This is a genomic window from Levilactobacillus yonginensis (assembly GCF_964065165.1).
Lineage (GTDB): Bacteria > Bacillota > Bacilli > Lactobacillales > Lactobacillaceae > Levilactobacillus > Levilactobacillus yonginensis_A.
Map to the genome: position 1 here is coordinate 2,593,646 of NZ_OZ061549.1, position 54,993 is coordinate 2,648,638.

At 48.7% G+C, this 54,993-nt stretch carries 47 protein-coding genes (1 of these 47 running past the window's edge); 39 read left to right on the forward strand and 8 right to left on the reverse strand.

Annotation, left to right across the window (positions count from 1 at the left end; translation table 11 throughout):
- From AB3Y94_RS12100 to AB3Y94_RS12165, 14 genes are all read left to right on the forward strand, one after another.
- Positions 1–935 carry the 3' portion of a lipoate--protein ligase gene (locus tag AB3Y94_RS12100; protein WP_367296411.1) on the forward strand. Its footprint begins 88 nt before the window's first position, so 935 of the gene's 1,023 nt are visible here — the last part of the coding sequence; its start codon lies off the left edge, out of view; it ends in the stop codon at positions 933–935.
- A 186-nt stretch (positions 936–1,121) separates the two neighbouring features.
- Entirely contained in the window at positions 1,122–2,198 is a 1,077-nt protein-coding gene (locus AB3Y94_RS12105; protein ID WP_367296412.1) for an LCP family protein, read from the forward strand.
- A gap of 222 nt (positions 2,199–2,420) precedes the next feature.
- On the forward strand, positions 2,421–3,464 hold the full coding sequence (gene rfbB / locus AB3Y94_RS12110; protein WP_367296413.1) for a dTDP-glucose 4,6-dehydratase: 1,044 nt from the start codon (positions 2,421–2,423) through the stop codon (positions 3,462–3,464).
- Between the two features lie 264 nt (positions 3,465–3,728).
- Positions 3,729–4,496 (forward strand): YveK family protein, encoded by a 768-nt coding sequence (locus AB3Y94_RS12115; RefSeq protein ID WP_367296414.1) that lies wholly within the window; start codon positions 3,729–3,731, stop codon positions 4,494–4,496.
- A gap of 10 nt (positions 4,497–4,506) precedes the next feature.
- A complete protein-coding gene (locus tag AB3Y94_RS12120) occupies positions 4,507–5,241 on the forward strand; it encodes a CpsD/CapB family tyrosine-protein kinase (RefSeq protein ID WP_367296415.1) in 735 nt (244 codons plus the stop codon).
- Positions 5,242–5,976: a tyrosine-protein phosphatase gene (locus tag AB3Y94_RS12125; RefSeq protein WP_367296416.1), complete on the forward strand. Its 735-nt coding sequence runs from the start codon at positions 5,242–5,244 to the stop codon at positions 5,974–5,976.
- A 39-nt stretch (positions 5,977–6,015) separates the two neighbouring features.
- The gene (locus AB3Y94_RS12130) at positions 6,016–6,684 is read left to right on the forward strand and encodes a sugar transferase (RefSeq protein ID WP_367296417.1); all 669 of its coding nucleotides are present in this window, start codon (positions 6,016–6,018) and stop codon (positions 6,682–6,684) included.
- A gap of 22 nt (positions 6,685–6,706) precedes the next feature.
- Positions 6,707–7,156 (forward strand): PssD/Cps14F family polysaccharide biosynthesis glycosyltransferase, encoded by a 450-nt coding sequence (pssD, locus tag AB3Y94_RS12135; protein ID WP_367296418.1) that lies wholly within the window; start codon positions 6,707–6,709, stop codon positions 7,154–7,156.
- The gene (locus AB3Y94_RS12140; protein WP_367296419.1) at positions 7,156–7,647 is read left to right on the forward strand and encodes a glycosyltransferase; all 492 of its coding nucleotides are present in this window, start codon (positions 7,156–7,158) and stop codon (positions 7,645–7,647) included. The genes pssD and AB3Y94_RS12140 overlap by 1 nt, the downstream gene beginning before the upstream one ends.
- Positions 7,644–8,396, forward strand: coding sequence for a glycosyltransferase family 32 protein (locus AB3Y94_RS12145; protein WP_367296420.1), 753 nt, complete (start codon positions 7,644–7,646; stop codon positions 8,394–8,396). The genes AB3Y94_RS12140 and AB3Y94_RS12145 overlap by 4 nt, the downstream gene beginning before the upstream one ends.
- Positions 8,396–9,847 carry a hypothetical protein gene (locus tag AB3Y94_RS12150; protein ID WP_367296421.1) on the forward strand — a complete coding sequence of 484 codons (1,452 nt, stop codon included), beginning with the start codon at positions 8,396–8,398 and terminating at the stop codon, positions 9,845–9,847. The genes AB3Y94_RS12145 and AB3Y94_RS12150 overlap by 1 nt, the downstream gene beginning before the upstream one ends.
- Entirely contained in the window at positions 9,844–10,842 is a 999-nt protein-coding gene (locus AB3Y94_RS12155) for a glycosyltransferase family 2 protein (protein WP_367296422.1), read from the forward strand. Before AB3Y94_RS12150 ends, AB3Y94_RS12155 begins: the two co-directional genes overlap by 4 nt.
- A 39-nt stretch (positions 10,843–10,881) precedes the next feature.
- On the forward strand, positions 10,882–11,595 hold the full coding sequence (locus AB3Y94_RS12160; RefSeq protein WP_367296423.1) for a lipopolysaccharide biosynthesis protein: 714 nt from the start codon (positions 10,882–10,884) through the stop codon (positions 11,593–11,595).
- Positions 11,592–12,332, forward strand: coding sequence for a lipopolysaccharide biosynthesis protein (locus tag AB3Y94_RS12165; RefSeq protein ID WP_367296424.1), 741 nt, complete (start codon positions 11,592–11,594; stop codon positions 12,330–12,332). The genes AB3Y94_RS12160 and AB3Y94_RS12165 overlap by 4 nt, the downstream gene beginning before the upstream one ends.
- Before the next feature lie 408 nt (positions 12,333–12,740).
- Here AB3Y94_RS12165 and AB3Y94_RS12170 read toward each other — a convergent pair whose 3' ends face one another.
- Positions 12,741–13,691, reverse strand: a complete 951-nt coding sequence (locus AB3Y94_RS12170; RefSeq protein WP_367296425.1) for an NAD(P)-dependent oxidoreductase — start codon at positions 13,689–13,691, stop codon at positions 12,741–12,743.
- Positions 13,692–13,978: 287 nt separating this feature from the next.
- Here AB3Y94_RS12170 and AB3Y94_RS12175 point away from each other — a divergent pair, with 287 nt between their 5' ends.
- The 4 genes from AB3Y94_RS12175 to cydC all read left to right on the forward strand — a co-directional run bounded on the left by AB3Y94_RS12175 (position 13,979) and on the right by cydC (position 20,186).
- Positions 13,979–15,433: a cytochrome ubiquinol oxidase subunit I gene (locus tag AB3Y94_RS12175; protein WP_367296426.1), complete on the forward strand. Its 1,455-nt coding sequence runs from the start codon at positions 13,979–13,981 to the stop codon at positions 15,431–15,433.
- Positions 15,426–16,436 (forward strand): cytochrome d ubiquinol oxidase subunit II, encoded by a 1,011-nt coding sequence (cydB, locus tag AB3Y94_RS12180; protein ID WP_367296427.1) that lies wholly within the window; start codon positions 15,426–15,428, stop codon positions 16,434–16,436. Before AB3Y94_RS12175 ends, cydB begins: the two co-directional genes overlap by 8 nt.
- Positions 16,437–16,719: 283 nt before the next feature.
- On the forward strand, positions 16,720–18,453 hold the full coding sequence (cydD, locus tag AB3Y94_RS12185; protein WP_367296428.1) for a thiol reductant ABC exporter subunit CydD: 1,734 nt from the start codon (positions 16,720–16,722) through the stop codon (positions 18,451–18,453).
- Positions 18,450–20,186, forward strand: coding sequence for a thiol reductant ABC exporter subunit CydC (gene cydC, locus AB3Y94_RS12190; protein ID WP_367296429.1), 1,737 nt, complete (start codon positions 18,450–18,452; stop codon positions 20,184–20,186). Before cydD ends, cydC begins: the two co-directional genes overlap by 4 nt.
- Before the next feature lie 991 nt (positions 20,187–21,177).
- On the opposite strand, the gene AB3Y94_RS12195 is transcribed toward cydC, so the two are convergent.
- The gene (locus AB3Y94_RS12195; RefSeq protein ID WP_367296430.1) at positions 21,178–22,155 is read right to left on the reverse strand and encodes a polyprenyl synthetase family protein; all 978 of its coding nucleotides are present in this window, start codon (positions 22,153–22,155) and stop codon (positions 21,178–21,180) included.
- 105 nt (positions 22,156–22,260) lie between these two features.
- On the opposite strand from AB3Y94_RS12195, the gene AB3Y94_RS12200 reads away from it, so the two are divergent.
- The 11 genes from AB3Y94_RS12200 to rlmD all read left to right on the forward strand — a co-directional run bounded on the left by AB3Y94_RS12200 (position 22,261) and on the right by rlmD (position 37,003).
- Positions 22,261–23,169 (forward strand): 1,4-dihydroxy-2-naphthoate polyprenyltransferase, encoded by a 909-nt coding sequence (locus AB3Y94_RS12200; RefSeq protein WP_367296431.1) that lies wholly within the window; start codon positions 22,261–22,263, stop codon positions 23,167–23,169.
- An 89-nt stretch (positions 23,170–23,258) separates the two neighbouring features.
- A complete protein-coding gene (locus AB3Y94_RS12205; protein WP_367296432.1) occupies positions 23,259–23,834 on the forward strand; it encodes a xanthine phosphoribosyltransferase in 576 nt (191 codons plus the stop codon).
- Between the two features lie 106 nt (positions 23,835–23,940).
- Positions 23,941–25,092, forward strand: a complete 1,152-nt coding sequence (locus tag AB3Y94_RS12210) for an ATP-grasp domain-containing protein (RefSeq protein ID WP_367296433.1) — start codon at positions 23,941–23,943, stop codon at positions 25,090–25,092.
- A 486-nt stretch (positions 25,093–25,578) separates the two neighbouring features.
- Entirely contained in the window at positions 25,579–27,831 is a 2,253-nt protein-coding gene (gene pcrA / locus AB3Y94_RS12215; RefSeq protein WP_367296434.1) for a DNA helicase PcrA, read from the forward strand.
- Between the two features lie 23 nt (positions 27,832–27,854).
- The gene (gene ligA, locus AB3Y94_RS12220) at positions 27,855–29,888 is read left to right on the forward strand and encodes an NAD-dependent DNA ligase LigA (protein WP_367296435.1); all 2,034 of its coding nucleotides are present in this window, start codon (positions 27,855–27,857) and stop codon (positions 29,886–29,888) included.
- Between the two features lie 22 nt (positions 29,889–29,910).
- Positions 29,911–31,056, forward strand: a complete 1,146-nt coding sequence (locus AB3Y94_RS12225; RefSeq protein WP_367296436.1) for a CamS family sex pheromone protein — start codon at positions 29,911–29,913, stop codon at positions 31,054–31,056.
- Between the two features lie 271 nt (positions 31,057–31,327).
- The gene (gatC, locus tag AB3Y94_RS12230; protein WP_125683656.1) at positions 31,328–31,636 is read left to right on the forward strand and encodes an Asp-tRNA(Asn)/Glu-tRNA(Gln) amidotransferase subunit GatC; all 309 of its coding nucleotides are present in this window, start codon (positions 31,328–31,330) and stop codon (positions 31,634–31,636) included.
- A gap of 3 nt (positions 31,637–31,639) precedes the next feature.
- Complete coding sequence (gene gatA / locus AB3Y94_RS12235; RefSeq protein ID WP_367296437.1) at positions 31,640–33,109, forward strand: Asp-tRNA(Asn)/Glu-tRNA(Gln) amidotransferase subunit GatA; 1,470 nt, start codon at positions 31,640–31,642, stop codon at positions 33,107–33,109.
- Entirely contained in the window at positions 33,109–34,530 is a 1,422-nt protein-coding gene (gene gatB / locus AB3Y94_RS12240) for an Asp-tRNA(Asn)/Glu-tRNA(Gln) amidotransferase subunit GatB (protein WP_367296438.1), read from the forward strand. Before gatA ends, gatB begins: the two co-directional genes overlap by 1 nt.
- Before the next feature lie 17 nt (positions 34,531–34,547).
- On the forward strand, positions 34,548–35,564 hold the full coding sequence (locus AB3Y94_RS12245; RefSeq protein ID WP_367296439.1) for a diacylglycerol kinase: 1,017 nt from the start codon (positions 34,548–34,550) through the stop codon (positions 35,562–35,564).
- Between the two features lie 71 nt (positions 35,565–35,635).
- Entirely contained in the window at positions 35,636–37,003 is a 1,368-nt protein-coding gene (gene rlmD / locus AB3Y94_RS12250; RefSeq protein ID WP_367296440.1) for a 23S rRNA (uracil(1939)-C(5))-methyltransferase RlmD, read from the forward strand.
- A gap of 218 nt (positions 37,004–37,221) precedes the next feature.
- Here the strand turns inward: rlmD and AB3Y94_RS12255 are convergent, their stop codons facing one another.
- Complete coding sequence (locus AB3Y94_RS12255) at positions 37,222–37,581, reverse strand: helix-turn-helix domain-containing protein (protein WP_367296441.1); 360 nt, start codon at positions 37,579–37,581, stop codon at positions 37,222–37,224.
- A 163-nt stretch (positions 37,582–37,744) separates the two neighbouring features.
- Here AB3Y94_RS12255 and AB3Y94_RS12260 point away from each other — a divergent pair, with 163 nt between their 5' ends.
- The 7 genes from AB3Y94_RS12260 to AB3Y94_RS12290 all read left to right on the forward strand — a co-directional run bounded on the left by AB3Y94_RS12260 (position 37,745) and on the right by AB3Y94_RS12290 (position 45,433).
- The gene (locus AB3Y94_RS12260) at positions 37,745–37,990 is read left to right on the forward strand and encodes a helix-turn-helix transcriptional regulator (protein ID WP_125683669.1); all 246 of its coding nucleotides are present in this window, start codon (positions 37,745–37,747) and stop codon (positions 37,988–37,990) included.
- 532 nt (positions 37,991–38,522) lie between these two features.
- A complete protein-coding gene (gene deoC / locus AB3Y94_RS12265) occupies positions 38,523–39,212 on the forward strand; it encodes a deoxyribose-phosphate aldolase (RefSeq protein WP_367296442.1) in 690 nt (229 codons plus the stop codon).
- A 30-nt stretch (positions 39,213–39,242) separates the two neighbouring features.
- Complete coding sequence (locus tag AB3Y94_RS12270) at positions 39,243–40,430, forward strand: phosphopentomutase (protein ID WP_367296443.1); 1,188 nt, start codon at positions 39,243–39,245, stop codon at positions 40,428–40,430.
- A 30-nt stretch (positions 40,431–40,460) separates the two neighbouring features.
- Positions 40,461–41,168: a purine-nucleoside phosphorylase gene (gene deoD, locus AB3Y94_RS12275; protein WP_367296444.1), complete on the forward strand. Its 708-nt coding sequence runs from the start codon at positions 40,461–40,463 to the stop codon at positions 41,166–41,168.
- A 21-nt stretch (positions 41,169–41,189) separates the two neighbouring features.
- Positions 41,190–42,170 carry a sugar-binding transcriptional regulator gene (locus AB3Y94_RS12280; protein ID WP_367296445.1) on the forward strand — a complete coding sequence of 327 codons (981 nt, stop codon included), beginning with the start codon at positions 41,190–41,192 and terminating at the stop codon, positions 42,168–42,170.
- Between the two features lie 18 nt (positions 42,171–42,188).
- Positions 42,189–43,487: a pyrimidine-nucleoside phosphorylase gene (locus tag AB3Y94_RS12285; RefSeq protein WP_367296446.1), complete on the forward strand. Its 1,299-nt coding sequence runs from the start codon at positions 42,189–42,191 to the stop codon at positions 43,485–43,487.
- A gap of 428 nt (positions 43,488–43,915) precedes the next feature.
- Positions 43,916–45,433: a gamma-glutamylcysteine synthetase gene (locus AB3Y94_RS12290; protein WP_367296447.1), complete on the forward strand. Its 1,518-nt coding sequence runs from the start codon at positions 43,916–43,918 to the stop codon at positions 45,431–45,433.
- Positions 45,434–45,553: 120 nt separating this feature from the next.
- Here AB3Y94_RS12290 and AB3Y94_RS12295 read toward each other — a convergent pair whose 3' ends face one another.
- The 4 genes from AB3Y94_RS12295 to gnd form a co-directional block, all read right to left on the reverse strand.
- Complete coding sequence (locus tag AB3Y94_RS12295) at positions 45,554–46,873, reverse strand: APC family permease (RefSeq protein WP_367296448.1); 1,320 nt, start codon at positions 46,871–46,873, stop codon at positions 45,554–45,556.
- Positions 46,874–47,549: 676 nt separating this feature from the next.
- Complete coding sequence (locus AB3Y94_RS12300; protein ID WP_367296449.1) at positions 47,550–48,908, reverse strand: gluconate:H+ symporter; 1,359 nt, start codon at positions 48,906–48,908, stop codon at positions 47,550–47,552.
- 168 nt (positions 48,909–49,076) lie between these two features.
- Positions 49,077–50,627, reverse strand: a complete 1,551-nt coding sequence (gene gntK, locus AB3Y94_RS12305; RefSeq protein ID WP_367296450.1) for a gluconokinase — start codon at positions 50,625–50,627, stop codon at positions 49,077–49,079.
- 33 nt (positions 50,628–50,660) lie between these two features.
- Complete coding sequence (gene gnd / locus AB3Y94_RS12310) at positions 50,661–51,566, reverse strand: phosphogluconate dehydrogenase (NAD(+)-dependent, decarboxylating) (protein WP_367296451.1); 906 nt, start codon at positions 51,564–51,566, stop codon at positions 50,661–50,663.
- Between the two features lie 141 nt (positions 51,567–51,707).
- On the opposite strand from gnd, the gene AB3Y94_RS12315 reads away from it, so the two are divergent.
- Positions 51,708–52,571 (forward strand): MurR/RpiR family transcriptional regulator, encoded by an 864-nt coding sequence (locus AB3Y94_RS12315; protein ID WP_367296452.1) that lies wholly within the window; start codon positions 51,708–51,710, stop codon positions 52,569–52,571.
- Between the two features lie 57 nt (positions 52,572–52,628).
- Complete coding sequence (locus tag AB3Y94_RS12320; RefSeq protein WP_367296453.1) at positions 52,629–53,393, forward strand: GH25 family lysozyme; 765 nt, start codon at positions 52,629–52,631, stop codon at positions 53,391–53,393.
- A gap of 99 nt (positions 53,394–53,492) precedes the next feature.
- Here the strand turns inward: AB3Y94_RS12320 and AB3Y94_RS12325 are convergent, their stop codons facing one another.
- Entirely contained in the window at positions 53,493–53,861 is a 369-nt protein-coding gene (locus AB3Y94_RS12325; protein ID WP_125692276.1) for a DUF4828 domain-containing protein, read from the reverse strand.
- Positions 53,862–54,076: 215 nt separating this feature from the next.
- On the opposite strand from AB3Y94_RS12325, the gene AB3Y94_RS12330 reads away from it, so the two are divergent.
- Positions 54,077–54,993: Gfo/Idh/MocA family protein (locus AB3Y94_RS12330; RefSeq protein WP_367296454.1), on the forward strand; the 917-nt coding region annotated here is incomplete at its 3' end.

A 54,993-nucleotide genomic window follows, 5' to 3' on the forward strand; every position in this document is an offset into this window, starting at 1 on the left:
CCATCCTGTATTTTTACATCAACTCACCGTGTATCATTGTCGGCCGCTACCAAAATGTGCTGGCTGAAATCAATCAGCAGTACGTTCAAGACCACAACATTATTCTCACGCGGCGGACGTCTGGTGGGGGTGCTGTGTACGATGACCTCGGTAATGTGAGCTTCAGCTTTATTACCCAGGACGATGGGGATGCCGTGGGCAATTTCAAACGCTTCACGGATCCGGTGATCAAGGCACTTCATCAGATGGGGGCGACTGGCGCCGCCATGACGGGGCGTAACGATCTGACCATTGCCGGCAAAAAGTTCTCTGGTAATGCCATGCACGTCGAAAATGGGCGGATGTTCTCTCACGGAACATTGATGTATGATGTGGATCAGACGCAGATTGCCAAGTCCTTGCAGGTACCAGCCGACAAGCTAGCTTCCAAAGGAGTCAAGTCGGTGAAGAGTCGGGTGACGAACCTGAAACCGTATTTCGATGAGGCTTATCAGCACCTGACGATTGAAGAATTTCGGGATACCTTGGCCAAGGAGATCTTAGCGGTCTCGGATCTTAAGGATGCCAAGACTTACCAGTTAACGGCGGCTGATCAGGCAGGTATCCAGCAACAAGCCGACCAATACTTTAACAATTGGGATTGGATTTACGGCAGTGATCCAGCCTATTCTCTGACCCGGCGGCAGCATTTTACTGCAGGAACGGTTGAGTTTGACCTGGATGTGGCTGGTGGTAAGATTCAAGCGATTCAGATTCACGGCGACTTCTTTGGCCAGCTGCCAATTGAAGAGGTGACGACTAAGTTGACGGGGGTGACCTACACACCAGCCGCTGTTGCTGCAGTTTTTGAGACACTTGATGTTTCACGTTACTTTGGTAAAATTTCGAGAAATGAACTAGTTGATTTGCTAACAAAGCAGCCGACCGCTGAATAGGACGAGACTGGTCCATAGAACTTGATTAGTCGAAGCGTTGCTGCAGAGACAGCAACGCTTTGTTTTTTATTAAGGTTGCTGGGCAATCAGGAAACCTTAAGGAATTACCCCTATAATGGACAAGTTGATTCATAAGATTAATTTTTTTTAGAACGACCACCTGGCAGTTTGCGGGTGGGTGAAAGGGTGGCTAACCAAACCATGGAAATGGAAAAACGACAACGACCAAGAAGAAAGCGACATCCAGTCCGTAACACAATTCTGATGCTGATTCTGGCGCTATTAGTGGACGGCGTGGCGTATGGCTATCAGAAGTATCAAAGTATCAAGAAGTCTGTTGACACGACGTACCAAGCATCCGGTGCTAAGAAGCTTCGGAACGTGAACGCAGTGTTGAAGCAGAAGAAGCCGATTTCGATTCTGCTAATGGGAACTGATACGGGGGCCCTTGGTCGGACGTTCCAGGGACGAACCGACAGTATGATGGTAGTGACCATCAATCCAGAAACGGCGAAGACGACCATCACCAGTATTCCACGGGATACGGCGGTTTCAATCCCCGGATATGAGGATTATGGTACAGTTAAAATTAACGCGGCTTACGCTTATGGCAAATCTAAGACGGCCATTACGACCGTCCAGGATATGTTAAATATTCCAATTGACTTCTATGCCATTATCAACATGGGGGGGATGGAAAAGATCATTGACGAGGTCGGTGGTGTGGACTTGACGCCAACGTTGAGCTTTAGTTATGGCGGGTACACCTTTAAGAAGGACGTAGAAACGCACATGAATGGGAAACGGGCATTGGCCTACTCCCGGATGCGTGACGACGATCCCCAAGGAGATTACGGTCGGCAGACGCGTCAACGAAAGGTCATTATGGCGCTACTAAATAAGTCTGGTTCGGTCACATCGTTGTTGAACGAAAGCTTTATCAGTTCGTTGACCCAGCAAACGCAGACGGATCTGACATTTAACGATCTGACGGCACTGGCCACAAACTATCGTCGTGCCACGAAGAGTATTAAGACGACCCACTTGCAAGGAACTAGTGAGACGCTTAACAGTCAGAGCATGGAGGTGGCCTCAAAAGCCGAGTTGCAACGGGTCACAAATTATATTCGGACTGGTTTAGGTTTGGCTCACAAGGCAACCGGAACTATTGCTCAGGTTGATGCCTCGACCGGCGCAGCTGGTACGAGTAGCACGGGGACCACTGATAACGGCAACAATGGTGGCCCTGGTGGCGGTTACTAATAGTCGTCGCACCTCGCTCGGTGACCAAGGATTCCACCCACTGTGGGATGCTTCAAGCTGTAATGAATAAAATGATTGTGATCAGTAAGAGCGCTGCAGGCTGAGGCCTGGGCGCTTTTTCTATGGGTATTATGCAATGGGGGTCCTGGTTGAGTTGCTTCTACCGGCGGCTTCGTTGTAGGGTAGGTATCAGTAGTGAACGTTGAAGGGAGTTATTGCTAGATGCAGAATATCTTAGTTACGGGAGGCGCCGGCTTCATTGGTGCCAACTTTGTCCGCTACGTGGTGGCTAACCACCCAACGATTCACGTAACGGTGTTGGATAAGTTAACGTATGCCGGAAACCGGGCCAATCTGGCGGGGCTGCCAACTGACCGGGTGCGGTTGGTGGTTGGTGATATTGCCGACGCACAGTTGGTCAATGATCTGGTCCAGCAGGTCGATGCCGTTGTCCACTACGCAGCTGAGAGTCACAATGACCGTTCGTTACGCGATCCGGCGCCATTTATTCAGACCAATATCGTTGGTACCTATACGCTGCTACAGGCCTGTGTTCGCTATAACGTGCGGTTTCACCACATCTCCACCGATGAGGTTTACGGTGATCTGCCACTCAGGAGCGCTGAAGTGGCTGGTCTAGCGGAGAAATTCACCCCTGAGTCGCGTTACAATCCTAGCAGTCCCTATTCCGCTACCAAGGCGAGCTCCGACATGCTGGTGCACGCTTGGGTCCGGTCGTTTGGGCTACGAGCGACCATTTCGAATTGTTCTAACAACTATGGCCCTTACCAACACATTGAAAAATTCATTCCTCGCCAGATTACGAATATTCTCAGCGGGCGGCGGCCAAAACTATATGGGACGGGGCGAAACGTGCGTGATTGGATTCACGTAGATGATCACTCGCGAGCGGTCTGGCTAATTTTGACGCAAGGGCGGATTGGTGAAACCTACCTAATTGGGGCCAACGGTGAGCGTTCTAATTTAGCGGTTCTACAGGAGATCTTAACGGCGATGGGACAGCCAGCCGATGCCTACGATTACGTGCACGACCGCCCGGGGCATGACCGGCGGTACGCCATCGATGCCACTAAAATCCAAACTGAATTGGGGTGGCAACCGCAGATGACGGACTTTTCAGCGGGTTTGCAGCAGACCATTGCTTGGTATCAGACGCACGAAGGCTGGTGGCAAGGGGAAAAAGCGGCAGTTGAGGCCGCTTATCAGACTGTCCAAACGACCGAGTCGGCTATTGATCATGAATAAGGTGAGGGCGAGGCAGCGGTCTCGCCCTTTTTTAAACATTAATTTGCCGATATATTATAACCATTTGTTAGTAGCGTTATACGTGAATGAATTAGTTCGAATGCCTTTTAATTGCTAAAACGAAAAAATGCAATAGGATTGACTTGATTGTGAAAAATGGTTTATAGTGTGGTAGTAAATATAAAAGTTGTTGTAAAAGCTAGCGCGCATTTGAACAAGTGGTGGTCTCTCACGTCAGTCACAAGGACCTACACGGAGGAGAGTATGGAGTCAGAACAAACAATTAACTTGGCACAAGTAGCCAACATTCTACGGAAGCATGTCAGATTGATCAGTCTAACCACCCTGTTAGTCACAGTCTTAGCCGTGGTGGCGACCTTTTGGATCATGACACCCAAGTATCAAGCAACGACCAACATTCTCGTAAATCGCCGGGTGACGGCGACGGAACAGGGCGGTCAGCTGCAACAAGTGCAGGCCGACGTCCAGATGATCAGCACCTATAAGGACATTATCACCAGCCCAACGGTTTTGGAGTCGGTGAGCCGGGAGGTCCAGGGACTACCCGGTCATCCAGACGACTTGAAGCAGGCATTACGGATTGAAAATGAACCTAATTCACAAGTATTTTCGGTAACGGCAACGGCGATTAACCCACAAACTGCTGCGACAATTGCCAACAAGACGGCCCAGTCATTCAAGGATAAGATCGGCAAAATTATGCGGATCGATAATGTGTCCATTGTTTCGCCCGCAACCGCTAGTGGCGGAGCAGTTAGTCCTAAGAAGGCAATCAATATTCTCTTAGGTGTGGTGGTCGGTCTCTTACTGGGGATGAGTTTAGCCTTCATTCGGGAAGCAACGGATAGAACGGTGACGTCCGAGAAATTCTTGACCGAAGACCTGGGCTTAACCAGTCTGGGAATTATTGGCGAGATTCCTCAGGAACAAGCGCAGGGGAGCCGGTCAACTGAGTCAACGTTGACTGGGCAGACTAATACGCAATCACGGCGCATTCAAAGAAGGGTTTAGGTGGTAGAGTATGCAATGGTTCAGGCACAAGACACTAAGCGATGCCAGTCATAGAAATGGCGTGGGATTGATTACCGCGAAGGCGCCAGAGCACCAAATTGCTGAGCAGTTTCGCACGGTGCGAACGAACATCCAATTTTCCTCAGTGACTCACCCAGTTAAGTCGATTCTGTTCACCTCCTCTGCGCCTTCAGAGGGTAAGTCGACTGTGAGCAACAATTTGGCAGTCACGTGGGCTAGTCAGGGGGCGCGGGTAGTCTTGGTGGATGCAGATTTGCGGCGGCCCACGGTTCATCAAACTTTTGGTGTGGCTAATCGCTTGGGCATGACGAACTTCTTATCAGGTGTGGCAACCATGGTTGAGGTGGTCCAGGCAACGGCCATCCCCAATTTGGCGGTGGTGACCAGTGGGCCGATACCGCCCAATCCAGCGGAATTGCTGGGTAGTTCGCGGCTAAAGCAGTTATTGCGGGAGTTACAGGATAGCTATGATTTGATAATTGTGGACGCTCCGCCAGTCAATACGGTGACGGATAGTCAGTTGTTGGCGGCAGAGGTGGACGGGACCATCTTGGTGGTCCCCCAAGGAATTGCTACTAAGAGTGGCGTACGGCGGGCCCAACAACTTTTGGAGGCGGTGCACGCCAATGTTTTAGGGGCAGTGATGAACCGAGTCACAGATTTGAAATCAGATGGTTACTACGGACAGGTGTACCAAGGCTATTACGGTCGAACGGATAATTAGATGGGGTTAATTGATGTGCATAACCATCTTTTACCAGCAGTAGACGATGGCCCTAAAAGTCACGAACGAGCGTTGCAACTAGCTGAGACGCTGGTTGCCCAGGGTATCACCCACGCCGTGTTGACGCCGCATCATTTGCGGGTTGATTACGTCAATCCCAAATGTGTCGTGCAAGAACGGGCGGCCGCCTTTCAGTCTGCGTTGCAGTTAGCACGGATTCCACTGACGGTATTTCCTGGGCAGGAGGTCCATATGACGGGGGACTTGTTGCCCCGTTTGGCGGCCGACGATCTGTTATTTTTAGATGAAGTGGGGACTTACTTGTTGTTGGAACTGCCAGCGACGCACGTGCCGCAGTACACGGAAGACCTGCTATTTCAGCTGACACTGCGGGGGATTATCCCCGTCATAGCTCACCCAGAACGACATCCGGTGTTGCAACGGGAACCGGACCGCCTAAAGGGGTTAATCCGACTGGGGTGTCTGCTCCAGGTGACGGCGGGAAGTTATCTGGGAATGTTCGGGCAAGCTGCCCAGAAGTTAGCTAAGCAATTGTTGGCGAGTGTCCCAGGAATTTTACTAGCCTCCGATGCTCATGACCACTTGCGCCGTCCCTGCGTCTTGGCGGCAGCCTTTCAGCGACTAGAAGTTGTGGTGGGGCCAGACCGTTGTCGAGAAATTAATGAGAATGCCGTCGCCGTTGTCAACGGGGAATCCCTAATAACGGGCGGCTGAACACTTTTGCCACTCAGAAGAAAGGGTTAGGGATATTTAATGGATTATCGTGACACAAGCTATCGGAGTAGTCTGCTTGACCAGGCCAGACAACGACGCCGGTATTTATACCGAACGAGTAAACGGGTATTTGATTTGATGATGAGCCTCCTAGGACTGCTGCTCCTGCTGCCGGTGTTCATAGTGGTTGCTGTCTTAATCAAGTTGGAAGATCCCCGGGGACCCGTATTCTATTCACAAACGAGGGTGGGTGTGAACCAACAGCCCTTTAGAATGTTCAAGTTCCGCTCGATGGTGGTCGATGCTGACCATCGGCTCAATCATTTGTTGCAACAAAGTGATGTGGCTGGGGCCATGTTCAAAATGAAGCAGGACCCCCGAATTACTAGAATCGGCCGGGTGCTTCGTAAATACAGCGTGGATGAACTGCCCCAACTGCTAAATGTTTTATTGGGTCAGATGAGTCTAGTTGGTCCACGGCCGCCATTACCGCGAGAGGTGGCAACTTACACGGCTCATGATTTACAGCGGTTGACGGTGAAACCTGGTTGTACAGGATTATGGCAAGCAACGGTCCGCAATGAGGTGAGTTTTGCAGAAATGGTGTTACTGGATCTTCAATATATTGCGCGGCGGAGTTTTCTGTTGGACCTCTATGTGTTACTTTTAACAATTCGTGTCTTTGTGAAGCCAAACGGGGCTTACTAGGCATTAAGAAAGGGATGACCGAATGAAGGTATGTTTGGTTGGATCCAGTGGTGGCCATTTGGCCCATCTGCAGTTATTGCGAGATTTTTGGGCAGACGAGCAGCGCTTCTGGGTTACCTTTGACAAGGCAGATGCACGGAGTCTGCTCAAAGGTGAGCGTCGAATCAACTGCTTCTTTCCGACGAATCGTAACTTGAAGAATCTTATCAAGAATACGTGGTTAGCGTTCAAGGTGTTGCGGCAGGAACGGCCCGACGTCGTCATCTCATCCGGCGCCGCGGTCGCCGTACCGTTTTTCTACGTCAGTAAGCTCCTTCGTATCAAGACGGTTTACATTGAAGTTTTTGATCGGATCGATGCGCCCACTCTGACGGGCAAGCTCGTTTACCCAGTCGCGGACCTCTTCGTGGTTCAGTGGCCGGAAATGTTAAAGGTGTACCCCAAGGCAGTGAATTTTGGGAGGATTTTTTAATGATCTTTGTGACGGTAGGAACCCATGAACAACCCTTTAACCGCCTGGTAATGGCCATGGAGGATTTAGTTGTGCAGGGCATTATTACAGAACGGGTCGTGATTCAGGCGGGGTACGCGACGGCGGTTGCTCATCACTGTGAGGTAACTGATTTTTTGAGCAATCACGATCTGCAGCAAGCGATGCAGTTGGCGGAAACGGTGGTTTGTCACGGTGGGCCGGCCACCTTTATGCAGTCATTGGCGTTGGGGAAACGAACCATTGTGGTGCCCCGGCAAGCAGCATTTCAGGAGCACGTGAATGATCATCAGTTGACGTTTGCCCGCCAGGTGGAACAGCGGGGATACCCGTTAACTGTGGTTGACGACGTGGCCGAGTTAGCGACTATTTTTACGACGGCTCGTGACGTGACACACCAATTACCCTCGCACACACACGAATTTAACCATCAATTGGCGGGGGCGATTCGGCGGATGGGAGTGTTGGCATGATTCCTAAGGTCATCCATTACTGTTGGTTTGGGGGTCAGCCACTGCCTGACAGTGTGGCACGTTGCTTAGCATCCTGGCAGCGCTTCTGCCCAGACTATCAGCTTAAACGCTGGGATGAATCAAACTGGGATGTGACGCGAAGCCCATACGTGCGGCAAGCATACGCGCACAAGAAATATGCCTTTGTCGCCGACGTTGCCCGCTTAGATGTTGTTGCTCAGTATGGTGGTATTTATCTAGATACGGACGTAGAACTGCTCCAGCCACTGGATGAGTTTTTAGCGTACGATGCTTTCTTTGGCATGGAGGAGCCCGGCCGGGTGAATACCGGTGTAGGATTTGGGGCAATCAGCCAGCATCCCATGGTATGTGAGCTGTTAGCGCAGTACCAGCAGCGTGATTTCATTTGTAATGGTCGGTCAGACTTAACAACTTGTGTCACGATTGCGGTCCCGTTATTCAAGGAGTGGGGGATACAACGAAATCGGCGGATCCAATTTCTACAGGATAAGCGCGTCGTCATCCTGCCACCAACCTATTTTTGTCCGGAGGATCTCGCGTCAGGTAAGCGACAACTTACGGCACAAAGCGTCGCCATTCACCATTACGCTGCTACTTGGAAGTCCGCCACCTCACTAACGGTTACTCGGTGGAAGGTCAGGGGCCGTCGCATTATTGATGCCGTTGGCGGGGAAGGGAGTTATGCACGACTGAAATGCTGGTACAACGTGGTAAGGAGTAAGATTTGATGGCAACTATTTCCCAATCACCGGGGTTACCGGTTAAATATATCGTCGCGGTGTTAACGACGTTTACAGCAACTTTTCTAGCGGCCGTCACCGGTGCTTTCCCTGTTGCTTGGTTAGTTGCGATTGGTGCTGGGTGGTCCCTCAATCAGTTACGGCAACAGCGCGAACTGATCTTGTTGGCCATCGTATTGTTACTCGTTTTTCAAAACTTTTTGATTGGCGTGGGCGCTCATTTAGCTGGAAATGACCAAGGACTAACGTTTTTGACACAGGTACCACTTCTCTTCACGGTGGGGCTGTTCGTTGGCGGTCCGCTTAAAACCATCCGTTGCGATTTGACGACGCAGCTTTTTCTCGGGCTATTGGGAATCACACTGGGGTCGCTGGCACTAGGGCACGGGTCGCTGGGTGCAATTATCGCTAATCTTAGAAATTTGACGTTCTTTTTCATGGTCTATCAGATAGCTTGGCAGAATAGTCGGCTGGCATCGTTTGATGTCGCGGCCCTTTGTCGGCGGTTGTGCCACCTAGCCTTGCTGGTTATTGGCGTCGGTGTGATTCTTCTGCTGGGTGGATATCGCGCGTACGCTGCCATTGGTATTGATGAAGTTTATCGCGCCAAGGGGGCCAGTGCTGTCGCGCAGGCAGGATTAGACGGTCGGTTTTACTCAGATGCCTTTGGCCACGCTGTGACGCGGATGGGGTCGCTGTACTACGAGCCCGTCAACCTCGGCTATCTGTTAGTGGGAATTCTCCTATTTCTGTTGATGTTTCGCTGGACTCAGAGTTGGGTGGTCCGGGTGGTCGGTGACGTTATCGTTCTGGTAGGCGTGTGCTTAACCTTTGGGAAAGGTGCGCTCATGGTGCTGGGGCTGGTGCTGATTGCCCCGGGAATTCACCGGAGTCTGAAGTGGTGTCTTCATTTTTTAAATGACCCAGCCATCTATCTGGGTGTGATACTACTAGTTGCTGGACTGGTTTACCTCTACAGTAACTTTTACTACCAAACGTTCGGTGGGGCGGTGGGTAACCACTTTACCGCCATTACAGAAACGTGGCGAAATATCTTAGCCCGACCGTTGGGCCACGGCTTAGGAACCGGGGGTAACGCGGCAGCAGCCCTGAACGTTGGGGAGAGTGATGATACTACCTGGTTGAGTACGGGCGGTGAAACAGCCCTCCTGTCGTTTGGGTATCAGATCGGTTTAGTGGGAATCGGCGTCTTGAGCCTGATTTTTGTTCAGTTAGGGCGGCAACATCTGGTTCGTTTAAATTCATTGACGCGCCGAGTCCAGGCTAGTTGTCTGCAGATGGCATATCTACCAGTAATTTTGATTATCATGAGTATTTTTCAAGACAATACATTTACCCCCCAATGTATTGCAATCTATATGATGTTACTGGCGATGGGACCAGTTCTTCGTCGCCCAGCAGGAGAGGAGTCCGCATGAGGTCCCCATACTTTTCAATCATCATTCCGGTGTACAATGCCGCTCATTTTCTGGAGCGCTGCTTGACCTCGGTGCTAGACCAGGCATTCACAGATTTTGAAGTCTTGGCGGTGGACGATGGTTCAACAGATGCTTCACTGGCGGTGCTTCAACAGTTGGCGGTGAACGCATCGGCGCTGCAGGTGTTTTCTCAGGTCAATGCGGGTGTCTCCGCCGCGAGAAATGCCGGGTTAAAAGTGGCAAGGGGGCAGTACGTGTTGTTCCTAGACCCGGATGATTATTTAGTAACGGATGCACTGACGATTTTGAAGAATCAGCTGATGAGTCAACCAGATATTGTTTGTTTCAACGTCTTATTGGCGAGTCATGGCCGAACATTCATTATGCCGTTGAATGAGTTGTTTGCTCACAAACAGATCTTGCCCGCAGACCGCTTTCTGGAAGCTATTTTTACCAGGGGTGGGTTTCAAGGCTACGCCTGTAACAAAGCCTATCGTCGGGCGGCGATTCAGGGCATGCAGTTTGACGAGCACGTGGCGTATTTGGAGGATGAATTGTTTAACGTCCAACTAGCCCAACGGGTGGCGACGATTCTGTGTCTGCCGGAGCCGCTGTATGTGTATCGGCAACACGCCGAGTCGTTAGTGAATTCAGGCTTTAATCCTAAAAAGGTCACGGCGATTCAAGCGGTCGATCAGATGCTGACCAGTGTCCCGCCAGCATTTCGAACGGATCTTAAGATTCGCCGGAATCGGTTGCTTATAGAACTGGCTAGTGCTGCTTTAAGAAGCCATCGGGAGTTTAAGCAACTGCGCGCTGCGTATTATCGACTGTCCCCGCGCTGCCAGCATTGGGTGTATGGACCAGCTAATCAGATAATTCTTAGGGTGGCCAACTGGCATTTTGCGGGAGCAGCACGACTTTTTCGGACGAAAGATATACTAGTGAAGAGTCGCCTGTTCTACTGGTTGCGTTACCGGTTGGCTAGACCGTAGCCGGTTGCTCGCATGAATGAAGGGGTTCGGGAAAATTATATGAGAAAGTTGATGACAAAATATAAGCAGCTTCCAGTCCAAGTGCGGGCCCCCTTTTGGTTTCTAATTTGTGCGTTTGTTCAGCGGGGGTTGTCAGTCCTGACGACCCCCATTTTTACGCGCTTGCTGACCCCGCAGGAGTACGGACAATTTAGTGTTTTCAATTCCTGGCTAAACGTGGTGACTATTCTGGTGTCACTGAACCTCTACGCGGGTGTATATATGCAGGGGTTAGTGAAATTTGACCGGGAGCAAGCAACTTTTTCCTCTTCCATGCAGGGATTGACGGTCGTTTTGGCTGCTGGGTGGACCGCTGGCTATCTGCTATTCAGGACGCAGGTAAACCAGTTGCTTGGCTTGCCGACGGTTCAGGTGCTGGCCATGTTGGTGATTATCTGGGCCGGCGCGGCGTTTAACTTTTGGTCGGTTGCACAGCGTGTGGCCTACCGTTACCAACGATTGGTGGCGATGACGCTGCTGGTGACCGTTAGCCAACCAGTGGTGGGTATTTGGTTAGTGGTCCACGCGCAGGACAAGGTGACAGCGCGCATCGTGGGATTGGCCCTGGTTCAGTTGATGGCGTACGTCGGTTTCTTCTTCGTTCAAATGAGACGGGGACGGCATTTTTTCGGAAGTACGCCATCTGCTTTAATGTGCCGTTACTGCCACATTTTCTCTCGCAGGCAGTGTTATTTAGTTCGGACCGCATCATGATCGATAGGATGTTGGGCGCCGGGGTGGCAGGGATTTACACGCTAGCTAGTGCAATTTCGATGTTAACGACCCTTTTTAACGATGTGTTGCTACAGACGTTGGAGCCCTGGATGTATCAGAAAATCAAAGCAGGACGAGTGGCGGACATTTCACGAGTTGCTTTGCCGGCGTTGGGGGTGATTGCGGCAATCAACATTGGGTTCATTGCTTTTGCACCGGAACTAGTGGCTATCTTTGCGCCGGCCTCATATTTGCAGGCAATCTGGGTCATGCCACCGATTACAATGAGTGTCTTCTTCGCCTTTTTGTACAACTTTTTCGTGGTGTTTGAGTTGTACTATGAGAAAACACTATTCGTAACGATAGCCACCATTGCTGGAGCCGGGTTGAATCTGGGGTTGAACTTTTGGTTGATTCCTCGGTTGGGGTTCTATGCGGCAGGTTACACGACTTTAATCTGCTACGTTGCGTACGCTTTGGGCCACTATCTCCTAATGCGGCGTATTTGTCGAGATCGACTGGCAGGCGTGCAGGTCTATCAACCGCGGCGGTTATTACTGATTGTTGGTATTTTTATGAGCGTTGGGCTGCTATTTCTAGTTAGTTATCGCTGGCCGTTGATTCGCTACGGGTTGATTGGCGTTGGCAGTTTAGTCCTTTTCTTGAGCCGGCATCGGTTGGTGGCGACGGTTCGTGATTTAGTTGCTGTTAGGCAGGGGGATGAGACGTCGGCGTGAAGAATTCAGTAAATGTTAAAAAACGTCAGTGGTTTGGGTCCGTGACGTCCCAGCCGCAGGTGGCTGGGACGGTTCCGCCTGCTGTGGGGAACGCCAACGGCCTGAAAAGCGGTCTTCCGACTCGCTTTGAAGCCTGGAAAAAATACCAGTCTTCAAACACGTCCCACGCTGTAAGCCAAAATTCGGCTAACACCGTCGACACAGCTGGCTTCGCCTCTGAAACGGGTTCTTGGAGACTAATCTAGCTTAAAGGGCTGAATAACGGTACTTACTCGATATTATTGGTGCGCCACTATGTCTGACCCAATCCTTGTTGTATCAGACAGATAGCAGAGATAACTAAAAAAGCCACGCGACCAAATCGTCGCGTGGCTTTTTATCATTTAGTTAACTTAGGTTGATGATCGATTAGTAGCCGCGGCTAGGGTCGGTCAGGTTGACGGTGAGCTTGCCATCTTGCGTCCAACTAGCTAGGTTTTCTTTGAAGTAACCGAAAATTGCCAAGATATTTTCGGCACCAGCGAAACCTGTTTGATGGGGCGTAATCAAGACGTTAGGGTAGTCCCACAGCTTGGAATCTTTTGGAAGTGGCTCAGTTTCGAAGACGTCGAGGCCGGCGTTCAGGACTTTTTGATAGAGCAGCGCGTGCATCAAAGCTTGTTCGTCGACGGATTTGCCCCGACCGACGTTGACAAAGACACGGGTGCCGTCTAGTTGGTCAAAGAAGTCCGTGTTGAAATAGTGGATGGTGCTAGGCGTAGCGGGCATGGCATTGATAATGATATCAGCGTCTTTGACAAGGCCTGCGTCATCCTTCATCGCTACCGTTCCCTGGAAACCGGAGACGCCATGCCCCGACCGGTTAACGCCAAATGGGTAATTTCCAAAACCGTTTAGCAGTTCAGCAATGTGTTGACCAATGCTCCCAGTCCCGTAGATGACGACCTTTTGGGATGCTAGCATAGCCATTTCACTGCGCAGTGGTTGCTGCCAGAAGTGACCAGCCTGGTTTTTGACGGCTTCGTTGAAGTTCCGTAGGAAGTAGAGCAGGTACCCAATCGTTGATTCCGCAATCGCTGCTGAGAAGGCACCACTGGCATTTGTCAGTTGGATGTCATGCGCGGTGATCCAGTCCAAGGGAAGGTAGTCTACCCCGGCACTGACGGTTTGAATCCAGTGCACGTTGTTGTGCGGATCTTGTAAAACGGCGAGGCCGTGTTCCGTGCTCCAGCCAAAGATGATACTGATGTTCGTTGCGGTGTCCCACTGGTCGGCGGGCACGACGTCAACTCCCATGCTAGTCAGCTGTTCCGTTTGTTCTGGTGATAAATGTTGAAAGGCAAGTATCCGTTCTTTCATGATCAAAAACCTCCTTAGACGTTCTGCGTCACCTTTATTTTAGCACGAGTTTGTGCGTTTTTTCCTAAAAACCTTGTCAGAACGGTAGAAATCGCTTACTTGAGTAGCACACATTATCAAATGTGTTACCAATGACAACAACCAAGTTGCACACAAATTACTAATATATTCTATTAACTTTACGGAGATTGGCGCCTAACCATTGATAATTGACTTATCACTCGATATAATAGGTTCAGGATAGCAATTATTTATTTACACTAATAACGTTTGGGGAGGTTAGAAAAATGTTAAATCTTGGTCTGGATATCCTAGGCCTAGCACGATTTCAATTTGGAATGACGACTGTGTTTCACTTCTTCTTTGTTCCATTTTCAATCGGGTTAGCCTTCGTCGTTGCCGTCATGGAAACCATGTATGCCATCAAGGGTGATGAGGATTACAAGAAGATGGCCCAGTTCTGGGGCAAAATGTTCCTGTATAGCTTCGCCGTTGGGGTAGTTACTGGGATCATTCAAGAATTCCAATTCGGGATGAACTGGTCGGAATACTCACGGTTCATGGGGGATATCTTTGGTGCACCATTAGCCATCGAAGCCCTGGCAGCCTTCTTCCTGGAATCCACCTTTATTGGAATGTGGATGTTTACCTGGGATCGCTTCAATAAATGGGTCCACACACTCTTTATTTGGTTGGTAATGTTCGGCTCTTCACTTTCTGCACTGTGGATTCTGGCGGCCAACAGTTTTATGCAAAACCCACTGGGTTATATCATCAATCAACAAACGGGTCACGTGCAAATGGTCAGCTTTGGGGCTGTCTTGAGTAACCCCCAGTTGTGGAGTGAATTCCCACATGTTATTTTCGGTGCATTTGTTACCGCTTCCTTCGTCATCGCTGGCTGTGCTGCTTGGCGGTTACTCAAGAAGGATCACGTGACGTTCTACCGGAAGTCATTAAACGTTGCCTTAGTTATTGGTTTGATCTTCTCACTGGGTTCAATTGCCAGTGGGGATATCCAAAGTCGTTACTTAATTAACAACCAACCAATGAAATTTGCCGCAATGGAAGGGCTCTACAAGGACTCGACCAACAAAGGTGAATGGGCGGCTGTTTCTGGATTTGATACGAAAAACCACAAGACGACTTGGTCAGTTGACGTGCCTTATGTCCTCAACTTGTTGAGCTACCACAAAACAACTGGGACGGTTAAAGGGATGAATACCATTAACAAAGAAATGCACGCGAAGTACGATAAGAAGTACGGTAGCGATATTAATTACTACGTGCCAACGAACACGTTGTTCTGGAGTTTCCGGATTATGTCTGGTGCCGGGGCGCTGTTTGCCTTACTAGCAATTGTTGGGTTGTTCTTCAACCGTAAGAAGTCGCAAGCAATTATGAAGCAACGTTGGTTCCTTTACATTATGGGCCTGTGCCTGTGGCTACCATTCATTGTCAACACGGCTGGTTGGTTCATCACTGAATTTGGCCGTTACCCATGGGTTGTTTATGGACTGTTGACGATTGCCGATGCGGTATCGCCAAATGTCTCCGTTGCCTCGCTGTTGACGTCGAACATCATTTACTTCCTGATGTTTGCCGGGATGGGGGTCGTCATGATCGTCCTCTGCCACCGGACTTTGAAGGCCGGTCCCGACAACGATGGGAATACTGATGGGTACGCAGCCAGTGATACTGACCTGGATCCTTACTCAAAGGGGGCGTTCAACCATGACTAGTCTGCAATTCGTCTGGTTTATCCTAATTGGTGTCTTGTTCAGTGGGTTCTTCTTCCTCGATGGCTTCGACTTTGGGGTGGGGATGCTCGTCAAGAGTTTCGCCAAAACCGATGCTGAGCGTGACGTTGTGATTCGTTCAATTGGACCACACTGGGATGGTAACGAAGTTTGGTTGATCACCGCTGGTGGTGCCATGTTTGCTTCATTTCCAATGTGGTATGCAACCCTCTTCTCAGGGTTCTACCTAATCCTGTTCCTGATTTTAGCAGCCTTGATTTTCCGGGGAGTTTCCTTTGAATTTCGGGCCAATATGCGGACGGAAACCTGGCGGAGCTTCTGGGAATGGGCATCAACGATTGGTAGTTTCTGTGCCGCCTTCCTGTTCGGGATGTTGTTCACTGCGATGATTGCTGGGATGCCAATTGATAAGAACGGCGATATGAGCGCTCACTTCTTCGACTACGTGAACTTGTTCTCCTTAGTTGGTGGGGTTGCCGTTACCGTTCTGTGCCTGGTCCATGGGTTAAACTACATGCGTCTAAAGACGGAAGGTAGCTTACGCAATCGGGCCTTAGCTTGGAACAAAGTGGTTTACCCAATTCTCTTTGCCGGTGAAGTTTTGTTCGCCGTATTATTATATTTCTCAACCGATTTCTTCGACAAGAAGCCATTGAGCACAACGGCCATCGTCGTTGCGCTGGTAATCTTCACTTGTCTGGCTTACTGGGGGGTATTAGGTAATCACGAGTGGCTTTCATTCATTGGAAGCGGATTGTCGCTGATCAGTGTGGTCGTCTTGATCTTCAATGGGCTGTTCCCACGGGTCATGATCGCTAACAATCCAGCCAACTCGTTACTGATCAAGAATTCATCAAGTTCACCGTACACGTTACATCTGATGACGATTCTCACGTTTAGCATTTTGCCAATCGTATTGATCTACTTTGTTTGGAGCTACTGGGTCTTCTACAAGCGCTTGTCTTCACCAAAGCAGAACGCCTAGGTATCGTGATTTAAAATTTAAGTTAGCGCGTCCTCATCGCTTTTCGGAGTGGTGGGGATTTTTATGATTAACATTGGAACCGACTCGCTGTGTCTATCGTGAGCCATCTAATTGGCAAAAACAATTTTGTAAATCAGCATTTTGGTAGCGCTTAGAAACGGTAAAAATGCTATCATTGCAGTATGAGTTATGGGTTATTTTAAGTTAGCAAAGCACCGGTGATTTGCTGGTGACGCTAACCAAAGTAACCGCGTTTTATCACTTGTTACGAGGGGGCTTCTTTGTGATTGATCAACGGGTTTTTAAATTTCCAGGCGTAAAACCGGCCGCCCTGATGGTAGGTCTCCTAACGCTGATTCAAGCAATTATGATTATTCTTCAAGCGCAGTACCTAGCAACGGCCATTGTGCAGCTTTGGAAGCGGCAGCCGTTAGAAACGATTGTTTTCCCATTAGCGGTGTTTGCTGTGGCTTTTTTAGCACGACATTTATTGACACTATTAAAGGACTGGTTGTTCTACCCGTTTGTGGAGCAGACGACTAAGAAATTACGTAAGCAGTTTATGGCCAAACTGTTCGACTTAGGACCGAGCGTGGTTGCCCAGGAAGGAACGGGGAACGTTGTGACTATGGGTCTTGAAGGGATTGACAAGATTCAGACCTATCTCATGATGATTATTGGCAAGGTCTTGGATTTGTCGATTACGCCGTGGTTAGTGTTGATTTACATAGCTTTTATTCAGTGGAAGGAAGCCCTTTTTCTACTAGCCATCTATCCTTTGATAATCTTATTCATGATTATCCTAGGGTTTGCGGCTCAGGCTAAGGCTGACCGGCAGTATGCCGGGTATCAACGTCTATCGAATCACTTTGTGGATACGTTGCGAGGCTTGCCGACGCTGAAACAGTTGGGATTAAACGAACAATATGCAGATAATGTTTATCAGGTGAGCGAGGATTATCGGAAGAAGACAATGGCAACGTTGACGATTGCCATGACCTCGACTTTTGCGCTCGATTTCTTCACGACCCTGTCGATTGCGATTATTGCCGTTTTCTTAGGGTTTGGGTTGATGAATAATACCATTCAATTATTGCCAGCTTTGGTTATTTTGACGTTAGCCCCGGATTATTTTGCACCGATTCGGAACTTCGCTAATGACTATCATGCCACGTTGAATGGGAAAAATGCGTTGACAGCCGTGCTAGATATTTTGCAGCGGGAAACGCCAGCCGACCGAGAATTGCTAGCGGTCCGTGAGCCCGTTTGGCAAGCACAGGATACGGTTAGCTTCAGTCACGTGAATGTGGCTTATGGGGATGATGCAGCAACGCTAAAGGATATTAATTTTGACGTGCACGGTTTTAAAAAAGTTGGTATCATCGGAGCTTCGGGTTCTGGTAAGTCGACCTTGATCAATACCTTAGGTGGCTTTCTTAGCCCCGCTGAGGGTCAGATCAGTGTGCGGGGAACTGCAGTCCCACATTTGGATCAAAAGGCTTGGCAGCGAAGCTTTGTCTATATTCCACAGGCGCCATATTTGTTCCACGCAAGCTTGCGGAATAATCTGGCTTTTTACACACCGGATGCTAGTGACGAGGCCGTTAATGCGGCGGTCGCGCGGGCTGGCCTGACTGATTGGGTGGCGACGTTGCCAGATGGTCTGGCCACCCAAATTGGTGAAGGGGCTCGGGGCGTCAGTGGGGGACAGGCACAACGAATTGCGTTGGCCCGGGCCTTCTTGGATGATTCACGCCGGGTGCTGTTATTTGATGAACCGACGGCGCACTTGGACATTGAAACGGAAGTTGAATTGAAAAAGACGATGATGCCGGTCTTTAAAGATCACTTGGTTTTCTTTGCGACCCACCGGTTACACTGGATGAATGAGATGGATTACATTTTGGTCATGGATCATGGTCAGATTGTCGAACAAGGTACACCGGCTGAACTACAACAATTAAACGGGGCGTACGTGCGGTTACGGTCAGAAATGGAAGGGGCGACGACACGATGAAGGGATTCTTTGCAACTTTTAAAAACGATCACTGGGTCATGCCGTACCTTCGTCGTTACCGGAAGCTACTAGCACTGGTCCTGTTTCTGGGTTTCATGACGTTTTTCTGTGGGGGCGCGTTGATGTTTAACTCGGGCTACCTGATTTCACGGGCGGCCACGCATCCTTACAACATTTTGATGATTTATGTTCCGATCGTTTTGGCTCGGGCTTTTGGGATTGGGCGGCCGGCGTTTCGGTACGCTGAACGGTTAACTAGTCACAACTGGGTCTTACGAATTGTCTCTGATTTTCGGAAGCGGCTATATCAGGCGGTTGAAAAGCAAGCCGTTGCGATTCGGCAGACGCACCAAACGGGGGATGTTCTGAGTATCTTAGCTGAAGACATCGATCACATCGAAAACCTCTATCTGCGGACCGTGTTCCCACTCGTAATTGGGTGGTTGCTGTATCTGTTCGTGGTCCTTGGTATTGGCTACTTCAATTGGGCGTTCGGATTACTCATGTTGGTGTTGCTGGGCGTAATCGTGTTGGTGATGCCGCTGCTTTCTGTTGCCGTGAATGGTCGGCGAGAATTTCAGGCGCGGCAGGTTCAGCGGACCTTTTACACGCAACTGACTGACGCAGTTTTGGGCTTAGGTGACTGGCTCATTTCTGGTCGGCGGGGAGATTTCTTGGAACAGCAGGATCAACCCATTGATGAGATTGCTACGTTGCGGCGAGCGGACCATCATTTTCAGTGGTGGCGCAACTTTGCCATTCAATTCATTTTTGGCGCCGCGGTAATTTTGATTGTTTGGTGGGCGGGCGTCATGTTCACTCATAATCAGTCAGAAGCCAACTGGGTCGCTGCCTTTGGGCTAGCCTTGTTTCCAACGGTGGAACCCTTCTCCAGCATGAGCCAGGGGGTCAGTGAATGGCCCGTCTACCAAGATTCCATCAAACGGGTCAATAGCTTGGATGAGAACGTTCCGGAACAGGTTGCTCAGGCTAAGATTGGGGCGTTAACGAACTTGACGCTGGACCACGTGAAATTTACCTATCCCGGCGCTGAGCGACAAGTGATTGATGATCTTTCATTGACGCTTCATCCGGGCGAAAAATTGGCACTTCTAGGCCCCAGTGGGACCGGTAAAAGTACACTGTTAAAGCTGATTCTGGGTGATGAGCAACCGACTAGTGGTGCAATCACCTTGAATGGTGAACCGATTGAAAAGCTGCAAGAACAGCGTGCGCAATTATTTGGCGTTCTCGATCAGCAACCCTACCTGTTCAACACTACGGTGATGAACAACGTACGGCTGGGAAATCTGAAAGCTACGGATGAAGAGGTGCGTCAGGCGGTCAAGGCCGTGGAACTGGACGATTTGATTGCGCGGCTACCGTTAGGGTATCAGACCCAGGTACAAGAGGCCGGCAGTCGGTTCTCTGGTGGGGAACGGCAACGATTATCGTTGGCACGAATTCTGCTGCAGGATGCCCCTATTATTATCTTAGATGAACCCACGGTCAGTTTGGACCCAATTACTGAGCAACACTTGTTGGATACCGTCTTCAGTGTTTTGAAAGATAAGACGATCATTTGGGTGACCCACCATCTGGCGGGTATCAACCACGTTGATCAGGTGCGGTTCATTGAGGATGGCCACTTTGATATGCAGGGAACCCCGGCGGAACTCTACAAGGAGAACGCCCGGTTTAGGGCCCTGTATGACTTGGACCGTGGTCGTTAAACAGATTAAGCAGCATACTTGTATGAATTGGTCGTCTCCGGCTTAGATTGTGGACGTTTAACGCTGAAGGTTTAGAAGATGTTACATTTCAGTTGGTTTTTTTGATGGCTTTTAGTGGTGTTGGTTCCATGAAGTAACAATCATGCTGAGACACGCAACGCAATTAAACACAAAATTCTAAAAAAACAGCGAGGCTCGCCGGCGTTTCCAAACCGACGATACTCGCTGTTTCTTTTGCTGTCCCGCACAGGACAGCGGATTGGTTAGTATGAATGAATCACCTCAAACTCATCCATACTTTTATGTTACTGAAGCACTGGCGAAAAGACAATCAAGTTGCTTGAGAATCGCTTTACACCGCGATTGATATCAGTTAACGATCAATGGCTGACTGACTATTTTTTAAGGTAATCTAATCCATCATTCGATTAATTGTCACCTGAATTTTTTTCAAAAAAAAGCTCCCAACGGCGATGACCATTAGGAGCAACATGCCAAAGTGAAACGATACTGAACATCGTACCAATGGGTTTTGAAACATGAAGAGTTTGGATACATTAATGAATGGAAGCCTAATGCCAATTGTGGCATAGGAAGATGTGTTTGTGTTTAGTCGTCTATCACTTGAAGAATGAGGTGTCGAACATACTGAAAGGTCAGTGTTGGGAGTTGGAATGTTCAGTATCCTTTCACCGTTATAATAGCGGATAGGTCTTAGAAACACTACTAAATGCCTCAACAACCAGATTATCGATTTATTGATTTAGCAACTGTTTTATTTCAACGCTAATGTTTTAGAGATTAAACGCCAGATTCATGGAATGTTTTCCCTGAAAAAGGGCCGACCAAAAGCCGAACAAACCAGGGCTTGGGACCAAAGTCTCAAATCCTGGTTGTGTTCCGAACGTAAATAGACGAAACGTGGGACAACCGGCTCATTGACTGCCGGTTGTCCCACTCGCTTACGCTCGCTAAATAAGTTTTTTACTGGTTAGTGGTCTCGGCGCAATAACATGGTTGTGAGCTTTTCCAAGTTTGCTTGAGAATTGCCCGCTGGCAGTTGTTGGATCAGAGCTAACGCCTGGGCCGTGTGATCACTGGCTAAGGCCCGAGCAGCATCGACGCCACCGTGTTGTGTGACTAATGTTTGGACCGCAGTGATGTCGGTAGCGGTCATATCGTGTTTTTTCTTTAGCAAACGGTGAAAATCGCGAGGGGCCTGTGGAATTGCCAAAATTAAGGGCAGTGAATAAACGCCCGAGCGGAGATCCTCTAGGATGGGTTTTCGCGTTTTATGCGGGTCACCAGCGTAATCGAGAATATCATCGAGCATTTGATAGGCACAGCCAATTTTAATACCGATTTCTCGAGCGACTCCAGTGACTGAACTAGGGGCTCCGGTGAGCTTGGCCCCCTGGTAACAACTCAACGCAAAGAGTTCTGCTGTTTTGCCAGCGACCTCTTCCAGATACTTGGCCACCGTAATATCCTCGCGGTAGTTTAGATCCATCTGGTGGAGTTCACCCTGCAAGATACGGTGCATTGCGTCAATATGACTCTGGACCAAAGTCCGGTCAGCTGTCGATTTGAGTACCTGATTGAAGTAGACGGTGAACATAAAATCGCCCGCGTAAATGGCGTTACGTTGGCCGTACTTCATCTGAATCGTGCGGACGCCACGACGGGTCGGAGACTCATCAATGACATCGTCGTGGATCAAAGTACCGACGTGTAAAATTTCGAGGGCTGCCGCACCCGCCTGTAATTCAGCAGGGGTGGCGGCGTCACCGAACTGTGAAAATAGGTAAAAATACCCGGGACGCAACAACTTACCACCGGATTGTAACAACGAAAGTATTTTGCTGTGAATCGGTTGGTTATCCAATTGTACGGCTTTTAATAAGTAATCTTGTAGCGCATTCAATTGCGGTTCCACTTGTGGGAATTGCCGCCAAAGTTGTCGATCCATACTGCACCTCACTATGTACGCGTTAAATTTTATCTTACCGACTAGTGGAAACGTTGTCAAATAAAGGTTATCATCAATTTAGAAATCGACAACGGGGGGAACGATATGACACTAGGAATCTTTTTGGAACTAGTTGAAATCAAGGCTAAAATTGCGTCAATTTGGCCCTTTTTATTGGGAATGGTCTTTGTTCAGACGAATTACCAACATCTGAATTGGGGAGTGACGGCGCTATTTTTCGTTGCTATGTTGCTGTTCAATATGGCCGTGGATATCAATGATAATTATCAGGACTATACCAAGGCTGGTAATCAGGCAGCTGAGTGGAAGAAGCACACAAACATCATTGGTGTGCATCAGTTGTCCATTCATCGGATATTCATACTGATGGCCAGTTTAGCGGTGGTTGCGGGCGTGATTGGTCTTTACTTGGTCTGGAAAACGGGTTGGCCCTTACTACTGATGGGGGTCTTCTGTTTCCTGGTAGGATACGCCTACGCGGGGGGACCTCGGCCACTTTCCGGGACGCCGACTGGCGAGTTCTTTGCTGGGTTTACCATGGGCTATATGATAATGTTAATCACTGTTTACTTAAATTTATATAATACACCGGATTTTTCCTGGATACTCATGGGCCGGGTGCTCTTAGCTTCCGGCATCGCCGTCATGGCAATTGCGGCGTTATTGCTAGCTAATAATATTTGTGACGCTGAGGAAGACCTAGCCCTGGATCGAAAGACCATCGTCTATTACCTGGGCGTACGGGGCGCATTATGGCTGTTTGCTGGCTTCTACCTTGTCGGCTACCTGAGCTTGATTGTGAGTGTCTGGTTGGGCGACCTACCAGCTTGGTCATTGTTAACGTTACTCAGCGTGCCACTCATCGTGAAGAACGTCCACGGGTTATTTCGGATCCAAATTAAGAAAGAAACGTTTATTCTAGCCGTCCGTAACCTGGCAATTTTAGCATTGACCACGATTCTGGCTGAGGGAGTGGGCCTGTTGCTGGGTTAAGCATTTCTAAATGTCGGGCTGGCGCGTTGTCATTTTAAGGTCCATTCGGGTAGAATGAAAGAAACACTTTATGGAGGTCGGGCTACACTATGAAAATCTTAGAGGATCGCATTCGCCAAGATGGCACGGTTTTGGCGGGGAACGTGTTAAAAGTCGATAACTTCCTGAATCATCAAATTGATCCACAGCTGATGGACCAGTTAGGCGCCGAATTTGCGCACCGATTTAAGGATGCTGGCATCACAAAAATCTTGACGGTTGAGTCTTCCGGAATCGCTCCGGCCGTTCTGGCAGGGCTTCACATGGACGTTCCAGTAATCTTTGCACGTAAGCATAAGAGCCTGACCTTGACCGATAATTTATACACGGCGAAGGTGTACTCATACACCAAGCGGGTCAACAATGATATCTCAATTGACCGCCGCTTCCTGGATAAAGAAGATCGCGTGTTGATTGTGGATGACTTCCTAGCCAATGGACAAGCTGTTCAAGGACTCTTGGATATTGCGCAGACGGCGCAGATTAAGGTTGCTGGTGTAGGGGTCGTCATTGAGAAACGTTTCCAAAAGGGACATCAACTGGTTGAAGATGCTGGGATTCAATTGGAAGCTTTGGCCAGTATCGCGTCATTTGCGGATGGTCAGGTGGTCTTTGCCCAGGATTAGCAACGGGTGGCTTGTGTAATTGTTTCAGAGCCATTAAACTAATAGTGAACTGACTCAGTATTTAACAACTAAAAATGAAATCATAGGTAAGAAAGTAGGGAGTAAATTGACGAACACGGTCTTATATCCTGGAGATACGATTGGGGTGATTGGCGACAGTGCCAACGCCGCCATGTTAGTGACAACGGCTCGTAAAATGGGACTGCGCGTAGGCGCATACGGTGCTGATGAAACAAGTGAAGCCTTGCAATTGGCTGATTTTAAGGCTGTCGGAACAACCAAGGACCAGGATAAGTTACAACATTTTGCGGAGAGTTGTGCCGCCATTGTCTATGACTCTGATCGGGTCAGCACGAATGTCATCAAGTTTTTGACACAGTATACACGGATTCCACAGGGGAGTGACATGCTGGAGATGATGCAGGACCGGTTACTAGAGCGGGCCTTCTTCGAACAGCTCAACGTCAATATTGCCCCATATGCTACCATTATTAATTTGGATGACGTTTATCAATCCATCAACTCCATTGGGTATCCGTGCGTGTTGAAACCCATTCAAAAAGAATGGTCACGTGGTCGGGAGCTGGTCATCAAAACGCAGACAGACATTGCCAAAGCAGCGGGATTGTTAGACTGGGGAACCTATATTTTGGAATCCCAAATTGCCTACGACCGTGAATATTCCATCATGGTGGCGCGTGACCAGTCTGGTAATCAGCAGGTTTTCCCAATCACGGAGGTCCAATCTGATGGTGACCGGACGTCTAAAACCTGGATGCCGGCACAGGTTGATCAGGCAGTTGCCAGTGAGATCCATCGAATAGCTGGTGAGGTTGCTAAGAACGTAAACTACGTTGGGGTCTTTGAAGTCTCCTTCTACCTGACTAGCAGTGGCGCCATTTACGTGAAAAAGATTGTACCGGCACCAAGCGATGCTGGGTACGTCTTCGAAGTTTCGACCACAGTCAATGAGTTCAGCCAACACCTACGGGCAATTGCTGGTTTACCATTGGCAGAACCACAAGTCTTGACGCCAGCAGTGACGGTTGCCTTTACGGCCGCCCAGTTGGCCGCGGTTCGAACACAATGGCAGTTGAAACCTAACTGGCACTTTACGTTCTATCACTTGCGTCATCAAGAGGACGATGATGTGATGGGACACATTGCCGTTCAGGGAAGTGCAGTTAAATTAATTTTAGATCAACTCGATGATACGGGAATTTGGGCGGCAACCAATGATGCGCCAACGCAAGCTTAGTTTCCAATGGAGAGTGCGACAGAAGGCGGTTAGTCAATACGCATTAACGTTGGTAGATGAATAATTCCAGACTTGGATGGTTTGTCTATCGACGTTAAGCGGAGTTGACGACCTTTTGTCACACGTTTCGACTATCGACGTTTGGAACGCAAAAAGGGTTTGAGACTTTTGTCCCAACCCTTTTTTATTTGGGTGGTGTTAGTCGCCTCCGGTAGCCAAAAATTTTGCCTGCTGTGGGGATCGGATAAAGCATCAAGTATCTGGTCACATAGCGAGACAGTCGAAAGAACGTTGACGGAACTATTTATGTCTGGAATAACGGGTACTAGAAGTGATTGAGTCACCAGTTATTTGCGCCGGATGATAAGTTGATTTATCCCGGCTACCAAGGTAAATAAATTTGAAAGAATCGGCCCGACAACCAGCGGAACGTATGTTTTTTTGGTATACTATTCAAGACTAATTACAGAGAGGATTGTGTTCACGGTGGCAGGAGAAGAATTGTTAACTGGCATGAACGATAAGCAAACGGAGGCCGTCCTTCAAACGGAGGGACCGCTGTTAGTATTGGCGGGTGCCGGTAGTGGAAAGACCCGAGTCTTAACGCACCGGGTAGCTTACTTGATTGAACACGAAAATGTGATGCCATGGCGGATTTTAGCCATTACCTTTACCAACAAGGCGGCCAAGGAAATGCGTGAACGGGTCATCAAGCTGTTAGGACCTGATGGCAGTGACGTGTGGGTCTCCACGTTTCATGCGTTGTGTGTTCGAATTTTACGACGAGATGCCGATAAATTAGGCTACAACCGGGCTTTTACTATTGCGGATCCGGGTGAGCAGCGGACGCTGATCAAGCGGGTCTTGCAACAACTTAATTTAGACGTTAAAAAGTTCGATCCTCGGTCCGTCTTAGGGGCCATTTCCAACGCTAAGAACGCCCTCCAGACGCCAGCAATGATGCGTGAGGCTGCTGGTAATCCGTTTGAAGAAACGGTGTCGAACGTTTATGAAAATTATCAGCGAGAGTTACAAGCAAACCAAGCGATGGACTTTGATGATTTAATCATGCTGACCATCAAGCTATTTAAGCAGGATCAAGAGGTCCTGGGTTACTATCAGGATAAATTCCGCTACATCCACGTTGATGAATACCAAGATACCAACGATGCTCAGTATACTTTGGTCAACATGCTGGCTAAAAAGCATGGCAACCTTTGTGTTGTCGGGGATGGTGACCAGAGTATTTACGGTTGGCGAGGTGCCAACATGGAAAACATCTTAAACTTTGAGCACGACTATCCGGATGCTCACGTGACGCTGCTGGAACAAAACTATCGTTCAACCAAGACGATTCTGCAAGCTGCTAACGATGTGATCCAACAAAATGTGAATCGGAAAAAGAAGGACCTGTGGACGGAAAATCCTGAAGGAGATAAGATTTCCTATTACCGGGGGCAAAACGAAAACGATGAGGCCCATTACGTGGTCGCTAAGATCCAGGAAGAACGTGAACAGAACCATCACGATTACGGGGATTTTGCTATTCTGTATCGGACCAACGCCCAGTCTCGGGTCATTGAAGAAACTTTGGTCAAGGCTAACATTCCTTATACTATGGTCGGCGGACACAAGTTCTATGATCGTAAGGAAATTCGGGATGTTTTGGCTTACTTGACGTTAATTGCCAACCCAGCGGATTCCATGAGTTTGGAGCGAATTATCAACGAACCTAAGCGGGGAATTGGAGCTACGAGTGTCGAAAAGCTACGTGGTTTTGCGGAGATGAATGACTGGACTGAGTTGGAAGCTACCCGTAACGTCAGCTTAGCCAATAATCTCGGGGCCCGCATCCGTAATGCCATGGAAAAGTTTGGTCTGACTATCAAGGCTATTCAGGATGATGCGGCGACCATGAGTGTGTCCGACATTACCAACGCTATTTTGGATAAAACTGGCTATATGGCGGCTTTAAAGGCTTCGAAGAACTTGGAAGCCGAGACGCGTATTGAAAACATCGAAGAATTCCTGTCTGTGACTCAAAAGTTCGATACGGATTGGGATCAGGCTGATCATGATGAGGATGAAGAGCGACTGGTCGAATTTCTCGCTGATTTGGCCCTGGTATCCGCTCAGGACGATGTTGAGGAAGAACCTGCTGAAGTTACCTTGATGACACTGCATGCGGCTAAGGGGCTCGAATTTCCCGTTATTTTCTTAATGGGATTGGAAGAAGGTATTTTTCCACTGTCTCGCGCATTGCTAGAAGACGACGAGTTGGAAGAAGAACGGCGATTGGCATACGTAGGGATCACGCGGGCTCAGAAGAAGCTCTATCTGACCAACGCTTACTCACGGATGTTGTATGGCCGGCGACAGAACAACCCACAGTCTCGCTTTATTACGGAAGTCGCGCCAGAACTGTTGCACTTGGATTACAGTGAAACCAAGTCAGGGCTTGCGCCAAGTCGGCAAGATGTGCCATTTGCACGGCGAACGGCAAGTGCCGTTGCTACCCCTTATCACGGGAAAACTGGTCGGGTCAGCGAACCGGCGGGTACCGGGGCAGGTAAGCTCAGCTGGTCCGTCGGGGATAAGGCTAGCCACAAGAAGTGGGGCATTGGGACCGTGGTTAAAGTTAACGGTACCGGTGAAGATGCCGAACTAGACATTGCCTTTCCAGAACAAGGTGTGAAGCGGTTATTAGCAGCGTTTGCACCAATCAAACGAGTTGAATAATAAGTTAACGTGGGAGGATTAAGATGACTGATAAGCCCATTAATACCTTAACTGAAGAACAGGCTGCCGCTGAAGCTGCTGAGTTACGGCCGCAACTGATCGAGTGGGGGCAACAGTATTACAGCGCCGATGCACCAACTGTAGAGGATGACGTTTATGACCGGGTGTACGCACGGTTAGTTGCCTTAGAAACGGCCTTTCCTAAGATTGTAACGCCGGAATCGCCGACTCAAAACGTTGGGGGCACCACCCGCGGTGACTTACCCAAGGTGACGCACGAAATACCCATGCTGTCGTTGGGAGACGTCTTTTCGATTGACGAGCTGAAAGAATTTGACGAACGGCTTCGTGGAAACGTGGATGAAGACTTTGACTATAACTGTGAATTGAAGATTGATGGTTTAGCCATTTCACTCCGCTATGAGAATGGTGAGTTCGTCCAAGGATCTACGCGGGGAAATGGTCAGATTGGGGAAGACATTACTGCCAATCTGAAAACTATTCCGTCAATTCCACAGACACTAAGTCGGCCGCTAACAATTGACGTTCGTGGGGAGTGTTACATGCCTAAGTCGGCTTTCTTAGCACTCAACGAACGACGTGAGGCTGCTGGTAAGGCGCCGTTTGCTAATCCACGTAATGCTGCTGCTGGGAGCTTGCGTCAGTTAGACACGCAGGTCACTGCTGACCGCCAGTTAGCCACGTTTATGTACAACATTGCTGACTATGAGCCGTTAAATACGCGGACTCAGAGTGGGTTGTTAGACGAGTTAGCGGAGTTGGGCTTTACCACTAATTCAACTTATCAAGTCGCTCACACTATGACTGAGGTTGCGGCGTTCATTGATGAGTATCAGGGACAACGTTCTGATTTGGCCTATGGTATCGACGGTATCGTGATTAAAGCCAATTCATTACCCCTGCAACGGGAACTGGGGGCAACGGTCAAGGTTCCTCGGTGGGCAATTGCCTTTAAGTTTCCGCCGGAAGAAGTCCAGACGAAAATCTTGGACATCGAGTGGACGGTTGGCCGGACAGGTATTGTGACCCCAACTGCAGTCATGGAACCCGTTTCTTTGGCAGGAAGCACGGTTGCGCGTGCCTCCCTACACAATCCAGACTATTTGGAGGCTAAGGACATTCGCTTGGGCGACACGGTTTTGCTGCACAAGGCGGGGGACATTATTCCAGAAATTTCCCAATTTGTAGCAGCTAAACGACCGGCGGACGCGCAACCGTATCCGATTCCAACGCATTGCCCGTCTTGTGGAGCGGAGTTGGTTCATCTGGATGAAGAAGTTGCTCTACGTTGCATTAATCCGCGGTGTCCGGCGCAGCTGGCAGAGGGCATGAATCATTTTGCTTCCCGGAATGCTATGAACATTGCTGGTTTGGGTCCACAGATTGTCAGTCAATTATTTGACCGCAAATTGGTGGATGATGTGGCTAGCCTTTATCGGCTGACAGCCGACCAATTATTAACTTTAGATAAATTTGGGGAGAAGTCCGCCCAAAACCTCTTGACAGCTATCGATAATAGTCGCAATAATTCATTAGAGAGATTGCTATTTGGTTTGGGAATTCGTCACGTGGGAGCCAAGGCGGCCCGGTCGATTGCTGCTGAATTTGGCGATATGGCCCATGTGCAGGCCGCAGATAGTGAAGCAATTTCTGCCATCGATACGGTGGGAGAAACCATTGCGGACAGCGTCGTGACTTATTTCTCAAGTGATCAAGTACAACAATTGATTCAAGAGTTGGGGACCGTGGGGGTCAATCTGACCTATACCAGTGGTCCAACAACGCCAGTAACAAGCGATAGTGAATTCGCAGATAAACGGGTCGTCTTGACTGGTAAGCTACAGGAGCTTACCCGGCCGGAAGCCACTGAGTGGTTGGAACGCCAGGGAGCCAAGGTCACGGGAAGTGTCTCCAAGAAGACGGACCTCTTGATTGCGGGGGAAGCTGCTGGTAGCAAGCTGACCAAGGCACAGTCGTTGGACGTTCCAATCTGGAACGAAGCCCAACTTCGCGCTGCCATGGACGAAACGAAATGATGACTTTAGGAGGAAACAAGTCGTGAAACGGTTACGAACATTTATTGCATTGGCGGCAGTCCCATTATTTTTGGCCGCGTGTGGTAATTTAAGTAGTTCCAGTATGTCGGGAACTTCCGGAGGCGGTAAGTCTGGAAGCACTCAACTGACGGGGCAAAGCAATGATGGGGATTACGAAGGGGTCATTAAGAGTGGCCACTATCAGACGAGTAAGTCGCGAGGGGTGACGAACAGTCAAGACTCCGGGAATACTTACAACCTGAAGAGCTTTGAAAACGGGATGTTGACGGTCTCAAAGAAGATCTTTTCAACCAAGAAATACGTCTTTGAAGAAGGCCAACACCTAAGCACCTCGACCGTTCAGAATTGGCTGGATCGGCAGTCAAAGTCGAACACCACGGGCTTGAACCCTAAGAGTAATGGGTCGACTTCAGCAACCAAGCGGAATCCTATCTACATTCAGGCGCTTGAAGAACAAGATTACATGACGCAAAAGAATAACAAACTGACGTTAAGCGGAATGACCATTGGGATTGCCGTGAACTCGGTTGATTACTACAAGAAGACCCAGTACGGGGCCACGTTTGAGACGAAGATCACCAAGGCTGAAGGTGAAGCCTACGCCAAAAAGGCGGCAGATACGGTTCTGGCGCGGATGCGTAAGAAGTCTGGCTTGAAGAATATTCCAATCGTAATTGCTATTTACCGTCAGGCGTCTAACGACAGCCTGGTCGGTGGAAACTTCATTGCCTACTCTGAAAACAAGGCTGGTACCACCAAGGTCAACAAGTGGAACGCGTTGGGCGAGAAGAGTGTGACCTTCCCCGTTCAAAGTGGTTCTAGCAGTCCGAACAGTAACGATGCTAGTTCGTTCTCCAACTTCAAGAGTGAAGTTGAAAACTTTTTCCCGAACCTGAGTGGGGTTACGGCTCAGGCGCACTACGATGGGAATACCCTGACTGGGATGCACGTTAATATTACGACACAATTCTATAGTCAAACAGAAATCATCAGCTTCACGCAGTATCTACAAACAACGGCACAGAAGTACCTGCCATCAAGTGTGCCAATCGATATTACGGTTTCTTCCACCGATGGCGTTCAGAGCTTTTTGAATCGAGCTAGTGGTGAAAAGAAGTTTAGTAGTCACGTTTTTAACAGTTATTAAACCTTAGGCGAGCGAGACGACGGTTTCAGTTGGCTAAAGAAGGAGTCGGGGGTTGTGCCCTGGGCTCCTTTTCTGTTCTAAATGCTAAGTTAGCTAGACGAAATGGAAAGTGATGCAGACAGACAATATGTCAGAGTTAAAATGCAGGCAGCTTATTTTGTCAGAATCTTTGGCCTGACCCGGATATATGGTAAAATGGCAATGTATGTTTATTCTGCAATAGGTGTGGAATAAATCGAGAATTGCGGATAAATCAGAAAGAGGGATATTGATGGCTAATCGAATTAATCGAGAACAAGTTCAACACGTTGCCGGTCTGGCAAAACTTGAATTTACGGATGCCCAGTTGGACGCTTTTACGCCCCAACTTGACGACATTATTGGCCTGTTTGAAACGCTAAGCGAAGTGGATACGGAGGGCGTTGAAGCAACGAGTAGCGTCTCTGATCAATTGAACGTCATGCGTGAAGACGTAGCGGATAACTGGGGGCAGAGTCAAGCATTACTGAAGAACGCTCCGGATGCCGCACGTGGCTTTATTAAAGTGCCGGCCATCATTGATGAAAGCGAGGACAACTAACAGATGAATTATTTCAAAACAGATCTCGCCAGTCTCCACGCCGACTTGGTGGCCAAGAAAATCAGTTCCAAGGAACTGACTCAGGCCACCTTCGACAACATTAAGGCGACCGACCCTAAGGTCGATGCCTTCTTAAATCTTAACGAAGAGGCTGCCCTCAAACAGGCGGCTGAAATTGATAATCAAGGGATTTCCGCTGACCAACCGTTGGCTGGGATTCCAGTGGCCTTAAAGGACAACATTGTCACCAAGGGTATGAAGACAACGGCCGCTTCCAAAATGTTGGAAAACTTTACGCCAGTCTACGATGCCACGGTAACTGAAAAATTAGCCCAAGCACAGATGATTACGGTTGGGAAAACCAACATGGATGAGTTTGCCATGGGGGGGTCAACCGAAAACTCTGCGTTCAAAACGACTAAGAACGCCTGGGACCAAACCAAGGTTCCTGGTGGGTCCTCAGGTGGTTCTGCTACCGCCGTTGCCTCTGGTCAAGTGCCTGCAGCACTTGGTTCCGATACTGGTGGTTCCATTCGCCAACCAGCTTCCTTTAACGGAATCGTTGGAATTAAGCCAACGTATGGTCGCGTTTCTCGGTGGGGTCTGATTGCCTTTGGATCTAGTTTGGATCAAATCGGCCCGTTGACTCACGGCGTGAAGGATAACGCTTCAGTACTGAGTGCTATTTCTGGTCATGATGACCATGATTTAACGAGTTCGACGCAGGCTGTTCCAGACTTTGCTGCTGAATTGAACGAAGGAACTAGCGTTAAGGGCATGCGGATTGGGCTGCCTAAGGAATTCTTAGCTGAAGGGGTCAGCGACGACGTTAAGACAGCCATCTTAGCCGCTGCTGACACTTACCGGAAGCTGGGCGCCACGGTGGACGAAGTTTCCTTACCACACAACAAGTACGGGGTTGCAGCTTACTACATCATCGCCTCATCCGAGGCCTCATCCAACCTGCAACGGTTCGATGGCATTCGCTACGGGTACCGGGCACAGGACGTGCAGAACTTGGAAGATGTTTACGTGAAGTCCCGTTCTGAAGGCTTTGGCGACGAAGTTAAACGGCGGATCATGTTAGGGACATTCTCCTTATCTGCTGGATTCTACGACGCCTACTTCTTGAAGGCTGCCAAGGTTCGGACCGTTATCATGAATGATTTCAAGGCCGTTTTAAAGGACCACGACTTTATCATGGGCCCAGTTGCCCCAACACCAGCCTTTGGTATTGGTGCTGAAATTAAGGATCCACTGACTATGTACATGAACGACGTCTTGACGATTCCAGTGAACTTAGCTGGGTTACCGGGACTATCATTGCCAGCCGGGTTCAGTAACAATTTACCAGTCGGTATGCAACTGATTGGCCGGCCATTTGACGAAAGCACTTTGTACAAAGCAGGGTACGCATTCGAACAAAACACTGACTTTCATTTACAAGTACCCACGTTAGGAGGCCAAAACTAATGAACTTTGAAACAACCATTGGACTAGAGGTCCACGTGGAGTTGAAGACGCATTCGAAGATCTTTAGCCCATCACCCGTTGAATTTGGGGTCGACCCTAACGCCAACACCAACGTTATCGATTGGGGATATCCTGGGGTTTTGCCAACAACTAACAAAGGCGTTGTTGCCGACGGTATTATTGCCGCTCTGGCATTACACGCTGATGTTGAACAGCATACGCACTTTGACCGGAAGAACTACTTCTATCCCGATAACCCCAAGGCTTACCAAATCACGCAGGCTGACAAGCCCATTGCCCATGATGGCTGGGTGGAAGTCGACGTTGACGGTGTGAAGAAAAAAATCGGTATCGAAGAAATGCATATTGAAGAAGATGCCGGGAAGAATACGCATGAACGAGACTACTCTTACGTCGATTTGAACCGGCAGGGGACCCCGTTGATTGAAATTGTGTCCAAGCCAGACATCGCTTCGCCTGCTGAAGCATATGCCTACCTGGAAGCACTGCGTCAGCGGATCCAGTTTACTGGAATTTCCGACGTGAAGATGGAAGAGGGTTCCATGCGGGTCGACGTTAACATCTCTGTGCGTCCCGTAGGCCAAGAAAAGTTTGGGACCAAGACTGAGTTAAAGAACTTGAACTCCTTCAACTACGTGCAGCGTGGGTTGGAATACGAAGAAAAGCGCCAACAACAAGTCTTGCTCTCCGGTGGTTCTGTGCGTCAGGAAACGCGGCGGTTTGATGAAAAGACTGGCGAAACGATTCTGATGCGGGTCAAGGAAGGTTCAGACGATTACCGTTACTTCCCAGAACCAGATTTACCAGCCTTAAACATCAGTGATGACTGGATCAAAGAACTCGGCGATGCTATGCCAGAAATGCCAACTAAGCGGCGTGAACGTTACGTGAACGACCTGGGGTTGACTGATTACGACGCCATGGTTATCACGCAGACCAAGGAAATGTCGGACTTCTTTGACGCAACGGTAGCACTGAAGGCTGATCCTAAGATGGCAGCTAACTACCTGCAAGGGGACGTTAACGCCTACTTGAACGACAACCACGTGGACTTACAAGCCACAAAATTGACGCCGGTTAACTTGGCTGGAATGATCAACCTGATTTCTGATGGGACGATTTCTAGCAAGATGGCCAAGAAGGTCTTCAAGGCCATTACAAATGGTGAGGAACCTAAGGCTTACGTGGAAGCTCACGGCTTAGTTCAACTGTCAGACCCAGCTAAGCTACAGCCAATTATTGACGATGTTTTGCAGGCTAACCCGCAATCCATTGAAGACTTTAACAATGGGAAGAAGCGGGCCGTTGGTTTCTTGGTTGGTCAAATCATGAAGCAAACTCACGGACAAGCTAACCCGCAAGTCGTCAATAAATTATTGATGGCTGCATTACAGCACTAGGACAATGGAGGCACATCATGCGTAAACGGGCACGGGTCATTTATAATCCAACTTCAGGACGCGAGGCGTTGAAGAAGGATCTGATCGATATTCTAGCGGTGTTCGAGCAGGCGGGGTACGAGACGAGTGCTTACGCCACGACACCGGCTCCCAATTCTGCTCAAAATGAGGCGACGCGGGCTGCTAAGGCTGGTTTCGAACTCATCGTGGCTGCTGGGGGCGACGGCACCATTAACCAAGTTGTTAATGGGATTGCTGGTCTACCACATCGGCCAAAGATGGCGATCATTCCTGCCGGGACCACGAATGATTATGCTCGGGCACTTCACATTCCCCGTGAGGACCCGTTGGCAGCGGCTAAGGTGGTTCTGAAGGATCAGACCATCAAGATGGATATTGGAGAAGCTGGGTCGACTTACTTCATCAACATTGCTGGTGGGGGACTGTTGACCGAGCTGACCTATGACGTTCCGTCTAATTTGAAATCAATTTTTGGTTACTTAGCTTACCTGTTGAAGGGGGCCGAGTTGCTGCCACGCATCAAACCTATCGATATGGATCTGACTTACGATGATGGTCATTTCCGGGGGAAGGCGTCAATGTTTTTGCTGGCCCTGACCAATTCGATTGGGGGTTTCGAGCAAATCGTGCCGGATGCAGCGTTGGATGATGGGAAATTTACCATGATTATCGTCAAGACTGGTAGTATGCCAGAGATATTACGGTTGATGGGCTTAGTCCTTAACGGCGGCAAGCACATCAACGATTCCCACATCATTTACAAAAAGACTAGCAAGGTGATTGCCCGGCCGGTAGATGACCGGATGATGATTAATCTAGATGGGGAATATGGTGGTGATGCACCGATGAAGTTCCGGAACCTCCGGCAACACATTGAAATGTACGCCAACCTAGACGCTATTCCAGATTCTGCGGTGACTCATGAAACCGAAGAATTCCTGGAAGCGGAGCAAAATTTCGTGAAACAGGTTGAAGAATTGCCTGAGATAGCGGATAATGCAAAGGAAGATTAAGAAACTGGAGGGATTTTGCGCGAACTGATTTCGGCAAAGTCCCTTTCTCATTAAAGGAAATTGAGGTAGTTATGAAAATTAAAGCACCAGTAACAAAGAATGATCGAATTGACGTGACCATTACCGACCTGACTTATCAGGGGATGGGTGTGGCCAAAGTTGATGACTTTCCACTGTTCATCGAAAACGCCTTACCAGGTGAAAAGATTACGATTTTAGTGACCAAGGTCGCTAAGAGCTACGGGTTTGCCCGGGCCCTTTCTTGGCAGAGTGAGTCCGCTGACCGGGTCAAGGACGTCGACAAGACGTACCGTCAGACTGGAATTGCGCCATTACAACACCTAGCTTATCCGGCGCAATTGAAGTTCAAGCAACACCAAATTGCTGAACTCTTTAAGAAAAATCATCAGGAAGTGGAAGTTGCACCAACATTGGGGATGGACAATCCTACGCAGTATCGGAACAAAGCACAGGTTCCCGTTCGGATGATCAAGGGGCAACTGGAAACCGGTTTTTACCGGCAACACAGTCACGACCTCATTCCGTTAACGGATTTCTACATCCAGGATCCGGCTATTGATAATGCTATCGTCAAGGTTCGTGACTTGCTTCGTCAATTTGAGATCCCTGCTTACAATGAAATTAGTGACAAGGGAGTTATCCGGAACATCATGGTTCGGCGGGGCTACTACAGCCACGAAATGATGATTGTCCTGATTAGTCGGACCCAAAAGTTGCCTAGCCAGGCGCAATTGGTTGACCAAATCCAAAAAGCTTTGCCTGAAGTCAAGAGTATTGTCTTAAACGTTAACGCCAAGAAGACGAACGTGATTATGGGTAACGTGACCCGGACGTTGTACGGTAAGCCAACGATTGAAGATACTCTGATGGGCTTAACGTTTGCTATTTCGGCACGTTCCTTCTATCAGGTTAACCCACAACAGACTGAAAAGTTATACCAAATGGCCATCGATAAGGCCGGTCTGACTGGTGAAGAAACTGTTATCGATGCATACTGTGGTATTGGGACAATCTCCCTAGCGTTGGCTAAGCATGCCAAGCAGGTACTGGGTGTCGATGTGGTTGCTGAAGCGATTGAAGATGCTAAGGTCAATGCGCAAAAGAATCACTTGGCCAACGTAACCTTTGCTGTGGCAAAGGCGGAAACGCAAATGGCCCAATGGCAAGAGGATGGCGTTAAGCCTGATGTTGTCGTTGTTGATCCACCACGTAAGGGTCTGGCCGAAAGCCTGATTGATTCCACCGCTGAGATGGGGCCTAAGAAGGTTGTTTACGTGAGCTGTAATCCTGCTACGTTGGTCCGCGATGTGGCACGGTTCGAAGAACTGGGCTACGCGATTGATGGTCCAATCCAACCGGTTGACCAATTCCCACAAACGCCACACGTTGAAAGTGTCACCGTTTTAGTAAAGAAATAGTTTAGGTCACTGGCACCCACTAATCCGATTAGTGGGTGTTTTTTTGCGTCCGTTGACGGGTAACAGAGAGGGCACTTGGCTGTGTGCTGTGAGGATCGCTTAAAACCATCGAGCCTTGGCGGCAAGGGCTTCTCTCCGACAACCAGAGGCGAAGGGCTTAATGCAGTGATAATTTTAGTAAAAAACCTGTAAGCATCAGTAAACGATGCCTACAGGTTTTAATGGTGTCGCGTATTTTGGGCAATTAACTGAGCCTGAGCGAACTTGAGGACGGCTGCCTGTCGCTCAGTAGAAAGCTGAACGAATACAGTTTGGAAGCAGGCGTCACTGTGTAAGAAGGCGTCATTGAAACGCGGGTCAATTGCAGATTTGTTGCAGTCGAGGGCGTCAGCAATGCGCTGCACGTTTCCGGGGCTAGGGGTGGAACGCTGGGCAAAATAACCTGAAAGCGTGGAGGTGGGAATACCCGTCTTGGCAGCCAGGTCATTTTGTGTCATTTCTTGGCTGACCTTCTTTAAGTTCTGTGCGATGATTTGGCGAAGACTTCTCTCGAATGTCGTTAGTTTGTGACGGGGCACCGCAGTCACTCCTTAGTAAAATTTCTTAGTAAAAACCTTCCATTCGTCATTATAACGAATACGTTGTCTACAATCAAACAAAAGTATTAGGTGTACCATTTGGCGATTGACAAAACGAATAAAACCATTTATGATATGAAAGTGTTTCTAAGGAGGGTGCGTGATGGAGAACCTACAAATCACACTAGAAGCCGCCCGTCATAACGCTGGTTATTCTCAGAAAGAGGCTGCGGCCCAGCTGGGAGTTCACTATCAAACCTTGGCCGCCTGGGAGCGAGACAGCTCGAACATGGGGATTACGACCATTGATCGTCTGTCCGACTTGTACCAGATTCCTAAGGATTACCTTTTTTTTGGAAACAAAAACGATTTTATTCGTTCCTTGCGCCAGCGCGCGGCCAAAAAGTAAGGCAACACTTCCGTGGGGGAGTACCGGGCTGGTCCGGTAAATAAAACAGAAGAAGCTAACCAATCGTCTGAGACTAGTCTCGGACGATTTTTTCTTAGCATGATTTTTCGGGTGGTAATAGTTTAGGGGGACGAAGTTAGGCCGGCTTGGGTGGGGCTGATTAAGCCAGCCGTTTACCCTGAGGGGGGCTGGTTGAGCTGGTTTTGTACGGAGGTCGAGTAGAACATTAGTGACAACTAAGTAGCAACGACCGACCGCGGAGTGACCTTAACGAAAAAAATTAAAAAGAATTTTTACCAACAAAAATGCCCACTTGAACGTCATGCCCATGAACCAAGTCAATTATTTTAAAGTTTATGAAAGCTTGGTAGCACAACGATAATTATAGTAAAACGATATACCTAATTTGCAACGAATGAAAAATAATAATTTCACAATGTATGACTACCGTGAACATTGGTGCAGAGAAGGGGTTTACAAATGTGCAAGATTCCGGTATTCTATGATAGACAAATGAAAGGGGTTTCATACTATGACATTAACGACTGAAGAACTCGCAAAGTACATGGATCACACTAACTTAAAGGCGGATGCCACTGAGGCAAGTATCAAGCAAACTTGTGACGAAGCTGCCAAATATAACACGGCTTCTGTCTGTGTTAACTCCTACTGGATTCCGTTCGTTACTGAGCAATTAAAGAATACTGATGTCAATCCAATCGCTGTTGTTGGATTCCCACTAGGTGCAATGGCAACCCCTAGTGAGGTTTTTGAAGCAACTCAAGCAATCGAAGATGGTGCAGAAGAGATCGACATGGTGATCAACGTTGGTGAATTGAAGTCTGGCAACAACGAGGTCGTTGAAGCAGACATCAAGGCTTTGGCAACTGCCGTTCACGCAAAGGGTAAGTTACTGAAGGTTATCTTGGAAACCTGCTTGTTAAACAATGAAGAAATTGTTCGCGGTTGCCAACTGAGCGAAAAGGCCGGTGCAGACTTTGTGAAGACTTCTACTGGTTTTTCAACTGCTGGTGCTAAGTTGGAAGATGTTAAATTGATGCGCGAAACTGTGGGCAATCGTTTGGGCGTGAAAGCTTCCGGTGGTATTCACAGTAAGGATGAAGCTTTAGCCATGATTGATGCTGGTGCTAGTCGGTTAGGGGTCAGTGCGACAGTTGCCATCTTAACGGGTGAATCAGCACAGGCGAAGTCAGGTTACTAGAAGTTAATTTGTGAAAGCGGGGTTATCAGAATGAAGTACAAACGTATCTTTGGGTTAGTCATGGACTCTGTTGGTGCGGGAGCTGCACCAGACGCTGATAAATTTGGCGATGTCGGCTCCGATACCTTGGGTCACGTGGGTCATCATTTCGGTGGTAAATTGGCCTTACCAAATCTAGCAAAATTGGGATTGTCGAATTTACACGAAACACCAATCGAGGGTGTTCCTGTGGCTGAAGCACCTAAGGCTTACTACGGTAAGATGCGGGAAATTTCAGCCGGCAAGGATTCCATGGATGGTCACTGGGAAATGATGGGATTGCCTGTGCGACAAGCACTGGACACTTTTCCTAACGGGTTCCCCGCTGATATCATTGAAAAATTGGAAGCGTTCTCAGGGCGAAAAGTTATTGGTAACCGTCCAGAATCCGGGACAAAGATCATCGCAGAGCTGGGTGAACAACAGATGGCTAAGGGTGACCTGATTGTTTATACCTCTGGTGATTCGGTTCTCCAGATTGCGGCACACGAAGACGTGATTCCTTTGGCTGAGCTGTACAAGATTTGTGAATATGCTCGGTCCTTAGTCAACGGACCTGACTATCTGGTTGGCCGGATCATTGCGCGGCCATACGTTGGGCCAGATGCTGAACACTTTACACGGACCGCTAACCGCCGGGACTTTACGTTGGAACCAACTGGTGAAACGGATTTAGACCGGTTGCAAAGAGCAGGCATTCACGTGGTGGCTGTTGGTAAGACGAATGACATCTTCTCTGGTCATGGTATTGATGAAGGCTACCATAACGAAAGTAACATGGACGGGATGGATCACGTCGACCACGTTATGGCAGAAGACTTTACGGGCTTTTGTTTCATTAACTTAGTTGATTTTGATGCCATGTACGGCCATCGGCGGAATCCAGACGGGTTTGGTCAAGCACTGATGGACTTTGACGCCCGGTTAGGGACGGTCCTAGACAACATGCATGACGACGACCTCTTACTGATTACGGCCGATCATGGGAATGACCCAACCTTTAGAGGATCGGATCACACCCGTGAACAGGTGCCACTGTTGGCCTACTCACCAAGTTTTGAACAGGGTGGGAGTTTGGGTGTTCGTTCACCATTCTCTGACTTTGGAGCGACTGTGTTGGATAACTTTGGTGTGGCTGGTAACGAAGAAGGCCACAGTTTCTTAGCAGACTTGAAATAGGTGCGACAACCATTTTAGGAGGAACTAATCATGAGTAATCATTTGGAAGCAAAGATGGGCGACATCGCGGACACTGTTTTACTGCCAGGTGACCCATTACGGGCGAAGTATATTGCCGAAACGTTCTTAGAAAATCCAGTTTGCTATAATCGGGTTCGGAACGCCTTTGGCTACACTGGGACTTACAAGGGTAAAAAGGTTTCCGTGCAGGGTACCGGGATGGGAATTCCGTCCATCTCCATCTATGCGCATGAATTAATCAACGACTATGGTGTTAAGAAGTTGTTCCGGGTGGGAACCTCTGGTGGGATGAGTCCCGACGTTCACGTTCGTGACGTGGTGCTGGCACAGGCCGCCACGACCGACTCTTCTATTATTCACAACACATTTGGCGGCGGTATTTACTACGCGCCAATCAGTGACTTTGGTCTGTTAGACACGGCCTATCACGCTGCCCAAGACCTGAACATTCCGGTACGGGTTGGGAACGTCTTAGCTGAGGACCGGTTCTACAACGATGAAATGGATCGTCAGAAGTTGGTGGACTACGGTGTCATTGCTACGGAAATGGAATCAGCAGCGCTCTTCATGTTGGCTGCTAAGTACCACGTCCGGGCCCTTTCCGTTCTGACCATCAGCAACCACTTGATGACGGGCGAATCAACATCGGCTGAAGAACGGGAGAAATCCTTCAACGACATGATCAAGGTTGCCTTGGAGGCGGCCGTTAAAGGGTAAGACAGATGAGGAGGCAATCATATGACGGAGACGACGGAACAGCGATTGGCTCAAGGACTAACTGTCGCGAAGATGTACTACCAAGCTGATCAAAGTCAAAGTCAGATTGCCGCTAAGTTAGGAATCTCTCGACCAACCGTGTCCCGCTTGCTACAGTTTGCGCGGGAGCAAGGGTTGGTGCGCATTCAAATCGTGGACCCCGTGCAGGACGTACAAACGCTGGAACAGGCGTTGACCGCGGCCTATCACGTCGACGTTCACGTCGTGCCTAGTCGGTCGACTGGTGCGGATGAGCTCTTAAGTGCGGTGGGGCAGTACGCCGCACGTTACTTAGAAACAATCGTGAAAGAACATGATGTGATTGGTATCGGGTGGGGCAAGACCATTTACGCAATTGGGTCAAACCTCCAGCCAGACACCCTGACCGGGGTAGAAGTCATTCAACTCAAGGGAAGTGTTAGTTATTCAACTGAGCACACCTACGCATATGAAAGCATTGACGCCTTTGCCAACGCTTTTCACGCGGTTCCTCAGTACTTGCCACTACCAGTGATTTTTGACCACCAACAAACTAAGGAATTGGTGGAAGCGGAGCGGCATATTCAGTACTTACTTGAGTTGGGACGCAAAGCTAACATTGCAATTTATTCAGTTGGTACCGTCCGAAGTAGCGCATTGGTCTTTCAGTTGGGCTACCTGCACGCTGATGAACAAGCATTTTTGCAGGAACATGCAGTGGGGGATATTTTCTCGCGCTACATCGACGAAAATGGTGAAATCGTCGCCCCAACGTTAAACCAACGGACCATTGGCATCGATCTCGATAACCTCCGGCAAAAGGCACATTCGATTCTGGTAGCTGCTGGCGACGCGAAGGTGCCGGCGGTGCGAGCAGCCTTACTAGGCGGTTATCCGAACTGCCTCATTATTGATCAACACGCAGCAGCACAACTATTGAAGCTGGCGCCCGCTACCGATGCGGTTAAGCCGGCAGTCGATTAGAAATGGAGTGGCTGAACTATGAGAATGGTAGACATTATTGATAAGAAACGTAACGGTGGCGAACTGACTAAGGAAGAAATTCAAACTTTCGTTGACGGTGTCGTTTCCGGCGAAATTCCAGATTACCAAACCAGTGCCTTTTTGATGGCGACTTACTTCAAGGATATGACGGATGAAGAACGGTCTGAACTAACTATGGCGATGATGAAATCCGGGGACCATTTAGACTTATCCAGTATTCCTGGAATGAAGGTCGACAAGCATTCAACGGGTGGTGTTGGTGATAAGACGAGTATTCCGTTAGCGCCAATCGTGGCGGCATTGGGCATCCCTGTACCCATGATTTCTGGGCGTGGTCTTGGACACACTGGTGGAACCTTGGATAAATTGGAAGCGATTCCAGGCTATCAAGTAGAAATCAGCGAAGCAGATTTCTTACAACAGGTAAAGGACCAGGGGCTGGCCATCGTAGGTGCCACGGGGAATATTGCTCCAGCTGATAAGAAAATTTACGCCCTCCGTGACGTGACCGATACGGTGGATTCAATTCCATTGATTGCCAGCTCTATTATGAGTAAGAAGATTGCCTCGGGTACCGATGCTTTGGTTATTGACGTGAAGACTGGTGCGGGTGCTTTCATGAAGACACTCGATGACTCCCGTGAATTGGCGAAGGCCTTGGTGGGCATCGGTAAAGGTGTTGGCATGGACTGCATGGCCATTATTTCAGACATGAACCAACCCCTGGGAAATGCCATTGGAAATGCCTTGGAAATCAAGGAATCAATCGACCTCTTGAAGGGTGAAGCTCCAGCTGATATCACTGACCTAGTGCTGACGTTAGGGTCTCACATGGTCGTTATGTCTGGTAAGGCGAAGGACTTGGATGAAGCTCGGGCAATGTGTGAAAAGACCATTGAAGATGGTTCCGCACTGAAGAAGTTCGGTGATATGATTGAGGCCCAGGGCGGCGATCGGAATGTGATCGACCATCCTGAAATCATGCCCCAGGCGAAGTTCAAGATTCCATTGCTAGCCAAGAGCAGTGGGGTTGTGAGTCAAGTTGAAGCTGATGAAATGGGAATTGCCAGCATGTTACTGGGTGGTGGTCGACAGAAAGCCGATGACCAACTCGATTACGCCGTTGGTATCATGATGAATAAGAAGGTTGGGGATGCCGTCAAGGAAGGCGACACGCTGCTGACCATCTACAGTAATCGTGAAGACGTGGCCGATATCAAGGAACGGCTCTACGCGAACATTGAAATCAGTGCCAGCGCTAAGCCATTCACGTTGATCCACGAAACGGTGCGGTAAGCGTGTTTACCAGCTACTTTAGCGCTAACGTTTTAACTGAATAAACAGGGGTCTGGGGCGTTGGTCCCAGACCTTTTTTAGCCGCGTTAAATTTACTAACGAAATTCAACGGGAAAATGTCACCCCCTAATGATCGATTGAGTCAGAATACGTAGAATTCACAACGAAATCTGGTTTACAGGAAGATTGGCAAGTGTTCGAACTGTTCATGTTGGCTTAGCTAACGTAGTCCTGTCAGGTGATAAAAGGGGGAATGAACGTGCGGCAGGTGATTCAGCTTAGGGTCTGCTTATTAGTGGGATGACACGTGCATGTGAGGACTTCATATTTTTGGTAAAATATGACACAATAAGAGTGACAGGGGCATCAATATTGTTTACACTTTAGGGTAAAGTCAACCAAACTGAAGGTCAGGGGATGTTGCCGCCATGCTGGACAATTTATTAGCGGTTATTCGTGAAGAAAACTTATCGGAACAACTTTATCACAGTCTTGTTGGATTAGAGATTGAAGAACAGCGCATTGATAAGCACGGTCGGTTAAGCCGACAGCCGCATCCTAGTAAGCTGGGCTCCCGAACGTTTCATCCGTACATCCAAACTGACTTTACCGAAACGCAACTTGAAATCATTACGGACCCGAATCCTAACATCGGTGGGACGCTAGACCAATTAGATACGCTTCAGACAGTCGCTTACCGCTCACTTGAGGGGGACGACCGAATCTGGCCATTAAGTATGCCACCGATCATGGACCACGACGACTTGCAGTATGTGGCGGACCACTTTGAACGGCCAGCTATGCGACCTTACCGTGAGTATTTGGTTAAAAAATATGGGCTTCAACATGGGTGCCTCACGGGGGTTCACGTGAATTACAGCCTACCGGATCCCGTGATCCATCGTTTGTACAGTCACTACACCTCAGAGTTTAGTTCGCTGGTTGCTTTTAAGAACGCACTGTACTTCCGGATTGCCCAGAATTTTGTGCGGCATCAGTGGCTGTTGACGTATCTCTTTGGTGCCAGCCCCATTGCTGAGAAGGGATTCTTTGACCTGAAGCCGGAGGCCTTGCACAATCCCGTACGAAGCATTCGTAACAGTCGGTATGGCTTCGTCAACCTGCCACAGGAGCAAGTGACCTACACGTCGTTGCCGGCTCACTTGACACAGTTACAGCGCCTGATTGATGACGGTACGTACTTCTCTGCTCACGAGTTTTATGGTCCGGTCCGCTTGAAAGGCCAGGCCAATGAACGGGACTTTTTGACGGGGGGCATCCAGTACCTGGAACTGCGTGACTTTGACAACACGCCATTTACGGGGAATGGGGTTAGTCGCCACGCCCTGTACTTCATTAAAATGTTCATGATTTACTTGCTGACGGAACAGTTACCGGATAATCTGGCGGATGAATTAACCATTGCGCGGGCTAAAAACCAGGAAGTGGCGTTGGAGAATCCGTTAACGCCGACAAAATTCCAGGATGAGGGGGAGCGAATCTTCACTGATCTTCGGGAGATGGCTGATCAGATTGGTGCGCACACTGAGCACTGGGGGGTTATTGACGATCTGGAAGAAGTGTTGATGCACCCTGAATTAACGCCAGCGGCTAAGATGCTGACGCACATTGAAGACGATAGTTTGATGGCTTTTGGGCAGTCGGTGGCGCGGCGGTGGTATCAAGAACGGACTGTCACTAAGGACTTGTTACCCCAACTGCGCCGACTTGCTCCGCAATCTCAACGTTTCATTTTATCGGCTTTACAGGTGGGAATTCGGTTTTATCAGGTCCGTGATGAAGATGGTGCGGATCTCTTAATGTTCACGTTTGATGGCGTGACCCAAGTTCTCGGCGAACGAGAGACTAAAGTAGATAATCCAGTAGAACATCTGCGGCGGTTATTCCCAGACCTGCCCCCCTTACCGGAGCAGCCTGCGAATTGAGCTGATTTCTGATAAGTGAACGGCAATTTTAACCCTTAACTCTAAAATAAACGACTACACAGATTTTCCGTTTGGAAAACTTGTGTAGCCGTTTTTAGCATAGTACAGAAAACAGTAAAGTTATTTTAGCATTTGTCGTTGGTGCCAGTAGTATACAGGTAGTCCCAGTAGAGTGAGTGCCAACCCAGTGATAGCCAAGCCGGGTTCAGTCACGAAGGTCGTGATGAGGATGAAAAAACCACCGAGTAGGGCAATCAACGGGATGATGGGATACCAAGGGACCCGATAAGGTCGTTTCAGTTCTGGTTCCCGTTTACGCAAGCGGAAGACGGCAATGAAGATGAAGCAGTTGAAGACCCACATGACGAAGACCAGCATATCTGTCAGTAAGTCGAAACTACCCAATAGCATCATAACTAAAGCAATAGTGAACTGGACGCTACCGGCAAAGTAGGGGACGTAGGTGTGCCGTGACAGACGCCGAAAGTATTTTGAAAAAGGCAGGCTGTCCTCTTCGGCCATGGCAAACGGAACGCGCATCCCGGTTAGGGTGTAGCCGTTGATGGCACCATAAACGGAGATCAAAATGCCAATGGTCACGAGCCGACCACCAAATTGACCGAAGAGGTGGATGCTAGCTTCGGCCGCTGCATTTTGATTGCCAGCAATTTGGTCAATGGGAAGGGTCTTGAGGAAGACTAAGTTAACCAGAGTATAAATGACGGTAATCAACGTTAGACCGAGAATGATGGCCCTTGGGAGGTCTCTTTCGGGGCGTTTCATTTCACCAGCAATGTTCCCAATTCCAATCCAACCATCGTAGGCAAACATGGTGGCAACGAGGCTCGCTGAAAAGGCGCTACCCCATCCCAGGCGATGGCCGGTTGAAATTGGCCAAAAGCTTAGTGGCACGTTAGCGGGGGCAAACAGGCCCACACTGACGATGACGGCGATGGGGAGCAATTTAAAAATTAAAGCGACCGATTGGACGGTTCCACCAACCCGGGCACCCAAAAAGTTAAGGGCAGTAATACTACCACCACAGAGGATGGCTATAGGCAACTGCCACGCGCTACTGAGGTGGAAGAGGGCCAACCACTGGGTGCTGAAGACAATGGACAGAGCGGCGATATTAGCCGGATAGTAGACCAGTAGTTGCGCCCAGCCCATCAAAAATCCCAGTGGCTTACCGTAGGCGTATTCCAGATAGCGCATGGCGCCACCGGTTCGCGGGATGGCGGCTGCGAGCTCTGCGCTGGTTAAACCAGCACAGAGCGTTAATAGGCCACCAATCACCCAGGCAAGGAGGGTCATGTTGGCTGAATGATTGGCTGCAACAACGCTAGCCGTTTTGAAGAAGACCCCGCCACCAATCACGGTTCCCATGACGGTGGCTAGGGCAGTAAAGGTGCCAATTTCTCGGCGAAGTTCTTTTGCCAAGGTAAGTGAAACTCCTCTCTCTTTATGCGTGATTTAACCATTATAGCACTTACCTTTTATTGGGTGGATGAGAATTTTACTGTAATTGGCGTTTACAGTAGATGGTGTCTCAAGTGGCTAGGCGTAAGCTAAAGAATGGTCTTATTTTTCGACTAGCTGCCTCAGAAAGTTGTTGCGACTTGCCAGCTTGTCCCACGATGCAAGCAGGCTTGGAACGGCTGATAACACTGTCGCGGCAACGGCCCTCGACCTCTGCCAGAGGCTGATGATTGTATTTCGCCAGCTCAGTTTGTTAGTAATTCTCAATCTGGGTTGTGGTTGATAATTTAGTGCGGTTCGTTTAGTTGGTCTTAGATGAAAGGGAGTCACTTCATGTGACAAAGGACTACCAGAGGCTGTGTTCTTTGTTGATGGATACCCTGGCCTAGCTGGTTCTTTTAAATATAAGCATTGGTCCAGTAGAGGGATTCATTTGCTTTAGAAAGGCATGAAAGGTGGTTGATCCTTCTAAGGAGTAGAGTAATCGGCATAATATTGTTTGATAGCGTGACTATTCAGAGCTGGAGGATGCCAACCGGTCACTTCATATCTTTAATACAAAAAAGGCTTCCGGGAACGATACCCGAAAGCCCAAAGCAGATTAATTTGTCAGAAAAAATCAATTAAGAATCAATTATTAGTGGAAACCAAGGTTCAGGAGCAGCACAATCAATAGACCGACCACGGCGATGATTGTTTCCAGCACCGTCCAGATACTCAACGTTTGCTTAACCGTTAAGTCGAAGTACTCGCGGAACATCCAGAACCCGGCATCGTTCACGTGAGAAGCGGCCAAGGAACCAGCACCGATGGCCAGAACCATCAGGGCAGGGTCGACACCGGATTGGGCCATCAATGGGGCCACAATACCGGCAGCGGTCAGTGCGGAAACCGTTGCGGAACCTAGAGCAATCCGGAGAACGACAGCGACTAACCAACCCAGAACCAATGGGGACATGTTGGAGTCGATGAAGAGTTTAGCAACTTCTTTACCAACACCACCATCAATCAGAACTTGTTTGAAAGCACCACCACCACCGATAACTAACAGTAGCATAGCGATGGACTTCACAGCGTTTTCAAGTGTAGCCATGATATCAGCAGTCTTACGTTTCCGGCCCCAACCCATGGTGAACATTGCAACCATAAGGGAAATCAACATCGCGATGGCTGGGTCACCAATCAAGGCAACAATTTGGTCCAGCAAGGTCGCGTTCTTGGCAGGAGTTGTCCCACCGTCAACTGTCATCTTGTAGATGGTCGTGATAGCCATCAAGATAACAGGGAAGAGGGAAGTCAGAACGGATAAACCAAAGCTAGGTGCTTCGGAAGGCTTAAACGTTTTGATGGCACCCAATGAAGATAAGTTTCCTTTTTGATTGAAGGCCGCTGGCGCAAACTTTTGCGCTAACTTCGTAAACATAGGACCAGCGATAATTGCACAAGGAATTGCAACTACTAAACCGAATAAGAGAACCTTACCATCGTTGGCACCTAACACTTGTGCAATGGCAACTGGTGCGGGGTGAGGTGGTAGGAATCCGTGGGTAACGGATAAGGCAGCTGCCATGGAAATCCCGAGGTAGAGAATCGGAACTTCTGCTTCAACAGCGATGGCAAAGACGATAGGAATCAAGAGGACCATTCCGACTTCGAAGAAGAGGGCAATACCGAGAATAAATGAAGCGAGCATAATGGCCATTTGCAGCCGTTGCTTCCCGAATTTGTCGATTAAGGTCGTGGCGATAACGTAGGCCCCACCGGCGTCGGCAACTAACCGACCCAGCATGGCACCAAACCCGAAGACCAAGGAGAGTTCGCCTAATTGGCTCCCAATCCCGGACTCGATTGTCATGGCAATTTTGGTTAAGTCCATTCCTAAGAGAATCGCAGTAAGGACGGAGGTAAGAATCAGGGAAACGAAAGTATTGATCTTAAATTTAATAATGAGGACCAATAAGAAGATGACCCCGATGAGTAAAGCTATAAGTTCCATTGGAAGTAAGCCCTTTCATTTTCAAAATTTTGAAAAGCCAACGGTGTAAGCGCTGGCTTCTCAATCAAGTAAACATATTGTACTTGATAAGTTCTCGTTTGTACATAAGAAACTTTCAAAAAAGTTAATTAATTCAGTTGGTTTTCTGAAAGTACTAAATCCATCAAACTACTTGGTGTCTGATTGGTGAACATGAGTACGTTGATACTCAGCGATGTTCTTGTATTCTGATTGTAATTGCCGACTAAGGCGAATGTAAATCGGAACCAAGGCACGGTAAGCGTCGTAGGTTTCTGGGTTAGGGTGGTGGACGTTAGACACACCGATGAAGTTCTTCACGGCAGCCAGGTCATCAATCATCCCTAAAGCGTACATCCCTAACGTAGCAGCCCCTAAGGCCGTTCCTTCAGGACTTTCAGGAATCGTGACGTCTTGTTCAAAGATGTCCGCTAGCATTTGCCGCCAGAGTTCAGAACGAGCGAAACCACCCGTTGCTTGAATACTAGATGGCTTGCCAACGACTTCTTCCAAGGCGAGCATCACGGTGTAGAGGTTGTAGACAATTCCTTCCAACGCAGCACGAACCATGTGAGCTCGTGAGTGCGTCCGGGTTAATCCGAAGAAGGAACCGCGGGCGTTGGCATCCCAGATAGGGGCCCGTTCCCCACCCAAGAATGGATGGAAAATCAGCCCGTCTGAACCAGCAGGGACCTTAGCAGCAATCTCAGTTAAGAGGTCGTAAGAGTCCACGTGCATTTGTTCAGCCGTAATCTTTTCTGGTGCGAAGAGTTGATCTCTGACCCAACGGAAGACAATCCCCCCGTTGTTTACTGGCCCACCAACGACCCAGTGGTCTTTGGACAGGTAGTAACAGAAGACCCGACCTTTAGGATCAATCTTCGGCTTGTCAGTGACGACCCGGACGGCACCAGAGGTTCCAATGGTCACAGCGACAACGCCAGGGTTGATTGCATCAACCCCCAGGTTAGCCAGGGGACCGTCGGAAGCGCCCATGATGAATGGGGTTTGTGGATCGATACCAATCACACCCGCGTAGTCGCTCTTCATACCGGAGATTTGAGCAGTCGTGTCGACCAACTTAGGAAGCTGATCACGCGTCACACCAGCAACTTCTAAGGCCTGGTCGTCCCAGTCCATGTTGAAGATGTTGAACATCCCGGTAGCGTTAGCGATGGAGTAGTCTTCTTGTAAGACGCCAAATAGCTTGTAGATGACGTATTCCTTGATACCAACGAACCAGTGAGCTTGGTTGAAGAGGTCAGGTTGTTCATTCCGTAACCAGATCAACTTGCTCAAAGGAGTCATCGGGTGAATTGGTGTCCCAGTCTTTTCGTAGAGTTGTTTACCCACACCATTTTCCCGTAATTCATCCGCATACTTCACGGAACGGTTGTCGGCCCATGTGATGGCCCGAGTCAATGGCTTGTGGTTTTCGTCTAACAAGATGAGACTGTGCATGGCAGCTGAGAAAGAAACGCCATGTAATTGGCCGTTCTTTAAGTCTGCCTTGCGCAGGACGGTCGTTAAACCATCAATGATAGCGGAGAAGATTTCTTCTGGATCTTCTTCAGCCATGTCTGGAACATCTTGATAGAGGGGATACAGGTTGTTTGAATAACCCTGCATCTTACCCGTGGTATCGTACAATACGGTCTTGACACTGGTAGTTCCAATATCGACCCCAATCATGTAGTCCATAGTGCTCTTCCTTTCGTGTTGCTAATTTAAAGCTTATTTGTCAGCCTTGTCCATGGCGTGACCACCGAAACCGTTACGTAAAGCTGAAACAACTTTACCAGTAAAGGTGTCATCTTGCATTGAACGGTAACGCATCATCAATGACAAAGCGATAACTGGCGTTGGTACGTGGCTGTCCAAACCTTCTTGAACAGTCCATTGGCCTTCACCAGATGCATGCATCCGGCCAGCAATCTTTTCCAATTCTGGATCTTCGGAGAAGGCTTCTTCAGCAAGTTCCATGAGCCAGCCGCGGATAACGGAACCATGGCTCCAAACCTTGGCAACAGCTTCGTTGTCGTAGTCAAAGTCGGAAGCTTCAAGAACTTCGAAGCCTTCGGCGATGGCTTGCATTTCACCGTATTCAATCCCATTGTGAACCATCTTCAAGTAGTGACCTGAAGCGGCCCGGCCAGTGTAAAGGTAGCCGTCTTTTTCGGAAATGGATTCGTAAAGTGGGCGGATCGTTTCGAAAGCTTCTTTGTTGTCGCCACCGATCATGAAGTTCCCGTGTGAACGAGCGCCTTCCATACCACCTGAAGTACCGCAATCGAAGAAGTCGATGCCTTTGGCCTTCAAGATGTCGTTGTGACGAAGTGAATCCTTGTAGTAGGAGTTCCCACCATCGATCAAGATGTCACCCTTGCCGAGTAACGTACTCAATGATTCGATTGTGGAGTCCGTAGGCTTACCAGCTGGAACCATGACCCAAACAACCTTAGGTGATGGTAACTTAGCAACCATGTCTTCCAAACTGTCGGCACCTTCAGCACCAGCAGCAACAGCCTTGTCGACAAAATCCTTGTTTAAATCAAAACCAACGATTTCGTGGTCGTGATCCATTGCGTTCTTAGCCAAGCTAAGACCCATCTTACCTAAACCAATTAATCCGAGTTTCATGAAATTAATCTCCTTTACAAGATACGAAATTTTTCTGACAATGAGTATTATATGTAAAAAAGTTTCACATTTCAAGAGAAATGATGTAAAATGTTTACAAAAATAAAATTAAATCAAAATTCGTAACTTTGAAAGGGGACGGTGACCATCGCTCGTTCTACTATTGGCAAGATTCGTGGAACCTATGACCAATTATCTCGAACTGAAAAAAAAGTGGCGCAACTGGCGTTGGATAGTCCAGCAGTTGTCAGTGAAATGACGATTAAGGAACTTTCTAGCGCCGCTGGTGTGTCTACGGCCACCATTTCCCGTTTTGTGAAGCGTATGAATTACGCTAACTACCGGGAGTTTACCATGGCACTGATGCACACGTCTATTGAAGACACTTCGCACCCTAGTTCCTTTCCTGAGTTGGCCGAGGGCGATTCACTTGCGACCATTGCAAGTAAGACGTTTCACTTTTCAATGAGTTCTTTAGAGGCCACTAATGAAGCTCTGAATGAGCAGGATCTTGCCCGGGCTGTCTTAAAATTGATCAACTCGAAGACCATCAGTTTCTTTGGGTTAGGGGGATCATCAATTGCCGCGTTGGATGGCTATCACAAGTTCATGCGGACTTCACTCAATGTGGCCTACTACCCGGACTATGATATCCAGCTGATGCAAGCCGCTCGGATGGGTGAGGATGACTGTGCGGTAATTATTTCCCACTCGGGGCGGAACCATGAAACGTTAAAAATTGTGGACGAATTGAAGCGAAATGATGTGACCATCATCGCTATCACTAGTTACAGTGGGTCTCCACTGGCGCAACGCGCGGATGTAGCCTTCCTTTCATTAACCGATGAAGTGAACTATCGGTCGGAGGGGATGTATTCATTAATTTCTCAACTAGCGATTCTGGACAGTCTGTTTATGATGACGGTCCTACGGATTTCTTCACGAACGGACCACATTCTAACCAAAGTTCGAGACGTGATTGAACAGACTCGCCACGAATCCTAAGCAACATGGTATAATAGTTAGTAATCTTTCCATGCTATGGAGAAACGGTGACTGACGGTGAAACGACGAGACTATCAACCTATATATGACAACACATTTCGCCGGCACCATCGGGTACGGCGTTGGTTAGTCGTGCTTATCTTGTTAGTATTCGCCGGAGCCGGTTACTTTGGCTGGTATCAATGGCAGTCTCACCAGCGTGAACAGTTGGCCAACTATCCAGTGCGCGGCGTGACGCTTAATCAGGATAGTGGGTATCTAGACTTTCAGCAGTTGGCCAATCACGAGACTTTTGTCTACCTTCAGGCAACCTCTGGGGCGACTTATACCGACGATGATTTCAGCGACAATTATTCGCGTTCACAAGGGGCATCACTGAAGGTGGGTGTCATTCACACCTTCAGTTTTACCACGTCTGCCAAACGCCAGTATCATCACTTTAAGGCAACGGTCGGTAACAACTCTGGGACGTTACCGATTATGGTGGCCGTCAATTACTATGGTAAATATAATAGTAATAGTCAGGACATGGCGATTCAGGGGCAGAAACTGAAGCATTTGATTGAGAAGCTGCAAGGTCACTATCACCAGGGTGTGATTGTCTTTGCCAACAAGCAGGTGCTGACCCAATTTGTGAAGCCGGTCTTACCCAGTCAAGATTACTGGATTGCTGGTGGTAAACTTAGCGCAAACTCGAAACAAGTTAAGTTCATTGAGTACGATGCTGATGGCTCGGTCACCCAGAATGGGCAAGAGCAGACCGTGGCGCGCTCCGTATTCAATGGAACCAAGCAAGATTGGCAAACCTTTGCCCGGGGATAAGTGTTCACCCAGTCTTAAATTAAACAGCGACAAAAAGACTCACCCGTTAGCTTTGACTGTGTCAAAGTTAGCGGGTGAGTTCGTTAGTCTGTCCAAATTTTAGGAGTCGCCATCAAGTGGGTGCATGGCGTAAGTGCAGTCGTCAGCTTCATCGAAGAATGAAATGGGTTGACGCTCATTGGCGTGAATCGTCAAATGATAGCCAAACTTGTCCTGAAAGGTGAGTTGCTGTTCATTAAGGTCCTTGACCCGGACTTGAAGCTGGTGATCATCAATTTGCACGTCAAGATTAGGACTAATTTCTAACCGGTGTTGGCGCTGGTTATGGGGGTCAACAAACTGCCAAGTTCCAACGTAAAACAACGGTGAGTCACTAGGTTGCGTCTGCTGTTTCTTGCGCAACGAAAAGCCGCCGGTTAATCCGGCAACTAGTGAAATACCAAAAAGTGCGATCTCTCGACCCTTCACCGGTAATCCCTCCCTTGAAAGAATTTGCGTAAAACCCGAAACCTAATTGCTCAGGTGGTTTCAATACTCTGGTTGATTACCTCTTAAATATAACATTTTTGGCTAAGAATGCCGCAACAATTCCCTCCTTTTTTGGGAAAATTAATCCTTATGCTATCGCAGAGAGAGTCCGACTGTTAAAATGAGTTTATCAACTAAAACACGGTGGAGGGATCATGATGATTCGAATGGGAACAGTAGGTACTAACTGGATTACGCAGCAGCTGGTTGAAGCACTGGCGCTGAGCAAGTCTTACGAGTTGGCGGCAGTGTATTCTCGCCATGCGGACACGGGGGCAGCCTTTGCGGCGAAGAACCACGCCCAAGCGAGCTATACTGACTATGAGGAGATGTTGACCCAGGCGGATTTAGATGCTGTTTACATTGCTTCACCTAACAGTTTACACTTTGAGCAAGCCATGGCGGCCATTCAACACGACGTTTCAATTGTCGTGGAAAAGCCGGCCTTCAGTAACCGTCAGGAAATGACAGCCATCCTCGCGGCCCTCAAACAGCATCCGCAGGTCAAGTTCTTTGAGGCTGCTCGGCACGTGCATACGCCAAACTTCCAGCAGATTGAAAAGGCAATGACTGGGCTACCTACGGTTCAGGGGGCGGCTCTGACCTTCATGAAGTATTCTTCACGGTATGATCAGGTCCTCGATGGTGAGGCGCCTAACGTCTTTACCAAGGAGTTTTCCGCTGGTGCTTTACAGGATCTCGGTGTTTATCCGGTTTACTTGGCCATCGCGTTGTTTGGCCAACCCGAGAACGTCTCCCTGTTTCCAACGTTGATTGCGACCGGTGGGGATGGCAAGGGGCTAGCAGTTTTGCGGTACACGGACTACGACGTGACAGTCGCCTATGGCAAGACCAGCAACTCCTATGCTTCCTCTGAAATTTACGGACTCAAGGAAACGATTGAAATTGATAGCGCTGGTGAACTGACGAAAGTTGGCTTGCGGGATGATCACGGGGCGCTAACGGACCTAAGTGAACCAGCCCTGGCTAACCCCATGCTGCCAGAAGTTACTGATTTTGCTCGCGTCTTATTGGCACCAGAAGAAGTCCAAAATGAAAAAGATTATCAACA

What these genes read in the sequence shown, in the direction of transcription:
- AB3Y94_RS12160 (WP_367296423.1), top strand. Translation starts at nt 10,882, where the DNA reads ATGAGAAAGTTGATGACAAAATATAAGCAGCTTCCAGTCCAAGTGCGG.
- gatB (WP_367296438.1), top strand. Translation starts at nt 33,109, where the DNA reads ATGAACTTTGAAACAACCATTGGACTAGAGGTCCACGTGGAGTTGAAG.
- AB3Y94_RS12270 (WP_367296443.1), top strand. Translation starts at nt 39,243, where the DNA reads ATGAAGTACAAACGTATCTTTGGGTTAGTCATGGACTCTGTTGGTGCG.
- pssD (WP_367296418.1), top strand. Translation starts at nt 6,707, where the DNA reads ATGAAGGTATGTTTGGTTGGATCCAGTGGTGGCCATTTGGCCCATCTG.
- AB3Y94_RS12120 (WP_367296415.1), top strand. Translation starts at nt 4,507, where the DNA reads ATGCAATGGTTCAGGCACAAGACACTAAGCGATGCCAGTCATAGAAAT.
- AB3Y94_RS12175 (WP_367296426.1), top strand. Translation starts at nt 13,979, where the DNA reads ATGTTAAATCTTGGTCTGGATATCCTAGGCCTAGCACGATTTCAATTT.
- gatA (WP_367296437.1), top strand. Translation starts at nt 31,640, where the DNA reads ATGAATTATTTCAAAACAGATCTCGCCAGTCTCCACGCCGACTTGGTG.
- AB3Y94_RS12205 (WP_367296432.1), top strand. Translation starts at nt 23,259, where the DNA reads ATGAAAATCTTAGAGGATCGCATTCGCCAAGATGGCACGGTTTTGGCG.
- rfbB (WP_367296413.1), top strand. Translation starts at nt 2,421, where the DNA reads ATGCAGAATATCTTAGTTACGGGAGGCGCCGGCTTCATTGGTGCCAAC.
- gatC (WP_125683656.1), top strand. Translation starts at nt 31,328, where the DNA reads ATGGCTAATCGAATTAATCGAGAACAAGTTCAACACGTTGCCGGTCTG.
- AB3Y94_RS12170 (WP_367296425.1), bottom strand. Translation starts at nt 13,691, where the DNA reads ATGAAAGAACGGATACTTGCCTTTCAACATTTATCACCAGAACAAACG.
- gnd (WP_367296451.1), bottom strand. Translation starts at nt 51,566, where the DNA reads ATGAAACTCGGATTAATTGGTTTAGGTAAGATGGGTCTTAGCTTGGCT.
- AB3Y94_RS12150 (WP_367296421.1), top strand. Translation starts at nt 8,396, where the DNA reads ATGGCAACTATTTCCCAATCACCGGGGTTACCGGTTAAATATATCGTC.
- cydB (WP_367296427.1), top strand. Translation starts at nt 15,426, where the DNA reads ATGACTAGTCTGCAATTCGTCTGGTTTATCCTAATTGGTGTCTTGTTC.
- AB3Y94_RS12125 (WP_367296416.1), top strand. Translation starts at nt 5,242, where the DNA reads ATGGGGTTAATTGATGTGCATAACCATCTTTTACCAGCAGTAGACGAT.
- AB3Y94_RS12195 (WP_367296430.1), bottom strand. Translation starts at nt 22,155, where the DNA reads ATGGATCGACAACTTTGGCGGCAATTCCCACAAGTGGAACCGCAATTG.
- AB3Y94_RS12200 (WP_367296431.1), top strand. Translation starts at nt 22,261, where the DNA reads ATGACACTAGGAATCTTTTTGGAACTAGTTGAAATCAAGGCTAAAATT.
- deoD (WP_367296444.1), top strand. Translation starts at nt 40,461, where the DNA reads ATGAGTAATCATTTGGAAGCAAAGATGGGCGACATCGCGGACACTGTT.
- AB3Y94_RS12245 (WP_367296439.1), top strand. Translation starts at nt 34,548, where the DNA reads ATGCGTAAACGGGCACGGGTCATTTATAATCCAACTTCAGGACGCGAG.
- rlmD (WP_367296440.1), top strand. Translation starts at nt 35,636, where the DNA reads ATGAAAATTAAAGCACCAGTAACAAAGAATGATCGAATTGACGTGACC.
- AB3Y94_RS12165 (WP_367296424.1), top strand. Translation starts at nt 11,592, where the DNA reads ATGATCGATAGGATGTTGGGCGCCGGGGTGGCAGGGATTTACACGCTA.
- AB3Y94_RS12145 (WP_367296420.1), top strand. Translation starts at nt 7,644, where the DNA reads ATGATTCCTAAGGTCATCCATTACTGTTGGTTTGGGGGTCAGCCACTG.
- AB3Y94_RS12280 (WP_367296445.1), top strand. Translation starts at nt 41,190, where the DNA reads ATGACGGAGACGACGGAACAGCGATTGGCTCAAGGACTAACTGTCGCG.
- gntK (WP_367296450.1), bottom strand. Translation starts at nt 50,627, where the DNA reads ATGGACTACATGATTGGGGTCGATATTGGAACTACCAGTGTCAAGACC.
- AB3Y94_RS12290 (WP_367296447.1), top strand. Translation starts at nt 43,916, where the DNA reads ATGCTGGACAATTTATTAGCGGTTATTCGTGAAGAAAACTTATCGGAA.
- AB3Y94_RS12285 (WP_367296446.1), top strand. Translation starts at nt 42,189, where the DNA reads ATGAGAATGGTAGACATTATTGATAAGAAACGTAACGGTGGCGAACTG.
- AB3Y94_RS12260 (WP_125683669.1), top strand. Translation starts at nt 37,745, where the DNA reads ATGGAGAACCTACAAATCACACTAGAAGCCGCCCGTCATAACGCTGGT.
- ligA (WP_367296435.1), top strand. Translation starts at nt 27,855, where the DNA reads ATGACTGATAAGCCCATTAATACCTTAACTGAAGAACAGGCTGCCGCT.
- AB3Y94_RS12140 (WP_367296419.1), top strand. Translation starts at nt 7,156, where the DNA reads ATGATCTTTGTGACGGTAGGAACCCATGAACAACCCTTTAACCGCCTG.
- deoC (WP_367296442.1), top strand. Translation starts at nt 38,523, where the DNA reads ATGACATTAACGACTGAAGAACTCGCAAAGTACATGGATCACACTAAC.
- AB3Y94_RS12300 (WP_367296449.1), bottom strand. Translation starts at nt 48,908, where the DNA reads ATGGAACTTATAGCTTTACTCATCGGGGTCATCTTCTTATTGGTCCTC.
- cydC (WP_367296429.1), top strand. Translation starts at nt 18,450, where the DNA reads ATGAAGGGATTCTTTGCAACTTTTAAAAACGATCACTGGGTCATGCCG.
- AB3Y94_RS12115 (WP_367296414.1), top strand. Translation starts at nt 3,729, where the DNA reads ATGGAGTCAGAACAAACAATTAACTTGGCACAAGTAGCCAACATTCTA.
- AB3Y94_RS12155 (WP_367296422.1), top strand. Translation starts at nt 9,844, where the DNA reads ATGAGGTCCCCATACTTTTCAATCATCATTCCGGTGTACAATGCCGCT.
- AB3Y94_RS12130 (WP_367296417.1), top strand. Translation starts at nt 6,016, where the DNA reads ATGGATTATCGTGACACAAGCTATCGGAGTAGTCTGCTTGACCAGGCC.